Below are 57,671 nucleotides of genomic sequence, written 5' to 3' on the forward strand. Positions count from 1 at the left end.
CTTTCCCTTTAAACTCCACCGCATCGTACCAATCGTCTACCGTCAAGACATCCTGCTTGGTCCATTTCTCAGCGTCATCGGAAAGGAAGATGGAACCTTCACTGCCGACAGCAATAAAGAGATTGCCCACGTATGAGATGCCAAAGGATCCAGTGTTCATTCCACGAGCATATAATTCGTCACGGAACTCTGTCCTCGCCCATTTCTTACCGTCCTCTGAAGTCAAAATAACCGCACTCTGTGCATTCCCATAGTGACTAGCAGTGGTCACGACAAATTTCCCGTCACCCCATACCACATCGAAATTATGTCCAGGGAACCGTGCCGGGATTTCGTTCCACTTCAGACCATCCTCGGAGACGAGCAAAAGCCCTTTTTCTCCAACGGCTACCAGTGTTGTGCCGTTTGATGCCATCGCATTGATTTTTCTCTTTACATTAGTGTTCAATGTTCTCCACGTCTTCCGATCCTTGGAAGAAAGAATCGTGCCGGCCTCCCCTGGCACGTAATACGTATTATTGGCATATAACACACTCGTAAGTGATTGAGTTGTCGGTGATTTAATGACTGTCCACTTTACCCCATCAACAGAGGACATCATCTTCCCGTTATCTCCTACCGCAAAAAAGTCCTTCCCTGACCATACAACTCACCACCAAATATAATTTAAGATTCAGGAAGGGGAAACACATGAACACGAAGAGAAAGCTGCCCAATGTTCATTAGGCGGTTTGCTACTTCATGATAATTCGGAATCACTCTTTTTATTGGGAGACTTCTCCCTGCGTATGATGGGGTTACTCCCGCTACCTATAACGGCAAGGTCATGTGCCCGGGCAACCGCACTAACACGATTATGTACCTCAAGTTTCGAGAATATATGTCTTACATGAACCTTGACTGTACTCAAGCTGATCTGTAGCTGTTCGGCTATTTCTTCATTAGTCGATCCGGCTGCAATGCCCTGTAGCACTTCTCTCTCTCGCGATGTCAGTAGTGCGACCAGCGCCGGTGCTTCCACCACATATGATGTATTGGATATAGACTCGTCTTCATTGGCTGCATGGTTACCAGCCCATCCCTCAATTGACTCATCCGACGATATACTGCGTTTATTCATTGCTCTTGTGATCGTCTGAGCCAGCCGAATTCTAGAAATTGGCTTGACCATATAGTCTAATGGATAAACGTCATAGGCATTCAGCGCAAATTCTGCGTGGGAGGTTGTAAACACAATATCAAGTTCAGCACGAATTGAGCGCAAGTTGCGAGCCAACTCTAATCCATTGTCCCCAGCGATCATGATGTCCAAAATAGCTAGATCCACGTTGCTGCCCCGGACAAAGTCCAGTGCCTCTGCCGCATCTCGGAAGCTTCCGACAAGATTAACGCCTTCCATATTCGACAGCATTCGCTTCATAGCGAGCAGCATCGCGAACTCATCGTCCACGATAAGAACTTTCATCTCCTGTTCCGCCTCTCATGGTGAAGTGAAACACACTTCCTTCGCCTAATTTACTATCCGCCCACAAGACTCCGCCGCTTCGCTGGGCGAATTGTCGGCTCACGATCAGTCCAAGTCCTGTACCTTTCTCGCCCAAGGTGCCCGGCAATGAACCCAGCCGCATTTCTCCGAATAATTGCCGAACGTACTCCTCTTCCATACCGATCCCATTATCGCGGATAGAAACAGTTACCTTTTCTCCCGATAGATGAGCGGATACATGGATGGAGCCGCCAACCCCAGTAAATTTAATAGCATTGGATAACAGATTGCGAATAATTAATCCAAGTGCTTCTCGATCTACATACGCACAAGTGCCTGGAGCAATACTGTAATTCACCCTAATCTGTTTTACCTCACTTTGAATATGCAGCATATGAAAGCATTCCTCCACAACTTCAGTTAACTCCAATAACTGTGGACGAAGCACCATGTCTTCACTCTGACTGCGGAACCATTCTAACAAATTATTAGTCATTCCCAGTGTAGTGCGAGTCTGGTTCCCCAACTGCTCAATGATTTCCCGATGATCTGGCCTGAAGCTTTCTCTATCTTCCTCCAACAATTCAACGAGTTGAAACTGCACCGCCAGCGGAGTACGAATATCGTGTGATACGATTGTAACCAGTTGATCCTTCAATTGGCTGAGTTGAGCAATTTGATCCAAATGCTGCTGTTTCTCCGTAATATCGAAAATCAGAGAGATAACCCCTTGTCTCTGCTTACGCTGCGTATGCAGCGGATATATGTTAATACTGTACATCTTTCTTTCGCCATCCAACCAAACTTCAATCTCGACATTGCCCGGTTGCATAGACTCGCACAACGTGTACCAACTGGGCCATCTTGCAAGCAAATTCGTAATATTCTGACCAGAAATGGAGGGATGACCCAGCTTCGAGAACCACTCGGAGGCTTGTTTGTTGTTGTCGATGATCTTGCCCGAAGCATTCGCAATTAGAATACTCTCCTGTAGTGTATCAAGCACCATGTTCCTTGCAAATGGAACGATAGAGAAAAACTTGAATCGCAACACAATCACGAGCATGATCATACCTATAAAACTGCAGTAAACCGTAAACGAAAGGAGCCACGAGGACCATGCAGGGTGCACGAATCTAATAATCTCAAAAACAACAGAAAAAGAGGCGAAAAACAGAACCCACATGATCGGTTTTCGCAAATCACCGCGAATATTTCGAATATAATGAAATAACAAATAAAAAGATATAGCTACAATACTATAACAAATCATAGAGAACATAATGGAATATCCCGTTTTGACTGTGACCAAATGACCATCATGAAGTTCTAATGATCGATAGATCATATGTAACTCTGAATTGAACCACATGAGCAGTGACCAGAGTGCGAATATGATGAAAAGCCCAATCTTCCAGCGGGGTCTAAGAAACTTGTCTCGGCCGATTAATTCGAGGGTGAACAATAAGAAGAAAGGCACCATTAAACTAAGAGCCGTTTGATGTACATTGCGAAAAATCAGCTTGTCTCCTAATTCATAGCTGCTTCTCTCCAGAATGACACCGATGGAGTAAGTAATTCGGCATACAATGACACCGAGAAGATACTTTACACCACGCTCTTTTCTGAACCCGTATACCGAGATAAGAATGATGCAGGTCATCATTACCGAAGCAATCATAACAACAAGCTCTATTGTGGAATTCATGAGGGAGGTCCTTTATGGATGAATTAGAATAATAATATATAAAAAAACCTATATAACAGGAGTTTCTCTCCACATTATATAGGTCTCTCTAATACAAGACAACAAATTGCAGTAAGTTCTATCTCACCTTGAGATTAGTACAGTGACTTCCAGAGTCTGAGCATTACGACGGCTGCTTCCGCTCTGGTTGTCACTCCATCCGGTACGAATTGGTTGTCTCCCCGACCTTGCAGGAGTCCATTTTCGTGTGCAGCTTTCACATAAGATTGTGCCCAAGCTGGAATGCTTGCACGGTCAGAGAAGTTTAGATCTGACTCGATATCTGTCTCCCACTTCAGCGCTTTTGCAAGCATTACTGCCATTTCTGCCCGATCGATCTCCTGCTGCGGGCGAAATGTTCCATCTGGGTATCCGTTGAGAATTCCCTCGATTGCTCCCGTGTGAATGGCCAATTGCGCCCATTCGGGTGTACTGTACTTATCACTGAAGGGATTGGCAACTGATTGTTGCACGCTTGGAATCTGGAGTGTTCGCAGCAACATGACGGCAAACTCTGCCCGTGTTACGGTTCTATCAGGAGCAAAGCTATTTGTATTCACCCCTTCAACGATCTGCAATCTCGCTGCTTCACAAATATCCGTCTTTGCCCAGTGAGCCTGAATGTCTGTAAAAGCACATTCGGGACTCGCAGATGTGTTTTCGTTATCGTCAAGACGTGTAACCGTAATGGTGTAGACCTTGCGGGTTCCATTTTCCGCTTGAACGGTAATCTTAATCGTCTGAGTTCCCATTACTAAAGGAATGCTTGTCGTATCAATTACAGGCTTACTCAGCAGCTTAACGACTGCCTTCGAATCAGCAGCAACCCAGTGAAGCACCAGTTGTTCACCAGATGTCTCCATGGTATACTCCGTAATCTCTGGAGCAAATTGAGGCGTTAGTTCCTCTGTGGAACCTCCAACACGAAGAGTTAATTGAGCCAGATTTGCGTTAGGAGATTGCTCTACGCTGGATGATCCCGATCCTCCTGCTCCTGCTCCTGCTCCTGATCCTGATCCTCCTCCTGATCCTCCACCGGAGCTTACGACATCTACTGTTCGAAGCACGGACGCGGCTGCATTTCCAGAGCTATCCTGCAATTTGTAAGTAAGTACATAGCTTCCCGCTCGATTCACATTTACCGTTCCGGTCACCTTGATCTGCGAGGTCAAATCACCATCAACCGCATCTTGCGCTTTTGCGCCAGGATCTGTGTAGGCACTGCCTATCTTAATTTGCATGGACGGACTTCCAATCAACGTAATGATCGGCGGCGTCACATCCACTGTGAACGTATGTATCGCTGAATCCGGGCCCACATTGCCCGCTACGTCGCTTGCCCTCGTCTTCACCATATGCGTGCCTTCTGGCAATGGCGATTCTACCGCCCACGCCCAGCTTCCGTTACTCCCTGCCGTTGCCGTTCCCGCAACAGTTCCGTCCAGTACAACCGTGACCGTAGCTCCCGCTTCCGACGTGCCGCTAACCGTTGGCGTCGCATTATTCGTCATGTGTCCGTTGCTCGGAATCGTTATGATCGGTGCCGCTGGAGGTGTCTTATCCTCTACCCCAAACGTTAAGGATTGCAACTGCTCATGCGCTGGAACCGAATCGCTTGCTGTTATTTTTATCGTATAGGTTCCCGGTGTGTAGGTGCTCTCGTCGATCGTGACCGGAAAGTTAAAGGTTTGATTGCTACTTGTAGCGTTAATTGCATATACATCTTGAGTTACAGTACCATTCGAAGCATTCTTGATCGTATAGCTAACTTCCAGAGGCTCACCAATGCTACCATCCCGGACATAACCGGAGATCATGAACTGGTTATCCCCTAGTTCCGTGGAATACGTCGCTGATGAGAGCGGATCCACCCTCAACACGGGAGAGAAAGACTTCAAGTAGGGGTGGCTCATGTCTTCTTGAATTCCCCAAATCGCGGAATCCCACCCTATATAAGTGACCCACTCTTTCATTGCGTCCAGACTCATTGCTCCGTCTATTCCCGATTGGTTGCCTGTCGTATTGAGCCCGGGATTGTCGCTCAAGTTCCAATAAGAGTTGGCGATGGACATACCGCTGCCAATGATGATGTTGTTATCTCCGACCAAACCACCAGCTAAGCCGTTGTCACGCGTGACAGTCCCCGTTGCATAACTATCCTCAACAGTTCCAGAATTCCCTGCACCTATTAACCCGCCGATAGCCGCATTACCAACGCCCGTCACATGACCCGTTGCATAACTGTTACGAATATTGCTACTGCCACTATAATAACCAACTAACCCGCCAGCATTTCTGTCGCTTGAAACGTCACCTGTTGCGTAACTCTTTTCGATAATACTATTACCGTTATACCCCACTAATCCCCCTACATGAGTATTGCCAACCGAATATATGCGGACGTGCGCATCGCTATTCACTAGAGCAATTAATGAAGTTTGTCCGACTAGGCCGCCAGTTGAAAAACCATTACTATGTATCTCACCGGTTACTGAAATACGGTCTAACATAAGGTATGTACTCGAAGCAGAGGCTAAACCAACAAGTCCACCGACTTGGCCGTTTGCATTAGAAGATGTAATATTCACATTCTCCAATCGCACATTGTAAATCGTTGCAGGCTCGCGCACATAACCGAACAGACCGATGATATCAGCAGAAGAGACGATAGTCATTCCACTAATCGTGTAACCAGCTCCATCCAATTGACCTTCAAACGCATTGGCTGATGAGGTGCCGATTGGCTGCCAGTAGCCATAGGAGGTTAAATCAATGTCCGATTGGAGCTTATAACTTGCCTTCAAGTCATCTCGAACATGATCCAAATCCTCTGCTGTACGTATGATATACGGATCGATTGGACTGCCATTTCCCCCTCCGCTGAAGACATGTGCCGCCTGAACAGGCAACGGCCCCAATCCCATCCAAGGCCCAATCGCCAGCAAAACAACGATAACAACCATCCATTTTCTTTTCATTATGTATTCCCCACTCCTTTTTCCGCTTTCACAATCCGTCTCTCACCTCAACGCTTTTGTAAGCATCATCGGTCATTCATATTAAAGTCCTACTATACATTGTATTGCCCATCCTATCTATTGACCGAAAGGAGTAGAAAAAGGGGACAAGGAAATGCGACAGGATAATTCGTGCGAATTGCTTGCGCAATACCACGAGATGGAATGGACGAATTACTCCTAACATGGCAAGGCCTTCATTAGCAAACAGTTAAGAGAAATAAACAAGCCAACTCCGGTGACTGGAATTAGCTTGTTTATTTCTCAACTACCAGAGTAGCTGCTTAGTTTAGAAAGAGGCAGATGCTAGCTACGCGTAGCATTTTGCCTCCTTTCCTCCATCCAGCATCATGAATGACTTGACCAGAACAAAATCATCTATATCCTACGTCAACGTAAGAACGATCTGATCCCCGGAACGGGTGATTTTGTAGATACCTTCCTGCATGTCGATGCCATAATGTTTTTTCAGCAACCACTTGGCATTGAAATCCGTCTCGACGACCACCAGATAATCGTAGCCGCTCAGAAGGTTGTCCATATTATCCTCATAGAACAACACGATCCCGTCCACATGTGGAGCATATAAGAAATACTTCCCTACATATTGCATGTAATAGTTCGTGACCTGCTGGTCCCTGTCTGAGGCGTAGAAGAGATATCTATTATTATCCTCCTGCCCACCTGGGTACCACCGATCACCGGTAACCGCATGAATCTTGTAAGGGAGCGTTGTATCGTAGGTCTTGGCAATCGAGACGATCCCGTTGTATTCCGATAAAAGGATGGTCGCCGCAACCGCCATACAGCCGATAATCCCTTTTTGATAATGACCCTTCGTCTTGACCGTCTTAAAGGATTGATAATCAGGCACTTCACCGATCCGATAGTGGAATGAACGCTCCAGATCGATCGCAGCGCACAATACCAGCCCACCGGCGAACAGGACCACGATACTCGATGCATAACGCTCAAAGCCTGCCAGGACAATGGCTTCATCCAGTGGCATGGAGAAGAGATATAACGCCAGGATGCCTGCATAGTACAGTAACACTACAACGTCCAAAGCAATTAATGCTTTCCATAAGTTCCACTTCTTCTTGAGCACAACAATGGCAAATATCGAAGCGCCAATCGCGACAAGCTGGAAAAGTACAATGCCAAGCACTGGCCTGGACGTGATATCCATGCTTGATTTCAGGAAGAGCATCAGAATCTCCCATTTCTGTTCCCCCGTCTTGCCCGCTTTGATCACCGAGGCTGTGCCCTCGAACTTGTTATCAATCCCTTGGAATACCGTCGCCATTCGCCAGCTCCAGCCGAAATACGGAAGTAATGAACCACCAATGGTACCCAGCACAGCCAGTCCGACTTTCCAGTTCGAGCGTTGCCCATTTCTCAACCATGTATACACCAGGAAGATTAGGCCGATCGCGGCAAAAATAATCCCTGTGCTTTTGATAATGGTTAGCAATCCGGCAAGCGGAAGAACAACAATACATGCCTTTTTGATCTCATGACGATATTGGTAAATAACCGCCAGGATCGCGAGCGCGTAGATCGGAAGCAAGAAATCCACGAGTAAATTGGTAATCCGAATCGTAAGATTGAAAAAGGAAAGCGTCGATAAACCGAGTCCGAGAAAAGCGTACAAAAGAAAGCGTTTCTTCTCCGAAACGATGCCAAACATGGCATAAAAACAGGAAAAGATCAGCAGACCTTGTGCCAAAAGCATCACGGACTGGGAATGCCCCATGAAGCGACAGACATAATAAATAAATGACGAAGTCCCAAGCGGATAGTTTTTAAAATCAATCAGGTTGGAGTCTGGCGTCGGAAAGGCATTTGTACTCAACATCTGCTTCAAAACGATAGCCCAGTGCGAGAAATTATCGTAGTGTGTCAGTTCATTTTGGAACAGAATCAGCAAAAAGATGAACGTTCCGCCCAGAAAAGAAAGCTGAAATAACGAGAACAATACATTTGGTTTGGTCCCTTGTAGGACAGCTCGAACCAGCGTACCTCTAACAAACACCAAGCCTAGTATCAACACAATGATACTTCCTATAAAGAGCTGACCTGCCAAGCCAGCGAAATATACGATGCAGGCAATCGAGGAAAACACAAATACAGGGATAAATTCCCACCGTAGTGCAAGTGTCTTCCGAACAAACTGCATGTAACCAACAAAGGAGATTATTAATAAAACTCCCATCACAAAATGAAGCACAATGAGCATCTTGGTCTCTCCTAACCCTCTCTGGTGGAACGATCGGAATGTGGCTGAATCAAATCAGTCAGCAATTGGTCGATCAGGCCCTTCTCTACAATATCATCGATATTCTCCACCGAGAGAAGCACTTCGCGCTCACGGGCTGTCGTTTTTCCCGTATGTTGCAGAATGACTTCAATATTACTCTTCGTATAAAAAGTAACCACCGCTCCCGAAGCAATATCCCCGTGGAAACCCGTCGCGGAGAAGAAACGATAATTGAAGCTTCGCAGTGTACAGCTAGCATCATTGGTGAAATGAACTGGAAGCTGAAGGGAAAGCCGCGGCATTTTTCGCTGATCCGATCTGGGTTGAACAATACGTTTTTTCACATTACGTAACATATCGTCATAAGCCGTATCCCACAGATTCATCTGCTCTGGCAAGGAGTGTTTACGGTCGTAGATGATTTGCATATATTGGCGGTTATCATGCTCATCGACTGGCTGAACCGTTGCGGAGTAACGCCAGCCCTCTCCATCCTGTTTCACATAAACGATGACTGCATCGAGGTTGGCCTCATATCGCTCGGTTTTGACGACCAGAGAGATGATCTTCTGCTCAGCCAAATAAATGGGATAAGGGACATAGAAGGCAATCCCTTGTTCAGATACATCCACCGTTTTGGCCTGATACCGCAGATTGTTGGCTTGATCGTGGATCATGACATCTTCCTGCGCCCGAATCCGTTCTGTCTCCCGATACGCACGACGGCCAATCATGAAGAACAGGGCGTAACATAGCGCGATCATGTTATGAACCAGCCAGAAAATAATGATACTGCTGAAGAACAGCGCGATCCCGTACTTGCCGTTGACATACCGAATCACGGCCGCAATGGAAAGCAACAGCAGGAAAATATGCGGAAGTGCATATAACAGAGCAGACATCCATTGTCGACCGTTCGCTCTGCTTTTGTTGGTAACTTTGAACTTTTTCTCACGAATGCCCACCGTCTCCAGGAGAACCGGCCAGATCAGATAAGGCATAAATATCGTATCGATAACCTGACTCCATCGCTGATTCCGAATATTGCTGGACAGATATCGCATGGATAGACTATAGAAGAAATAGGATGGAAGCCAGAATATTAAGATTTGCCAGAAGGTTGTATTTACAATCTGGAAGTCGAATAACGCAAACAAAATAGGCGCCAAAATGAATATCAAGCGGTTAAAGAAGGACCACCAGTATAAGAAACTGCTCAAGTAGGTTACTCTCGTCCAGAAAGGAAGCTTCCCCGATATAGGTGCACGCGTATTCTGCAGGCTCTGAATGATACCCCTTGCCCAGCGAATCCGTTGCTTAATCATGCTCTTAACTGTGGTTGTCGTCTGCCCGGCAGCTTGAACTTCCTGAGTAGCATAGGTAATATAACCTTCCTGCTGCAAGCGGATGCTTGTCTCAAAGTCCTCGGTGATCGTATTAAGCGGAAAACCTCCGATGTCTTCCATGCCCTGCCGGGAAATGATCGTATTACTTCCTGTATAGGCTACCGCATTGGAGGCATTACGCAGGATGTTCACTTCTCTGGAGAAGAAATCCTGTTCATTCGGAATACCTTGCTCTGCATACAGGTTAAACTGGAATAGATCCGGATTGTAGAAGCTTTGCGGGGTCTGTACCAGACCAAGCTTGAACTTAGGGTCCATCTCGTCCTCTCGGCGAGGACGCCATACCTCATTCTCCTTAATAAACGTGGAGAGCATGAAATAGGGTACCGTTTTCATCAAAAAGGTGTGCTGTGGAATCATATCCGCATCAAACGTTGCAATGAGCGGCGAAGAGCTTTTGCTCAGTGCATTGTTCAGATTACCAGACTTGGCATCCTTGTTTCCGGGGAACCCCAGATATCCCACGCCAAACTGTCTGGCAAGCTCCTCCACCTCTGGTCTCGCTCCATCGTCACAGAGATAGATATGAACCTTCTGCTTGTCCGGGTAATCCATGAACGTACAGGCATTAACCGTTTTATATAACAGATCAACAGGCTCATTATGCGTAGCAATAAATACATCCACATCCGGATAATATTCCGGTGGCACAATTGGAAAGTCGAGCTGTGTACGTTCTTTTTGCATCTTTTGAAAGAATAATTCAAAGGTTGTCAGTACGGTGACCGTTTCAGCGACAATCAACAGCATACCAAAAATGACGTTCAGAACGCCTTCACCCCATGGCAACGTAAAGAACGTACGCCATACCAAATAAATCGACATCAGGATCATCGTGATGACAAAAAAGATATTCTGCCTTTTTTCGTTTTGCACTACAACTGCTTCCTCCTTGCTGCAAATACCCATCTTCGCTGCAATTGGAAACTGAGCAGGAACAGCAAGGCATCACAGACGAATTTCGCCAATTTCTCATCTACGAAGAGAACGGTATGGAATATATATACACCGGTACTGGAAAGCAAAATCACTACTCCACATAACGTTAGATAGCGCCATAAACTTCCCTGGCTATCCTCCTTGCGGAATACAAAATGTCTGTTCAGTACATAGTTGACTACAATGGAAATAACTCTCGCAATCACGGTTGCAAGCAGAATTCTTAAATAGTGCTGCTCACCCAACACGGGCCGCAACGCGTCTATTAAAAACCAGGCAATGCCCAAATCCACAACAGAACTAGCCACCGATGATGAGATGAACCGCAGGAAATTGGAGAACAACACCCCCATGACCCGAGCACTATCCTGGATCGCTTTAAAATGAGTGCCCGCATTGCCATTCTCATAGATGACTTGGATTGGCATGGTATGAATCGGTATCCCAGACTGAATGCACGAGATAAGCATCTGCAGCTCATATTCAAATCGAGTGCCGCGAACATCCTGCATAAACGCAAGTAACCCTGGACCGAAGGCACGAAGCCCAGTCTGGGTATCTGACAGTTTTTTACCATAGAGCATGGCAAAAATAAAGGAGGTCATCCGATTGCCTAACAGGGACTTTGGGGGGATATTCCCCTCGCTGAAGTTCCTTACCCCGAGCACCAACGAATCCGGATGAAGCCTTGTTTCTTGGGCTATGCGGTATACATCCTCAGCTGCGTGTTGTCCGTCTGAATCTGCGGTTACGACGAAAGAAGATGCGTCGAATTGCTTCCCAATATACTCAAATCCGGTCTTGAGTGCAGCACCTTTGCCCTGATTTTCCGCATGTGTCAGCAGAGCACAACCGTTCTCACGAAGCTCCTCGAAAATCGACTGGTAGGCCTCACCAGATCCGTCGTCCACAATAACAATATTAGTAAATCCATACTCTCGCAATTGCCGTACATAGGCTGGAAGTCTCTCATCCGGTTCAAGCGATGGAATGAGGATGATCGTTTCGCCGTTTTGTCTATCTATAATCATCCCGATAAGCCTCAATTCGACATATTTTCACAAATTCTTTTTTGAATATTGTGAGTATAACATCGAAAAGGCATACAGTAAACGAATAACTTGTATATATATTGGTAAAAAAGTTGCACCCTTTTATAAGCTAGTTTATAGGCGGAAAATACTAGTTGAGGGTTGGTCTAGCACCACTCGAACAATTGCACATTTGGCTCTCGTTTCAGCACATGTACAAGCATAGCATGCAGTTGTCCACGGTGGTGATAGAAGTGCGCCTGCGTATCCAGAAGCCACTCGAAGCGTGAATGAACGCCTCCCCAGAATACAGTCTTTTCTCGTAATAGTTCATCTTCTGTCTCCATCGACCAATTGGACATGCTTCGACTTACAAATCTAGACGGATGGCCACTTATGCGGATCACGAATTTGAATTAGAATGACCGTAGACGATTGAAAAAGGCTGTGATTCCAATGTTATTCGAAAGAGACAAATGGTTGCAGTATGGCATTCTGCGCGATGAGCCTTCTCTCGCTGAACGATTGCCAGAAACACAGTTGCTTGAGAAGGAAACGCTAACGAAGATGCTTCTTCAATATCCCAGCGTTGTACTGAAGCCTCGCAATGGGAGTTACGGAAGGGATATCCTGTTCATTAGACGAGACGGCGCAAATGCTTATCGTATTCAAAATGAAAATAACACGGTCACCATGAGAGACAACGAGCAGTTACTCGAATGGCTCGAACAAACAAACAAAACTGATGAATATATTGTCCAAAAGCGTCTGCAGCTTGCTCAAATTAAACACAGGCCGTTCGACATTCGGATCATGGTTCAGCGCAAAAAAAGCCCCTCGTCCACTTGGAAGGTGACAGGTTCCTATGCTAAAGTTGCAGCACAAGGATATCAAGTCACCAATGTGAATAACCGCCCCATTCCAGTGCTTAAGGCACTGAAATTAGCTCGAATTGGGGATCGGCGCTTGCTTGTTAGAGCGGAACAAGTTGCACGATTAGCCGCTAATCGATTGGGAGAGCATTACCCCATGCTTAGACAAGTCGGGTTCGATATAGCCGTCGACAAGAAACGGCGAATTTGGATCATCGAAGGAAATTATCAACCGGATTTGCGCCCTTTCCGACGTATGAAAGACTCCTCGATGTACCGCAGAATATTATGGTACAAGAAACATTAAAACGAAAAAAGGCGACCTGCCTGCTAGCCCGGGCAAGTCGTCTCTTCATATTTCGTACCTAATCTCAATACTAACCCTCTTCGGTTATTTCCGGCATTTTCTAATCGCACTTGTAACACGTGTCACTCGGAACTGATTTACCCCTACCTGTATAATGGCGAACTGGCTGTACGACGTACCTGAAGAGGTATATGGCTCGGCTTCAATATTCCCACTCGGTGTTCTAACCGTCGCGGTGATTCTAGTTACCAGGCACACACCACGGTCGGAAGATCTCCAAGTCTCGTCACGCTGAACACTATATCTATCGTTGCTACAAAAGATGGATGCATACTCCACTACCCCACTTGCATTAAACGAAGTAGAGTTATAGATCTGAACAGGGTCATAACCACCTCTAGGTGCTCCAGGTCTTCTATTTCCCATTCTCAAAACCTCCTTTTTTATTGATAGTCTATTAAATGCAATTGAATGGTTTTGGTAAGGTATAAATGTGGACAAGGTAGAAAAAGTGTGTTTGTACAGTGGTCGCAAACACGAAAAAAGCCACCCTTTACTGTACAAAGGTGGTTCGCGAATTATAGAACACTGCCACTATCATCTTATTGGCCAATTGAGTCGAAATGGTACATCATAGACGGTCAAAACTCCCCACATGCAGATACTTCTATTCTGCCGCCTCCACCAACCATGCTTGCATAGCCGGAGATTCCGCCCGATTTAAACGTAAGGCGATTTCAGTATTGATCTCATCTGGCGGCATGACTTCAACAAGGACACATACGGACTCTCGCGTTTGATTTAAGGCAAATATGCCTTCATCATCGAGCATTTTCATCGCCAGCTCCATGGCGTTCAGCCTCACATCCAATTCACGATTCCAATCATCATTCTCCAGTTCCGCAATGAAAGGACGCTCGTTATATCGTTGTTTGACACCGTCAAAGTGATCATCCCCAAAACAACAATAGGGCGAATCCGCATACGACCATTTGATGAGATCCGCAATCGTGGATACCGGCGTATCACTTTCCTCTGCTTGCCTAGCCGATTCCAACGCCAAAGCTTCCCACGACCAAGCGGAGATGCTTGGGGCATGTCCCTCGCCAGTAGTGTACAACGTACAATAATAGTAACGTTCACCATTTTCAAAAAGGGTGCAAAATGACGTTCTGGCGGCAGCGGCGATCTCTATGGCCAGTGTCTCTATTTCTTGCATTGGCTTCACAATTAGAGTTCTCCTTTCCATTCGTTGATCATTTGCCCCTTCGATATGAATTGGCTATTTGGACTAGATACCAGACACCTGCACCCACAATGGCAGCAAACACCAGATTAATGCAACCGAACACGATGAGTGACTTTGCTTGGCCTGGACCGATCCGGAAAGCGGTAGCTAGCTGGAAGACAGCCGGTAGCAAAAATGCCAGCCAGGAGATGGTTATAAGCTTTTCTGTTCTGAAACTCCACCATACTGCTGAACATGAGGCAAATAGCAGTACCCAGGTACAGATAAGCTTTAGGGCGAACATCATTTCGTCCCCCTCCTATTTGCCATGAATCACAAGTCCATATTTACTGAATATCCACGATTGGCTCAAGTCGTGCATTGCATCATGGCTTATACGCACAGAGGGCTTTTGCTCCTTCATCGCATCTGCATCATAGGCTGAGAAGCGAAGGGGTTTAGTCATTTTTTTGATAGAGTCTCTTATTTCATCGAAAAGCGCATAGGTCAGCGGCTTATGGTCCCGGATATCCTCATAAACATAGTACTTTCCTTTTTCATCTTCCAAATTAACTTGAAAACCTTTCGGAAATGAAAGCAAGATACACGGCAGTTCATCCTCTGCCCATTGTCCGTGGTATGGAAAAGAAACCCCTTCATTTCTTACAAAAAATCCTGAACTTTCTTGATCTGATGCAATAGAAATAGAGTAAACAAAGAAGGGATGGATGTCATCTCTCTTTTCTCCTGCCACAAAATACTGATAGAACGTCTGATACTCCTCGTACACCTGATTATAATCATGCTCTGTTCGGGCAGCATTGGTACGATAGAATTGCGCTTGCCGATGCTCCAAAAGCTGTAAAAGGCTTTTAAACTCTTCAGGAGTGATGAAGAATCTCAGTTTATAGAATCCGCTATGCTTTAATTTGTCCATTTCTTTTCGCTCACCGCCCTGTTTAGAAATGTTATGCCAATGACCTTAGCGGTTCAGGTTCATCTATATATGTATCTTATTTCCATTATAGTGATTACCTTTCCTGAGTCTACCTACTTTACACCTGAATTTGCGAATGAACTTTGAAAAGGTAGCCAAATATAATGATCATTACGCTTGTACGGGAGCAAAAGACATACGTGAGGTAAATTCCAGACTACCCGCCTTGTGAGGATGGGAGCACGCCAACATCTCGTAATCAGCACAAATTAGCCGTACGGATGATCACCCGTACGGCTAATTTTGAATTATTCAGCTTTGCGAATTTGGAATTGTTAAGGTTTAACTACAGAGAGAAGAGACTCATTTCCCTCAGAGATCACCGTCACATCTGGTGCAAACTTAGCATCACTTACATGTATCGTTTCTCCAAGTTCCATAGTACTAATGTCAAATTCAATCGACGTTGGCAAGTGTCTCGGCAATGCCTCAACTTCAATAGAAGATAATTGAACTTGCACGACTCCGCCCTGTTTTGTGCCAATCGGTGTGCCGTTGAACTTGACAGGAATTTTAGTACGCATGATCTCATTGGTCTGCACCTGTTGAAAATCCACATGAATCAAATCTCGTGTAACCGAATCCCGTTGAAGGTCTTCCAATAATACGGTCAATGAGCCTTTCTCTTCAAACTGCAATTCAATAAAACCAGACGCTCCATGCTTCAACCACTTTTGAAATTCTATTGTTGGAATATGAATCATCTCATTCTCCGTATTTTTTCCAAACACAATACCTGGCAAGCGCCCGGATTTACGTAGATCCTTAAGTCGAGAAGAATTTAATGGAATGCGGGTCTCCGCCTGAAAACTAGTAGTCATGCTATGTTCGCTCCTCTTTATTAAATGATATTTTCACATTTTTCATACTCATCCAACCATCCCCTGTTGGGGCTAAAGAGAGAAACATAGCATCACCACCTCCATATACGATCCAATTGATTTTAAAATACATTTAATGTAAGCACCCATAATATACATGAAGGCACTCTACTCCGAAGAGTAGAATGCCTATGGGATGCTTCAACCCTATCATAGAAACATCGATTTGTCGATTTAACCCGCCATATCCCATTTTGACGACTGGAACAGGCCTTCATGTCCTCATCTCAAATGTATACATCCTCAATACTCGTTGGATTCGTCAGAATTTATCGACCTGCGTAATTCCTCAAGCCACATGTCCATGAGCACCTTATTTCGGGGACAATAAAAATCGCGTCCTCTAAGGAGAGAACGCGAAATAAAGCAGATTGATTTTGTGTTTCAGCATCGTCAATTAACGCTTTCGGGCCACCACCGCTAGCCTACCGTTTTCGGTCGAATACTCGCATGTGGACAGTACAATAAGCTTGTCACCATACTGTGCTGTTACGCCTGTGTCATAAAGAGAGAGTTGTTTGATATTCTGAACATATGAATCGAACTCGGCGGGCGTATTTACATTCTCAATCTGGTAGTATTTAAACACGTCGTCCGATTTGCGATAAACTTTTGACAGAATAACGGCAACAATCTCATACTCTTCCTTTTTGTAAAGCGTGCTGAACTGGAACGTCGCATGCTCTTGATAAAAGCTTTCACCCTTGTACTTCATTAAATCTTTAAACATCCAACCACTTTTCATGTGATGACCATGAATCAGCAAAATGTCTGAATTGTTGGTCGTACTAGACTCGTCCAAAAAAGGAAGACCGCCTTGATTTTCATTTTTATCAAAATCATGATTGAGATAGTACTCCGAATCCTGTGGGCTCTGCATGACTGGGTACTCAATTCGGGTACCATCAATCTTCAGCCAGCCGACGATGTCTGAGTTCCTCTCGTAAAGATCTCGAAATTCGGGAAGCATAACCGGCTCATTGCCTTTATTGAACAAAAGGGAGGGGATTGCATCCCCTCCACCTTGTTCTGATCCTTCTTTCCAAACCTTTGTTAACTCTTCGATTTTCTGCTTCTCGGCATAGTCTCGCAAGAAAGTCCTCGCAAGACTAACAAGTGAAAATACCAACACAAGCAAGGAAACAGCGATAAGAATTTTTTTAGTTTTGCTCATTTTCTTACCGCCTTCCCTTCCATTACTGGATGTGCTTTTTTTTCTTGTGCCCGAGCAGACAGAACCCGATCGTCATTAAGGACATTAGCGCCAAAACCATATACAAGAATGGCGATACGCTGTTATCTCCAGTTTTCGGAGCATCGTCCAACGCGTTGCTATCGTTCTTAAGCTGATCGTTACCATTGCCCGGATCAAGTGTTACGGTGCCTGGTTCAGGCGTTACGATGCCTGGTTCTGGCGTTACGGTGCCCGGATCTGGCGTTACGGTGCCTGGATCTGGCGTTACGGTGCCTGGATCTGGCGTTACGGTGCCTGGATCTGGCGTTACGGTGCCTGGATCTGGCGTTACGGTGCCTGGATCTGGCGTTACGGTGCCCGGATCTGGCGTTACGGTGCCTGGATCTGGCGTTACGGTGCCTGGACCAGGCGTTACGGTGCCGCCTCCGTTGTTACCATTGCCGCCAGTGCCACCACCAGAACGAATTGGCTTCATTGGCACATCGTACCTGACAATGTCAAAATCGACTGAAATCGTACCACTTGTATGCGTTTCGTATCCGTCCTTCCTTACGATCAGATAGTAATCCGCTTCAGGAAACACCATGTACGCATAGAAGCCATTTGCATCACTATTCTGCTCCGGGCTCTCGTTGTCGTACGGCGGGAAATTTGGAACCTTTGGAAGCGTTACTTTCGTGCCCGGAGTGCGGCCGTTATCTCTATTCCGCTGCGTATCCGCATAATACAGTGTAACTTTGGCTCCATCAATTTTCTTGCCAGTGACGGCATCTCCTGTCGTTTCATCATAGACCGTACCGTAAGGGTCGACTAACTCCTCTGAAATATTCAGCTCTCCGTTAGCTTTAACGTCAAGTTGCGCTACTTTGAGGAGCAATTCCTCGCCTGTCTCAGCTTGATAGCGAACTTCCATTGTGTACTTCTGCTCGCTTAGCCCTTCCACAGAGAAAGTTCCATTCGAAGCCATAGGAAATGCTTTAGGTTGGCCGTTTTCCTTAACATAAATGCCATCCTTGTCTTTCAAATAGATATGCATCTGACTAGTCAACAAGTCGTTGAATAGCACTGTTGTTCCATCCAGTTGTTTGAACAGAATGATCCCCACGGCCGTAATGTCCGCTGGAACAGTCTCGTCCGTTACACTGCTGTTCACATTTGCTTTTTGCGTAAACTCAACAGGTACATCCTTACCGCCTACCCGATACATCTTCGTATATCTGATCGTATAATCGGTATCCGCTACGGCTGGAATTGAATATTCACCCTTCTCATTCGTCTGCGTCTGAATCTCTTCGCCTGTCTTCAGATCGGTTACCGTAATCGGTGCATTCGGAATGACTTCTCCTGTGTTATTGTTACGCAGCACGCCTTCCAGATACGGTCGGGTATTGGCAAAATGTGCTTCAGACAACTTTTTCTCTGGAATAGTGCCAATGTGAATGAGACTCTCTGGATCAGTCACATAGCCATCTTGCGTATAATCATCTTGGGTCACTTTGTACTGAAGATTGGTTGGAAGCCCTTGGACAATGAGCGTCTGGCCATCTGTAAGCTCAAAGCTCTGACCGCTCTTGATCATGCCCTTGCTGCCGTCTGACTTCTCATAGACGTAGGATTCGTCCGGTCCCTCGCCAGTGAAGGCAACCGTGTACTTAAACAGCTTCTTCTTGTCTTCATCTTTGCCTTTAACTGTGTTGCTGATTAATAGGCCGCCCCTCAAGACTCGCACGTTCGTGAATGGGGTATCTTCATCAATGCCTTTCATGACTCCGGTATGATACCGTTCCTCAGGAGTAGTCATGTATTCATCGGTTGTGTAATCTTGTTGGGTAACGGTGTATTTCAGATTCTTAGGCAGGCCCAAAATATCCAGTGTCTCTCCATCCTTGAGGCGGAAAGTACCGCCGGACTTGATCGTACCTGTGCTGCCGTCCGTCTTCAAGTAAGAGTAACTTGCCTCTTTGCCTGTATCCTCAAAGTTGACGGTGTACTCGAACTCCTTCGTTTTATCACCACCGTTGCCCATGACCGTATTGCTGATGGTCAGCTTGTTAACGGTCCGTTCATTGATGAAGTCCGCCTTGTGATCACCTTTATTCACGATTGAGCCAGACAGCTCTCTCGTACCCGGTATCGTCGTATAACCGTCAACGGTTGTATAATCAGCCTCGGTTACGGTATAGACCAGATCCGCAGGCAAGGCTGGGAACGTCACAGATTCCCCGTGCTTGAGGACAATCTTGTCTCCGCTCTTGATCGTGTCAAACGTATCATCCGACTTCTTATAGGTATACTCTCTGTCCTTACCTTCGCCTGTGATGGTCACGGTGTACTCGAACCCTTTGTCCGGATCACTGCCGTTACCTTCCACCTTATTGGTAATGGTCAGCTTGCCTTGGGCCGGTGTAGGCACGATCAGCGGATTATCAGAGGTTAATTTCACCCCGTCTACCCAGATGGGCTTCCCTGGCGTATTCCCTACATATACTTGGTATACTCTTGTAGTTGGCAGCCAAGTATTGGTGTCAATATAAGTTTCTTTCAGCTCATAATACCCTGGATCAGGGAATAGCAGATTAAGTTTCCCTCCGCTATCGGTTTTTCCTTTGGTGATTATAGTTCCGCCGTCTTTCTTATAGAGTGTAAACTCTACGTCTTTTAGCGGATTGCCATTGGGATCTACCTTTTTCAGAGGCAATAGGGCATTGGAACTTGAACTGCCCGCCACGTCCGAACTGTCCAGCGTGCTTTCACTTCTGGCACTGACAGATTTCAGATTGTCATCGCCCTCCAGTTTTACCTCGTTGCCCATTGTGTCTCCAGCTTTCGCTGTAGTTGGATCAACTTCTGTTTGGTAAACAAACTGGTAAAGTTGATTAGGGTCGTCCATTTTAAATGTTAGAACCGTAGTGCCACCTGCGCCTGGTACAGCTTCTACTTGAACTTCAGCATTCGGGTCGCTGAGGTCCAGTGCTGCGCCCTCTCGTTCAAGAGTACCGCTTGCGGTCAATTTAGCAGGATAGACTGCCATACTAGGTGATGTCAGCACAAGATTTCCGTTTTCTTCATAACGCAAATTCATGCCTGCACCCAGGGTATCCTGCAAATAAACACCCTGCTTCATGTTAAATGGCGGGGTATAGTTCACCGTCCATTCCAGCACTCCTGGAACTGGCTTAGTTACCGACTTTCCAAGGGACTGAATTGGTACAATAACTTTGCGCTGTTCGGTGACAACCTTCTCCACTCCACCCCATGTCATATAAAGGTCGGCTTTGTTATACAGCACCTGTTTGTCTGTACCGTTGATGGTGTATTCCTCTAAATACTTCTGCAGAGCATCATTGGAAGGTCTTGCCTTCACCAGAATGATATAAGGACTTTCCAACTTGGAGAAGGTGAAAGTACCCTCGTTTCCAATGTGTGAGAAATGGACTACATGAGAACTAGTACCTGGTTCAATTAGAGTTCTAGCATCGTTTCTAACACCATATTCTGTTCCTCCGCCATTGTCCGAAAATCCTTTCCAAAGCTCGAAATCCTTAGTTTCAGAGAAAGGAACGAATTCCCAGCCTTCGGGAAGTGTATCCACTAGCTTAATATTACTAATGACTCGATTACCGCCATCCTTAGCCATTTCTTCTGTGTTATATCCAGGCATATTTACCGCTAAACGGAATGTGACCGTTTTGGTTGTCCTGTCATAGGCAGAAATCGTCCATGCTTCATTGTTATCATTTCTAATGTAACTGCTAACGTTATTCGGCGTCACATTTTCAAATGTACCATCTACTTTTAATGGCCTCGAAGCAAAGAGCATATCCTTGTTCAACATACGCAGGTGCAGGTTGGCGCTGCTATTTGCTTCTTTTACGGTCTCGCCATCAATGAGCAAAGCCCGATTCGAGCTTATTTTCCCTGCGTTAATTTCCTGTCTGAAGAGAATGTTTGGGTTGGTCTCAAGTGCACGGAAGCTGAAGGATGCAGCTTCTTCGGTGTATCCGGTCACCTTGATCAAATCGGCCACTACTTTACCGTCTACGGTTAATGGAATAGCTTTCATCGTCAAACCGGTTGCATTCGACTTCAGAGTTCCCGCTTTGTACTGCTTCCAAAGCTGCGCAGAAGTGATATTTGCTTTAATTTTCGCAATTGTCTCCGCACTCACCTCGCTGGTTTCATCTACAGCGTTGTCCAAGACGTTTAAGTCACCGCCATGCACAAGGACATCGTATATTGCCGCGTTAGGTAAGGCGTACTGTGGTGTTAGATTAACGGTCCACGTGATACTACCCAAGTTATAATCCTCGGTTGATACTGCGCCTGTTTTTGTAAACGTGTGTGCGCCAATGCTGACGATTGCCTCATCCGTCACGGCAATAGGTCTTTTACCCGTCATTACATCGTTGTTCTGTATCCCCCCTGGTGTATCCAAATTCCAGTTGGCACGAGGGTCAATTTGGAAGCTGGAACCACTTATCGCCTTGCTTTTAATCAACAATTCGACTTTTCCGTTAATATCCCCGAAGGAATAAACGCCGTTGGAATCTGGTGTAATTGGCGTCTCTTCAGATACAGTGCCATCTACCCATGTCTGCCATGCAGCTGATTCAAATTCCAGCCCAGCCGGTAATACATTTGTGATAGTAAAGTCTTTTAACCCTTTTTTGTTATATTGGTTAACCGCGATCTTCCATGTAATGGTTTCATTCGCATGATCATACGAAGCACTGGCTTGAATCCAGTCGGGAGCAAAGGCAATCTCCAAACCTGACTGCACCAATATATTATTGTCTTTTCTCAGTTCCACTTTGCCATTCATATCCCGGTGGCTGCGACCGAGATTGGCTGGCGGATTCCGATACTCGTAATAATAAGCTTCCTTTGAAATCCATGTTTTATATTCAACCTTTGGATCTAGACCTGTTCCCTGTGGAAAAATGTAAGTCAGCGATCCGTCTGGACCAACGACTGGGGTTACATTTTGGTCATTTACTTTAAATGAATCCTCCATATAGGTGCCGCGGACATTTCCAGAGCTGGTATTATACGTTGAGGGATTCGTATAAAAGGTCTTTCCGTCTAGTGGCAATTTGATTGTTTTATCAAACTGATCAAACGCAGATACGGTTGACTGCCAGGTAACAGCTCCCTCAACAAATTGTGCTGGTTGAATTCCGCGATAGCTATACTGATCCCATCTGATCATTCCAGGCGAGCTTAAAGTAATGTTATACTCTGCTGTAACATCTGGGTTCTCTAGCTGATATGCACCACCAAAGATGTTGATCGGCTTTTTATCCCCATACGCCAATCCCGTTATATCTGCATTGGCAGTAGATTCAAAGCTGAAGGCAATGCCTCGTCCAACACCATTGAAAAAATAATCATCACCGTTAAATACAATCTTGATGCTATTTGGAGTAAAATGGGCAGTACCCAGCTGTTTTGTACCTGATTCCGTCTGTGCATTCAAGGTTTTAGTAGCTGTTGGCAGCATCACTTCCTTGAAGTAATCTTCTCTTTTCAGCTCGATCCAGTCACCCTTTTGGATGTATTTCTCAGGATCTGCATTAGTTGGATTCGGGTCATCACCATTCACTGGTACCTTGAGACCTTCCGATTTGAGCGTAAAGGGCTGTCTACCCTGAATAATACCGTTCGGATTAATAACAGCATTCCCCTGTGTCACTTCCAGCGGGAAGGTTGAATTAGATTCCATAAATACCGCTGTTTTGTCCGTTGGGACTGCCGCCATCGCTACGAAATTGCTCGGTGCATCGTACATTGCCTCAGGTACCGAAAGTGGTTCGTCGGCACTCGGTGAGTCAGATTCAATGACGGCTTCCATTCCGGAATCGGTTGGCACACTCGCCGCATATGCGGCGGTGGAGTATATCACTGTCTGCAAGACGAGCAACATTGCCAGAAATAAAGACAATAACGGTTTACCTATATTGCGTTTTTGTTTCAAACGAAAATCTCCTCCACTTCTAAAATTTTTGCAGCAACCAGAAACTTTTTCCCTTTCCTTTGGCCATTCCATCCTTACAACAGAAACTGATAAAATTCATCAAGTTCATATGGCTTGCCTTACCATTTTACTTTAGAGCCCTTACCAAATTCTGAACACTAAGCGGTAACCAGAGCATAGAGCCAATTCTGACATGGATTTCTCCATAGAATCGTGGATTTTAAGCATAAAAAAACATCCTAAATTGGAATATGGCATTCTCCTGGATAAACCCTTTTCACCAATTAAAGAACTACTTGATGAGAGGATTTATCCGTAGAGGAATGCTCATTCTCCCGATAGGATGTGTTTCTCTGTTTTAATATAAAGTTTGAATAAGTTCTACATTATGAAGCTTTTGCTGCAACAGCTTTTTCAATCAATGCTTTTGCATCGTTAGTAGTCAGACCTTGTTTAGGTTGAAGTGATTTTTTATCTGTTCCAGCAAAAATACCTTTGTCAATCAGTTTTGCCATAGGTTTAATTGCATAAGCAGACACGGATTTACCATCTTCAAAACTAGCAATAATCGTAGCAGCATCTTTATCAGTCGCTTGATCTTTTACCAATTTAGCAAGAATGGTAGCAGCTTCTTCACGCGTGATATCCCGATCAGGATAGAAGTTTCCACCATAACCTTGAATGAATCCAGCATGCGTAGCTTCAGCAATCGCATCTGCATATGCAGCATTAGCGGCAACATCCTTGAATGCAGGTGCTGTAGCTACTTCGTTAAGTTTCAACATGTCGACCAGAGCACTTACAAATTCAGCACGAGAAATGACTTCTGTTGTTACGGGTGTTTCTGTTGGCTCGGTAGATGCAGCCAGGTTTGTGATACGTCCTTCATTTTTTACTACGATGCTACCGCCTTTATACGTGTCTACGATGTATTGGTAGAATACATCCAGATCGATAGGACCTGCCAGAGATGATTTAGCATCCAGCAGCACTTTATAGTTATCTCCACCTGCAGCCATAAAGTTGTTAACTACAGCCGTATATGTTTTTGCAGGATCAATCGTTGTTCCATCTTCCAGACTGAGACCAGTAACGCGTTCTGCGACCGGCTTATTGAAATCTGCAGTGTATTTTAAACCAGAGATTTGGAGTGTTTTGGTATTAGGTGTACCGTCAGCATTGGTACCCCATTGTTGCTGCAACAAGGTTTTAACCTGTTCGCCAGTCAGCTCCAGTTTTACTAGAGTATTACCAAACGGTTGGATTTTGGCAAGATCAGCAAAGGTTACATCGCCTTGTGGCAGATCCGCACGAATACCACCTGGATTCATAAATGCAAAGTCAGCAGCACTTGCCTTATCCCCAAAGTCTGCTTTACGCATTGCATCTGCAATCAGGTTGCCTAGAGGCGCTTCATTATTGTAGGCATCTGTACGCAAAACAGAACCATCTGTTGTACCCACTGGCTTCGTCAGTTCAGGGTGCTTGTCCAATGATTTCTTGATAATTGCCAATGTTTCAGAGTCTTCTTTTACACCCTCTTGGAAAGTCGTTGTAACAGTCGCTGATTTTTCGGTTACATCCCCGGTAGCAGGGTCAATCATCAACTTGATATCTTCAAACGCCGTACCATAAGAATAAGCTTGAACGATCAACTTTCCATTCACTTCACCGTTAGCCAAAGCATGATTGTCACCTGCAACGATAACATCAACAGGGGAGTCCGCCGGTAAAGCTTTTGCCAGATCAGCTGCTTCTCCAGTCGTTACGCCTTCTTTGGTGGTTGCTGGATCATGTGCCAACACGATGATCGTTTCTACACCTTTATCTTGTAATTCTTTTGCATATTTATTAACGGCTTCAACTTCTTCTTCTGGACTTAAGAAACGTACGCCAGCTGTCCCCGATGGAGATACTTTAGCAGGTGTGGATTTCGTCACTAGTCCGATGAATCCAATTTTGACTCCGCCTACTTCTTTGATTACATAAGGCTTGATCAGTGTTTTTCCGGTAGCGGTTTCAATGACGTTTGCATTAACGTAATCAAATTTTGCACCGGCATGCGTTACCTTACCTTCTTTTGGATCAAGGCCACCAAAGATCTGTGCCTTCAAAGCAGCAACACCTTGGTCGAATTCATGATTCCCTAAGGACCCTACATCAAAGCCCATCATATTCATCCATTCCATGGTAGGCTCGTCACGATCCAAAGATGAGGCTGGAGCAGATGCACCAACAGAGTCCCCATTATGGAAGAGTAGGGAGTGTTCATATTTGGCTTGAGCTTCTTTGAGATAGGTTGCTAGAATTGGAGCCGTTCCTGCTTTCTTATCACCCACGATTGATGTGGTATCTAACTGACCGTGGAAATCATTGATTCCAATCAAGTGTACTTCTACATCGTTACCTGCGGCAGAGACGGAACCCGCTGCGCCCAATAGTTGCGTGAGTAATAGTGCGGCAGTAGCTACACGAAGTGTGCTTTTGCCCAAAACTTTTTTCCAAAACATGAATGAAAAAACCCCTCTCCAATTATCGATCCTGAGATATTTTACCATAGTTCAATTCAGAAAAGTCATAGAAACTATCAAATGGTTGTAAAAATATTTGGGAGATTGATAGAGAATAGGTATGTTTACTAATGACTAAACTTAAAGACACCCCGCAGGGTGCCCTTATTACCTTCATATAACGGCTCATATACTAGCTCAAAACACTCAGACGCAAGGTAATTCTCACTCCAATTTGCTTTCCTCTCTATAGAGGTAGAGATGTTTCTCGGTTAACCACTATTCCGCTTTGGTTTTATCTAACATGTTCATTAATATAACAACAGCCTCTGCTCTGGTGGTTTGTGCTTTAGGTTTGAATTCGTTGTTACCCATGCCTTCTACAAGACCAAGTTCCTTCAGAGTTTCCACAGAGGTTTTCGCCCAAACAGGAATAGATTTGTCATCTGCAAAAGACGTTGTAGCATTGTCTATATTAGATGCCTTGAGTGCATTCGCAACCATCACTACCATCTCGGCACGTGTTATATTGGCGTTCGGCCGGATCGTGTCGTCTGGATAACCGCTAATAATGCCTTCTTGCACGGCTTGCGAGACTGCCATTTTGGCCCAAGTTCCGATTTCGGTTTTATCTGAGAATACCAGTTCAGCTCCTGCTTTTTGTGAATTCAAGGCGTTCATCAGCATGACTGAGAACTCGGCACGTGTGACGTTCTTCCCCGGATTGAACGTTCCATCCGGATAACCGGTAATTATACCCTTGCTTAAAGCTTGTTGAATTCTTGCTTCAGCCCAATGTCCCGAGATATCGCTAAAGCCAGATTCTACCGTCGGTTCAACTGGACTATTCAAGATGGGCTTTCCACTAGTTTGATCAACAACAAGGACAGCATACTTCGTGAAGTGATTGACCTCGACTGTGATTTGATTCCCTTGAATAATACCTCCATCTACTTTCTCCCATGTCATGTTCACTTCATCAAAATAAAAAACAGCTGTCGAATGATGACGCTCAAGACCTGTTGAATCAAAGGTAAATGTCAGTTTTACCGGTACGAGGAAGTTCTCCGTAAAATTCTTCAGAAGTTCAAATACCGGGCTGGCCAGAATTTCTTTATGTGTTAGCAAAGGTTCCGTATTGGAAACTTTATCAATGGATAATGTCAGCTCGCGAGATGATGCCCCTGCTGGAATTGAGATTTGAATCTCTTTGTCCAGGCTAACCAACCCTGACTTACCAATCGGAACGGTTATTTTACCCGTTGTTGATTTGACTGTATTGTCTATCGGGGCGATTGGTGCAGAAGGACTGCTCGGACTTGTTGTTTGTACCGGCTGTACAGTAAAAACAGAGTACGGATTCGACTCCGTTATTCCCTCTCCTGCGTTACCTGCACCATTGGACACTCCCGTATTTTGAAGGGTGATGACATTGACCGATTTGCTCACATTCGCTTGTGGGGTTAAAGTTGCTGTCCACGTCACTCCCCCATCGGTTGAACGGACAGTAGTCAGTGTACCGCTTGCAATCGTCAGATCTGCGTTATCAAAACCTGACACTGCCTCAGAGAATGTGATTGTTATCAAGGATGTTTTGCCAAGAGTAAGCGTTCCATCAGCTACAACAATCGTTGCCGTTGGTCGGGAGGTATAGACTGCGTAATTATTCGAAGCAGTCGTTCCCGTGCCTGCGTTGCCTGCCATATCGCTAATACCCGAATTATCAAGCGTGATGACATTGGTTCCATCATCAATACCTACAGTTGGTATCAATGTCGCAGTCCATGTAATCCCCTCATCAGATGTACGCACAGCACTCAGCGTGCCGTTTGCAACAGTCAGGTCCTCATTGGTAAAGCCTGTAATTGCTTCCGAAAACGTAAAGGTGACCTCTGATGTCTTGCCGGCAGTCAGGTTCATATCGGCGACGTTAATCGTTGCTGTCGGTCTGACCGTATCAATGGCGAAGTTATTGGAATCCGTTGTACCTATACCTGTTATGCCGCTTTGATTCACTACACCCGTATTATGGAGTGTAATCTTGTTCGTTCCCACAGTGATGCCGGCAGTAGGGGTAAATTTTGCTGTATACATAATATTGTCGTTCGTAGCCAGATTGTTAATGGTTCCATTCGTCACCACAAGGTCGGCAAGCGTAAAACCGGTCACTGCTTCAGAGAAGGTGAAGGTCACATCAGACGTCTTGCCAATATTCAACGTTGTATTGGCTACGACAATCGTTGCCGTTGGCTGGGCGGTATAGATCTCATAGTTATTCGAAGGCGTTTTCCCCGTGCCCATATTGCCCGCAAGATCACTAATGCCCGTATTATCAAGCGTGATAATATTGGTTGCATCGGTGATACCAAAAGCTGGCGTTAATGTCGCGGTCCATGTTATACCTCCATTGGAGGAACTAAGGCCACTCACCGTACCATTCTCAACTATTAGGTCGTCAACGCTAAAGCCGGTAACTGCTTCGGAAAATGTGATGGTGATCAGTGATGTCTCCCCAGCGGTAAGGACCGTATCGGCTACAACAATGGTTGCTGTCGGTCTTAATGTATCAATAGTATAATTACTCGAAGTGGACGTGCCCACACCTACAATACCGCCTAGATTCATCACACCTTCGTTGTTCAGGGTTATGACGTTGGTTGCATCTGTAATATCTGGTTTAGGTGTGAGAGTTGCGGTCCACGTATAACCTCCATCCGAAGAGACCGGTGCAGTCAGTGTGCCGCTTTCCGGAACAGTTAAGTCTCCATTGTCCAACCCTTGTACCGGTTCCGAGAACGTAAAGAATACCTTTGCGGTGGTGCCAATTCCCAGCAGCGCATATTCCATCGAAATTGTTGATGTTGGAGCCGCAGCATACACCTTATCTGATGCTTTGAGGCACAACAATCCTGCCATTAGGGATACCACCAGAACAATAATTCCAATCTTCTTCCTTAAATACATATGCTCCTCCTCTTAACGCTCTCTGGGCTCCTCAATAAAATCAATTCCCTTTTAAATACTTCAAATTTATTCTAAACCAATTCGACACATACGTTCGAATTCCTATACCCGCAAATAAAAATAAATCATTTCCCAAGCAGAAACTACGAACCGTAAGTCGAGATCGAAACTAGTAGCATTATTCATTGATGTCTTCCTCTATTGAACAGATAGAGTTTCGTAGAAAATAATGTATTTTATCTTTTTAGTTGCTATAATGGAATAAAAAGTAATATATCCATTTACATATAGTGCATTGAAGCAACTAATTTTGTCTATTAAAGGAGGTGAACCGGAGAGCATTGTATATCTGATTTCCCTTTAATTATCATTGGGGGATGTGTTGATTGCTCTTTCACCACTCCTGACCGAACACTGCGTCGCCATATGGCATTATCTGTGAGTGTTTATTGTATTAGGTATGAAGCCTCAACCATTCTAAGGAATATAGGAGTGTGTCCAATGAATCATTTATTTTTCCCCAAATCTTTTCGAGTTTTTTTGGCTTGCTTGTTGATTCTTGCATTTGCCGTACCAGCGACTGCTTCTGCTGGCTATCTTGGAGATAAGCTCACGATCGGCCAAAGTATGGCTAAGGGAGACTATCTCACTTCGCAAGATGGCAGATTTTCAGCCATATGGCAGAATGACGGGAATTTTGTCATCTATCAGAATGGTTCTTCTCTTTGGAGTAGCGGTACCAGTAACAGTGGGGCTCTTTCGTTCAAGTTTGAACCACAATACGGGAAACCCGTCATGTATAAATATGGAATGAAATATCAAGATGTGTACCAATATGGCTATCGCTATGGTTTCAACCCGGCTACAGGTAAATTCGAATATTACACCGGTTGGGGATGGGATAAAGTTTTGATGATTGATACTTCTGTACAGGTAGCTGCTTGGTCTCCCAATACCACCTCATGGATTCCAGGTCATCACGGGAGCAGCTTACCAGCTAACACAACGGGTGACACACTAGTCATGCAAAGTGATGGCAATTTAGTACTGTATAACACAACGCTGACCAATAGCAATTATCCGAACAGTTGGATTCCTGTCTGGGCTTCGAATACGGGCGGGCGCTAAAAGAGAAGAGAACTGGAACGGAATGAACTAAAGTACGATGGAGAGCTGCGTGATACGCGGCTCTTTTTTTGTTTTCCGAGGAAGTTGATAGACCCATCACTTAACAAAAAGAGGCCACCCAGTAAAAACGGCTGACCTCTATACATAACGTCGTATGAACTATCCCGATCTCTATATTTCGGGGAATTATAAAAGGCTAGAGATTCTATTACTTTGCCGCCTGAGCCTTTTTCAATTTATCAGCAACGGCTTGAGTGTTGGATTGGATAGCAGCAGTTGCTTTGTCCAATGTTTTCTTCCCGTTTGCTACCTGTGTCAATTCTTTCAATACAATTGACCGAAATCTCAATTCAAAATTTGGTGACTTGTTCATGAGAACATAACTTGTTATCGATGAATCCAGATTAGGTTTTAATTTGTAGAATGCATCCAACTTGTAACCGGAGTACTCTTTAATCATGCGAGATAGAGGAGCACCGATACTATTATTCGAGTTCTTGGGTTTATAGTATTCATTAGCGTATTCTTCTCCATTGAAATATTTGATGAAATCCCAAGCGGCATCAACATGAGATGCGCCTGCTGGAATCGCGAATATCTCATGAATATATACGTTGCCTGTTGATTTTCGGTCCTTAGCCGCAGGGCCGGCAGCAATACCAAGTGTGAAAGGTTTGTAATTCTTCACACTATTTTTTGCTGCTTGCAGGGACTGCAACTGACTAATAGAGGCTACTTTCATAGCAGATCGTCCCATAATGAACGAATTACTTTCCAAGTAACTTTTGCCGGACAGACTGATCAGCTCGTCAAGTACTCCGGACTTCGTTGCCTCACTCGATAGACGATAAGCATTTTTCCATGCAGTTGTATTTGCAGTAGCCTTTAGGGTGTTTGGATCCAAGTACGTTAATCCTTCTGTTCTGGCGATATCCATTACCAAATTACTGGATCCAAAGGAGCTTAGGCCCCAAATTCGGGAGTTCTTATCTCCCTTGGTTGGGAATTTCTTAGCAAGATTCAATATCTCTTCCCATGTCATCCCATCCGTTGGTGTTTTAACATTGTACTTTTTAAATAAATCAGCATTATACAGAAGAGCGTACGAATCCGCTTTTGGGCTTAACCCATAAAGTTTGCCACCGCCTTGTTCCTTCAATTCATCAAGCAAGCCGGGGTATAACGTTGTCGTGTCATACGTATCTCGTTTAATTAAAGGTTCTAAATCGACCAGTTTTTTATCTTTAGACATTTGTTGGTATTGGTAAGGGGGTAGCATCACAAGATCCGGTGAATACTTTTGGATGGCCCCGTTGTAATCCCTAATCGCTTCCATACCTCCAGGTGTAACTACTTCAATATTTACATTCGGGTACTTCTGACTAAACAGATCTCCATATGTCATTTTGAAATCATCTTCATTCCAGTACAATACTTTTAAAGTACGTGTCGAATCTGCCTCGTTGTCCGAATTTGCAAAAACTTGCTTGCCTGTGCTGAAAACGGTTGAAATACCGATTAACATAACACTTAGACTAACGAGCATGGCCTTCTGTAATACCTTATGCTTCAAAAATAAAACCTCCACTCATGTATTGTTCAAACGATTATTCGCTTGTGTTGTACTCAGTATAGAAGTGAAAGCTTATCATCTCACTACCGAACTTCTTATCATTTCCTTAAATCATCCTGACGTTATTCAATGCATAAGAAATATCGCTTATAATTATCGTGCTACTCTTCAATTTAAGGAAGATACAGGAATCAAGGGAGGATCTATGGCGGAAAGCACAATTCTAATGGTGGATGATGAAGCGGAAATTATCCAATTAATGAGTATTTATTTCAATAACGAAGGTTACAAGCTTCTGCAAGCAGCAAATGGGATGGAGGCGTTGAAGATTCTGCAGACCAAGCAGGTTGATCTAATTGTACTGGATCTAATGATGCCCAAGATGGATGGTTTGCAGGCGTGTATGAAAATACGAGAGACGAATCCAATTCCCATCATTATGCTGTCCGCTAAAAGCCAAGATATCGATAAAATATCAGGCCTCAGCATCGGCGCAGATGACTACGTAACCAAACCATTCAACCCGCTCGAGCTGATCGCACGGATCAAGTCGCAGCTTCGAAGAATGAACCAGTTCAACTCCGTTTTGGGCAATGCGAACGAAATACATATCGAAAACGTAGTGATTAATAATGCATCCCACACGGTAACGGTCGATCAACAGGAAATCAAATTGACTCCCCGCGAGTTCGCGCTCCTTCATATGCTGGCTGTCAATAGAGGGATGGTGCTGAGTATGGATCGCATCTACGAAGAAGTCTGGAACGAGCCTTTTATGGAGTCGAAGAATAGCGTCATGGTTCATATCCGTAAGCTCCGTGAGAAGATAGAATCCAATCCACGTGAACCGCGGATCATTAAAACCGTGTGGGGGATTGGATACAAAATCGAAAGCGATTTAAAAGCAAGGGGTGAGTAGGATCCAACCACAGTGGCTGTATACGATTCGGTGGAGATTAATGCTGATCATGGTTGCAAGCCTGGTTTTAACAGGCGCAGCTATTTTTTTGGGGTATGTCATGGCGGGAGCGCTGCAAAAAATTGAATATGTGGCTGTCCCGATTAATTGGCTCATTGAATATGCCGGGTCCGTTCGCGTGATGATCATTACCGGTATCGTTCTGTTTCCCATCACTTTCTTCCTAACCAGCCTCCGCTTAGTTCGGGATTTACGCGAAATCAACACAGGATTGCAGGAAATATCGGCAGGGCGGTTCGGGCAAGTTGTAAGGGTTAAGGGTAAGGATGAGTTAAGCGTCATCACGGAGAGTATGAATCAATTGAGCAGCGAATGGGATCATTATCTTGCGGAAATCACACGCGGTCTGGGGGAGATTGCGAGCGGGCAGTTTGACCATCAAATCCCGGAAATTGCCGATCATCAACTGGGAGAGGTAGCACTCAGCATCAACCGTATGAGCATGCAGTTGAAGCATTCGATTGCAGAGGAACGCAAGGCGGAAAAGACCAAAAATGATCTGATCACTGGTGTATCTCATGACCTGCGAACTCCACTGACCTCGATTCTCGGTTTTCTCGAAGTCATTGAGAACGATCGTTATCAGGATGAGGTGGAGATGCGTTATTACGTCAACATTGCATATGAGAAATCTTTGGCGCTTCAGCGATTGATCGACGAATTATTCGAATATACACGGGTCAACAACGGCATGCCTCTGGAACTCAGCGAGCTTAATATGACCGGGTTAATTGGCCAGCTTGCCGAAGAATTCGTACCGATTACCGAGAGTGCAGGCATGGAAATTAGGCTGAACGTCCAAGAGGGAGACTTCAAAATTCAAGCGGACGGGGCATTGTTGGTACGGGCTTACGAGAATATACTCGCCAATGCCATCCAGTACGGGCGGATGGGCAAATATATCGATATTGATATTGCACAAGATGGAGATATGCTAGTTGTGCGAATCCAAAACTATGGAGTCCCCATTCCCGAGCGGGATTTACCCTTTATTTTCGATCGTTTCTACCGCGTAGACAGCTCCAGGTCGAAGCAGACCGGAGGTACAGGTCTCGGTCTCGCCATAACAAAAAGTATTGTCGAGGTGCACGGAGGAGGCATCACTGCGCACAGCAACAAAAAGGCAACCTGGTTTGAAACACGGTTATCGAGGTTCGGACCTAATCAGACGCAAGTGGCTGTTGCGGAAGAAGTTCAAAACGAAATCAATCGGTTACCGACCGTGCTTCCGGAACAAGACCTTTTACCAAAACAAAGAATATTTCCTTGGCTTCGACACCTGTCTCTCTCCAGGATAGCTGCTGTACCCATGATCTTGCTGCTCGTCTGTGCAGTGGTACTATTCAGTATGAAGAATTCATTTACCTCTAATCTCGTGGTGAAGTTACCTTCCGTCTTCTCTGAAAATGAAGATTCAACGTTGACGTCAACAAGCGGAAATAACGAGATGGCTTTAATAACAGGCAAGACAGACAAAGGCTATACACTTCTCATTCATGATTACCTTTTCGACGGTCAGAGCCTGAGTATCCAATACTCAATGAAGCATTCTAACCAGATATCGGAGTTGCAGTGGGTGAAAAAAAAATCGGTCAAGCCAACTTTTACTTTGGATGCTTCAACGATAAAGGCGGTTCCCGGCATCGCCACGGATTCAGGTGTAGTTTTGGCCAAAAACGGAACTATCCGATTTCACTTTACTGGGAGCTCGCCACCTCCAGACCAGTTCCTATTGAGGATCAACGTAAACCAGTTAATCCTATCCGATGGCCCGGGTCAGCAGGATCTGCTCTCCGGAGACTGGAGCTTCGAAATTCCTGTGAAGAAAAATTATGAACGAAAAGCTAATGGTCAAAGCGCACCCTTACAGGATTCAACTGATTTTTGAAATTAATATTACATTTCAGTACCACTGAATTACAATAAGAGTATCGCCGGACAGACCTAGTAAAGGAAATCAGTATCGGCATGTTTAACCCGACAATATTAAGCGAGGAAGAAATTATATTCTTATTCATTTGATACCACAGCTCCTTTACTAAAGCGCTGTTTCATATATATACCAGCTTTCGCCTTCTTGGGAAAATCATAGTACTGATGGGCAGGCAAGTATTACGATAAACGTAGCTAGAAAGGAAACCCCATGAATAGCTCCTTAAAGCAACTCATCAAATCACCCGCATTTCCCGGTGGAATCATAACCATTCTGATATTTTACCTGGATTACTTTCAATTCGAACTTGTTGAAAAATTTCTACTGTTTGCGGCTTTCGTCATTGTGCCTCTTGTGATTTCGCTTTTGAACCATGACGAAAAGAGTACATATCAACGAATGATGTATGCTGCTATGAAGTGGCTTCAATTTCCCGCTGCGCTTTTTACTCTAGCTTCGGTAATGAGTAATAAGATGTGGGGGTTAGGAAGTACGACAATCCCGGGGATTCTGTCCCTTGGGTGGCTACTGTTCACACTGTTGCTTGGCATCTATGGCTTGACTACTATTGTGATCTCTAAAGGAAAAGCAGCCGAAATAGCGATTGGCGCGGGGCTCGTTTATTTTTTTATCGGGGGCATTTGGTTTACCTTATATCAATATCAAGTAAACCTCTTCCAGGCTAATCCTGCAACGCATGCATTAAGCTCGGTTCACTTTCATTTTTCATCTGCGATCGTTCCAATTTTTATTGGTGCACTGGGACGCATCGTGACGAAGAAAAGCTGGTATCCTTGGGTTGTTGCCATCGATATCATCGGACCCATATTGATTGCTATTGGTATGATTTTCTCCAAGCCAATTGAATACATTGGTGTCACTTTGTTCGCCTGTAATATTGTGGTTTACACCGCTTATCTCCTTACTTACTTGAGAAAAAACGCTTTGGATATTAAGGCAACCATTTTTTTAGGCCTTTCTTGCCTAGCTTTCTACACGGTTGTTGTCATTTCCATCTTCTATCCGTTACTGAAAAGTATGTACTCCTTAACCATACTCGATTTCATTCCCATTTACGGATCTCTGTATGCGTTTGGCTTTGTCTTATGTGGACTAATTGGTTGGGTGTTTATGGTGGACTTCATTAAGGAAAAAGCTAACCAATCGGCTTCATAGGAGTAGTTTATTCAGGTTCGTGCTATAATAGTGATCACATAAATAACATTCATCATTCTGCCGAGATGGCGATGATTAAGGAGATTGAATTTTGACGAACAACCATGATATTGGAGCAGTTAACGAACTACCGGAGAACTTTGAAGAGCTCAAACGAGCGGCTAATCGGACGTCAAGCTGGAGAGACAGACTAAATGCGGTGAACGAATTGGGGAACTGGAATACAGAACCTACCATTAAGTTGCTGCAGCATGTTTTGAAAAATGACCAAGTGTTTCAAGTGCGCGAAGCCGCATATCTCAAGCTGAACCAGTTGGATGAAGATGTACAAATGCCTGCCAAAAACAAAGGTGAGCTGTTTAAAGGGACTAACAAAATTTTGCTGCGGATCAAAAAAAGCCTTCCTGAAGGTCACACATTTGAGGAATTCAAGGAAAAACTGCAAAAGACACGTCTGGATCTCTATGATACTTACGAGGGCGACAAAGATGCTGAGTTCGACTCCTGGCTCCATGGAATTTGGGAGACACTAGGTAGAAGATAGCCGCCGTTCACCGTGTAATAGCTGAATACAAAGCCACTCCAAAAATGGAGTGGCTTCTTTATTTCTTCTGTGTCATCTCCATCAGATATGGTTTTTTTCTCTGAAAAAAGTCACCACTGACAAACTGATCTGACAAAAAAACGCCCTGTCTACTGATTCTTAAAAATCAGTAAACAAAGCGCAAAGTTAGAGCATACATTCAATTTCACATACACATTCCCTGTATGATGAGAAGTTGTGTGCTATAAGATTTATTCTGGTATATAAGGAAGATCCAGTGTCTTCGGAACGTTGATGACATGTTTTTCTGTATACGTGCGGATCCCTTCTGCGCCGTATTCACGGCCAATTCCCGATTGCTTGAAGCCACCGAAAGGGAACCGAACGTCGAGCCCCTGCACAGCAGCGGTATTGATCATGGTCGTTCCAGCTTCGAGTTGACGTGCGACGGAGATAGCATCCTCTTCTTTCCCCCACACAGAACTCGTCAATCCATATATGCTTTCATTGTGTAGATGAATAACCTGCTCTTCATCGTCAAATGGCAGAATCGGAACCGTAGGGCCAAACTGTTCCTCTACGACAATCGGGTCATGAACATCGCAACCCAAAACAAGCGTAGGTTGTAGGTAGTAACCTTGGTCAAACAGCTTCTGATCCAGAATTTGCCCGAGAGGGATGACCTTAGCCCCGCGCTTTTGCGCATCTTCCACCAAACCAAGCACGTAATTCTTCTGCTTCAGGTTATTAACCGGGCCTACCGTCGTATTTGAATCAAAGGGATCACCAATTCGAATCCAACGATTCGCCGCTTCTATATATGTTTCCACGAACTCATTATAAATAGAACGGTGTACATACACACGTTTGGCGATCATACAGATCTGTCCTGTTGTTAAGAAATTAGAAATGACAATCCGTCGCATGGCTCGCTCATCATGTACATCAAAGCTCTCCAAGAAGATAGCCGCATCATTACCACCAAGCTCAAGCGTCATATCCTTAATCGTTTCCGAAGCCGCTTTAATAATATGCTTAGCTGTCGCGGTTCCACCTGTAAAAGCGATTTTAGTAACAAGAGGATTACTAGTCAGTTCAACGCCCACATCGGCATCACCATGAACGACATTGATTACACCAGCCGGGAACTCACTGGCAATAATCTCTGCGACTTTCGCTGCCGCCAGTGGCGCAAATGGGCTTGGTTTAAGCACAATCGTGTTGCCCGCAAGTAAGGCAGGGGCGATCTTAATCGTAGATAAAGCAATGGGATAGTTCCATGGACTAATTGCTGCCACCACACCAATTGGATCATAGGAAAGAATCGTTTTACCGTTCTCATGCTCTTTGATCTCTTCCTGTAGAGCTGATTTAGCTTCATTACAAGCAAATTCCATCCACATTAACGAAACATAAATTTCGCCGTGTGCATCATACAGGGGCTTGCCATGCTCTCTAGACAGCAAATGTACAATTTCATTCTCAGCTGCTCTAATCTTCTCGATCGCCTTGCGCATCATCATAATGCGTTCATCAATGGAGGTCTGCTTCCATGTTTTAAAAGCCCCTGCCGCCGCTTCAATCGCTTCAACCGCTTGTTCTTTCGTAGTAACAGGGAAATAGCCTACAATCTCGGTTGGGTTGGCCGGGTTTTCTTTTGCTAACTGCGAAAGGGATTTTACATTCTGACCATTAATGAAAGCTTCAACGATAATTGTCTCTTGGTCTGCTTGGATCGTCATTTTACATCCCTCCGTTATTTAGATAGATTAATTCCAAACTTCTTCTGCAATTTCCTTCACATAACGAAGTTTACGCCATTGTTGTTCTTCCGTTAGAATGTTGCCTTCTTCTGTAGATGAGAAACCACATTGTGGGCTCAAACAAAGTTGCTCAAGTGGTACATAGGTTGCCGCCTCTGCAATCCGGGCTTTAATTTGTTCTTTATCCTCTAACTCGCCTGTTTTCGATGTAAGTAAACCAAGTACGATTTTCAAATCTTTTCGATTTACATATTTTAATGGTTCGAAACCACCTGAGCGCTCATCATCAAATTCTAAAAATAATCCATCTACGTTTAAGCCTCCAAAGATAACTTCAGAAGCGTAATCATAACCACCCGTTGAGAAATAGTTCGATTTATAGTTACCACGACAAATGTGCATCGTCACAACTAAATTTGCCGGTTTATGAGACAAGGATTCATTAATCATACGTTGCATCGTTTTCAACTCTTCCGCCGGTTCCAGACCTTTAGCACGTAGCTTATCGTGACCAGCGTCTGAGAATAGGTCTGCCCAAGCGGTATCATCTAATTGCAGGTATCGACATCCTGCATCATAGAAGGCTTGAATGGCTTTTTGATACGCCGCAATTGTATCCTGAAGGAATTGTTCTCGGTCCGTATAGACATTGGCGCCATTTTCCAATCGATATAGAAGCATGTTTGGACTTGGAATGGTCTGTTTCGCCACTGCGTCACCTGCATGCTTTTTCAAAAACTCAAAATCCTTAACAAAGGGATGACTCGAGAAATCAACTTTACCAACAACACGAATCCCGCCCTTGCGAGTTTGCATATTATGGAATTTTGGTCCGTCTATTTGCTCATACAACTCTACGCCATCCAAGCCACCCAGAAAATCAAAATGCCACCAGCTTCTGCGGAATTCACCATCCGTAACGGCCAATACGCCATTTTCCTTTTGCTTTTCAATAATTCGAATAATCTCTTTATCTTCTATAGCTCTTAATTCTTCATATGTGATGTTGCCTGATTTATATTGTTCACGTGCCTGACTTAAGTTTGCAGGGCGTAGAAAGCTACCTACATGATCATTACGAAATGGTATCATAACTATTTCTCCTTCTAACTTTTTGGTTCACTGAGTATAGCATGATTGAAAAGATAGTATGTTATATGAAAAATGCATGACTGGTCATAGCTTTTAACAATAGCTAAAAGACTTTAATAAGCAAAAAAACCACAACCTCATAGGGTAGTAGATGTGGTTTACCTTATATTAAAATCAATTTGGCCTAGCATCTGATTTCCTATCTCTCCCATTACATTTATTTTCTAGTATAATAACGGGATACAACAAACATTTTAAAATAGAAGGAGAGTTGTTATGGAATATCATGTATCCAACCATGGGAATGATCAAGGAAAAGGAACAGCGGATCAACCCCTTCGTACCATATCACGCGCTGCGGCTCATGCCATGGCTGGTGATACAGTTATTGTTCATGCGGGAGTATACAGAGAGTGGGTTAACCCGGCTAATGGAGGAACAGCGGAGCATAGAATCGTATATCGATCCGCAGGAGACGGGGAAGTAGTGATTACAGGAGCTGAGCGGATTACCAACTGGAAGTCTGAAGGAAACCATGTCTGGAGCACAGAAGTGCTCAATTCCCTCTTTTCCGTTCGTAATCCCTATGAGGTAGAGCTCAGTGGAGACTGGTTGTTTGACGGGCCCTTCCCAATTCATCTCGGCGATGTCTATTTGGATGGCAAATCATTGTATGAATGCGATAGTATTGAAAGCGTTAACAAACCTGAGGTTTGGTCCGAAGCTAAGTATCCCAAGGATTCATTGTTAAAATGGTATGCCGAGGTTGGTTCTACGACAACCAAAATCTGGGCCAACTTTGGTGGAAAAGACCCTCGTAAGGAAAATGTAGAAATTAATGTACGTCCTTATTGCTTCTGGCCTGAGAAACCGGGAATTAACTACATCACCGTAAGCGGTTTCACACTTCGCCAAGCTTCTCCTCAATGGGCACCACCTACAGACTACCAGGAAGGTTTGATTGGGCCTCACTGGAGCAAGGGCTGGATTATTGAAAACAATATCATCAGTGAATCCAAATGTGTTGGTATTAGTCTGGGTACCGAAATCGGTACAGGTCACAGCAAGTCTTTGGAGAAGCATAGTAAAGGCGGTACTCAACGTGAGCAGGAGGTTATTTTACGAGCATTACGCTCCGGTTGGCATAAAGATCGCGTCGGCAGTCACATCGTTCGGGGTAATGTAATTCATGATTGTGAACAGGCAGGTATTGTGGGCCATATGGGAGCAGCCTTCAGCCGCATATATCAGAACCGTATTTATAATATTCATCATAAACGACTCAGACACGGAGCCGAAGTTGCGGGAATTAAGCTTCATGCTTCCCTGGATACTCAGATTAGTGAAAATATAATGTATAGCTGTTACCGAGCGCTTTGGCTGGACTGGCAGGCACAGGGGACTCGCATCAGCCGCAATGTATTTTTTGACAATCTTTCGGAAGACCTTTTCGTTGAGGTGTGCCATGGTCCGTATATGGTCGATCACAACCTATTTCTCTCTCCGATGAACTTCAGAAATATGGCTCAGGGCGGAGCATTTGCTCATAATTTGTTTGCAGGTCGATTTGTCGTTCGTTCCGAAATTACTCGTATTACGCCATATCATTTCCCTCACGAGACGGCCATGGCCGGATACTCCAATATCACTGGAGGCGATGACAGGTACTACAATAATATCTTCTTGGGTGACAATGATCCTAATAAAGAGCCTGTGCCTATTACCTTCTTTGAGCATCTACCCCTTAAATCAAGGGATGAAGTTGGAGAGGACGGGAAGACGGCTATGGACGGAGTTCCTGACAATTCTATTTGTTATCTGCATACTGTGGGACTTGGCGGCTATGATCAACATCCTGATATGAAAGATAAGAAATGGTGGGAATACACCAAAGAGGAGCTTATGGAGCTTGGCGATGCCGCAAAGGATTTCTTTATAGGCAATGCCGTTCTTCCGGTAGCTATGGGTGGAAATCTATATCTTAACCATTCGGTTCCAAGTACTCATGAATCCGATGCGGAGATATATACTCAGAAGGGTATAAACGTTGAGATTGATCCTGCGCTAGGTAAGGTGCACATTCAGATCCATGAGCCCGAATTGCTTCGGGGAGCCTCTGCCCTGTTGATTACCACGGACCTGCTCGGAAAGACGTATCACGCCAATATGAGGTATGAGGAGCCGGACAGCAGTCCATATCATTTCAACTCCGATTTCTTCGGAACAAAGAGACCCGATGCAGATGTCACACCCGGTCCGTTTGAGTTAACTGAAAAGGGTAATCTTGATTTCCAAATTTAAGTTTATTATTGGGGGTCCAGTCATTTTAGGTGATTGGATCTTTTTTGTGTGTAAAGCCTCTATTCCGCTAATCGGCATGAAGCCATATTTTCATCAAAAGCCTTTCGCCCTAATTGTGGCAGAGTTCACCCGTTAACTCAAAAAGTCCATATCAATATAAGGAGTGTTATTTAATAAATTTTCATAGTAGAAGCGTCGGGCTTGCTCATACCATTCAGTCCAATCAGGAGCGTTAAAGTCTCTGCTTCTATAGAGCGCAGCTAAAACTCTAGCTTGCCTTAAATTTATAAATAGTGGAACTTTGTTTAACTGGCTTTGGCTTACAGTGTATTCCTTGCAATAGCCATTTAAGAAGTTGAAATAGTACCGTTTTGCAATCTCCTTTCTCACATCTCCAGACACAACCCAAGGGATTGGGATTTCATAAAATAATGGTGTAGCAATATCAGAAACAAACCAGCTATATTCCACCTCATCATAGTCAATAATAAAGGCTTTATCCCCATCATTAAGATAATTGCCAGGGCTGATATCCCCATGAATAAGACCATATGTATTTTTTTCCTTGGACAGGGCACTAATTTCATTAATTAAACGATCATAGTTACTGTGTAATTCTAACGGACAATACTTCTTAAAAGATTCTAATAGAGTATTACCACTCCATTCATGGCGTGAATTTTGGGACGAGTAATTAAGCGATATCTTATGTATTTTCCCGACCATTTGTCCAATGTTTTCATAAAACGTATTGCTCTCCTCGGCGATTACTGCATTTCTGCCTGGTGCTTTCTCAAAAGCTGTCACGATAAAGGACCCGTCAATGATATGAATAAGATCCCCTGATAAAGATTGAATAGGCCTTGCTACTTTCATTCCGCGATCAGCCAGAAACATGATGAAATCTAGTTCCGCTCTTGTTAATAATTCATTTCGATGGGTGACATGCGTAATTCTTAAAATGACTTCTCTATTTCCAACAACGCCGGAATAAACGAAATTTTGAAACCCATTTAATTCGATAATGGAGTTCTGAAGTATTCCAAAACATTGTGCGGACTCTTTCAATATATCTTTTGTGAATAGTAGTTTAATCTTTTTATCCATATAATTTCTCCCCCTTTACTTCTATGGTAACAAGAGGAGCCAAATGAGAAAATGCAGAATTTAATTAGAATCAAATTTTACACAAAAAGTCACATCGGAAAGCTCGATGTGACTTACAAATGAATCTAATGACTCTATTCAGCATCATTCTGCTCTTCCAGCCATCTCAAAATCGCTTAGTTTGTTTCTTCCGGCTTTTCTTGCTGGATCCAATGACCGCAATCCAGATTGACCACTTCCGCATTAGGCACGAACTTTGTCAGGTTTTTAGACCCTTATGACTGTATCCCGGTCACCATAGATCATGAGGGTCGGCTGTATCATCAAAATGAAGGGGGTTGCGATTTGAGCTGTTTCATCCCTTCTTCAGATGAAGCGATCAATATTCCAAGCCTTCTTAAGCGTGTTTCTTCTTTCTTGGCGCTCATTACCCACCAGATAGAATCTCTTTTATAGGATGGTGATAAATTAGTGAAGAATAGCCAGGCTGTTTGATTTGCCTTGATTTGTTCTTCATATTCTTTGGCAAGTTCCACGTTTCTTTGTTCAGAGGAATAGCCTTGTGCATCGGTTCTGTTGTTAAAGACGTGGATTCCTTCTGGTCTCATCTTTCCAAGCTGTATTAGTGCTTTTACCTTCTTTACGTTCACAGCACTCCATACACTATTTACTTTGCGCGGAGTAAAGCGAATCTTATAGCTTTGTTTATCAATGGTTTTTCGTATACCGTCAATCCACCCAAAACAAAGAGCGGCATCTACTGATGCAGACCAAGTAAGGCTTGCACGCCCTGTACTTATCCCAAAATAGCCCACCCAAATTTCACTAGCTTCAGCATGATGTTCTTCTAACCAATCATTAAACTCTTCTTGGTTGTTGAAAAACACTACATCTCCCATTGTTCCAGCCATTTTAAAATCGCTTGGTTTGTTTCTTCCGGCTTTTCTTCCTGGATCCAATGACCGCAATCCAGATTGACCACTTCCACATTGGGCACGAACTTTGTCAGGTTTTCAGACTTCGCAACCACATCCCGGTCGCCGTAGATCATGAGGGTCGGCTGCTGGATGATTGGGTTCACTTTCGCCAATAAGCGCCAGTTGCGGTCAAGGTTCCTGTACCAATTTAAGCTGCCCGTGAACCCTGATGTTTCAAAAGCGGAGACGTAAACGGCCAGCTCGCTTTCGCTCAATATGGGCTCACCGAGCGGTGTTTCTGCTCTGGCGAGATTGATCAACGCCATACCTGGCTCAGGTGCTCTGAGAGGCTCGTTCTTCCGGTACAGGTTGCGAAGGAACCTGTATGTATTGTCTTCGAATACGGCGTCCGCGACGCCTGGCTGTCGATTGAAGTGGACGAAATAGAAATCTCCGCCAAGTATTTCTTCCATGAACTCGATCCAGGGTTTTTCTCCGCGCTCTTGATAAGGCAAGCTCAGATTTATCACTTTATTGACGCGGTTTGGATGCAACAAGGTCAGTCCCCAAACGACGAATGCACCCCAGTCATGACCGACAAAGGTAGCATCCTCGTATCCATAGTGATCGAGAAGCGCGATGAGATCACCCGACAAGTGTTCAATGTCATAGTCTGTTACTTCGGTTGGACGGAATGAGTTGCCGTAACCCCTCTGGTTGGGAACGATGACATGGTAGCCTGCTGCGGCAAGTGCGTCCATCTGATGGCGCCAAGAATAGGCATGCTCTGGCCAGCCGTGGCAGAGTACAATAGGTTTTCCAGCGTTTTCTCGGCCTGCTTCAAACACTTCGAGTTCCACACTGTTGACTGAAATAAGGGTGGGCTTGGGAAAATCGGTTGGATTAAACATTGAATTAAAACCTCCTTCTTGTGATACATGTAGTATAATGGATAAAAGGTGACACCTTAGTGTCACCTTTATAAAATCATGTAAAAAAAGAGGGCAATTATGAACAAAGTGGAGAGACTCATTTCGATTATCATGATATTGCTGAGGAAAGAGATTGTTTCTACAACGGAATTCTCACAACTATTCAATGTCTCCAAAAGAACGATCCTTCGCGATATGGAAACATTGAGCTTATCGAACATCCCAATCTACTCTGTCAATGGCGTCAAAGGCGGCTACGGCATAATGGACGAATACAAGGTCGATAAACGCCTTCTAAGCAGCACCGATTTACAGAATATATTGGCTGCGCTCGGCGGATTGGAACAACTCCTCCTTACTGAAGAAGTGGAAAGAACGATAAAAAAAATAGAGGCAATGGTTAGTCCATTGTCTCTGAATCGTTCCATTCAACTGTCGTTTTATGTTTGGGAAGGTCGGTCCGAAATTCTTGAAACCTTAAAGATATGTCAAGAATCCATTTCTAAAAAAAGGCTGGTTTCGTTTGATTATACAGATAAAGACGGGGCTGTAACGAATAGAATGGTCGAGCCCTATGAGCTGCATTTCAACGAATCGAGTTGGTACTTGAAAGGATTCTGTTTACATCGACAGGGATATCGAACATTCAAGTTATCGCGGATCGATCATATTACGATGGATGAACGTACGTTTCATCCTAGAGACGATTGGTCAGAGCAAGGTCGCGTTGCAAGTTATCTACCGCAATTCGTCACGATTAAGGCATGGATATCGCCTAGCATAAAAGATCAAATCATCGAAAGGTATGGTCGAAGAAGTATTGAAGACCATAATGGTGGATCTTTATTAGCAACTATTTATGTCCCACAAAATCATATGGGATTTCAATTGTTAGCAAGCTTCGGCACTCATCTAAAAATTGTAGAGCCCAAGTCCTATGTTGAAGACTTTCGAAATTATTTATATCAAATGATGAAGAACTATTCCTGATATATTTAGCATTAAAGCTTCAACCTTCAACTCAACTTTTCGCCCTACTTGTGGTACGGTTCCCCCCGATTGATCTTCACCGCACGATAAATCTGCTCCACCAGCACCAGCCGCATAAGCTGATGCGGCAGGGTCATGCGCCCGAAGCTCAAGCGCTGCTTCGCGCGGCGCAATACCTCATCGGAGAGCCCGTGGCTGCCTCCGATGACAAACACGACATGGCTCGTCCCATACGTGCCGAGCTTGTCGATCTCCAATGCCAGCTCCTCAGAACTCCAGAGCTGGCCATCCAATGCGAGCGCAACAACATGCGCCTCGCTCTTCACATGCGCGAGGATACGTTCGCCCTCGCGCTCTTTTACCGCCCGAACCTCAGCTTCGCTCAGGGTATCGGGCGCCTTTTCGTCTGCGACCTCGATCATCTGAAACTTGATGTACGGGGCGAGCCGCTTGGCATATTCCTGAATGCCCAGCGTCAAATATTTTTCCTTCAATTTGCCTACGCCAATAATCTGAATAAACATAACAACTCATTCCTCCTAAATTGTCTTACGAGATATTCTATAAGTAAGATGCTTCATCGCATCGTTCGTTCCAACTGTATTATACCTATACTACACATTTCTCCAAATTCTAACGAACCCCACACACCTTATTCAGCCCCATTTCGGCTACTTTAAAATCTAACGAATCTGAAACACGCTATCTCAGTCAAAAAAAGTGTTTCCCACCTCTTTCGAGGCCATTTCAGCAATATAACGTGTCTACGATTCGTTAGATTTCAACCAGGCGGTATTTGCCCCGAATAAGGCTTCTCCAGTTCGTTAAAGCAACTTGGTCGGTCCACACCAACGTCCCTACCCACATCGCTGTCACCCAAATTCACTTTCCCCATGCCCCAGCGGCTTCCATTTTTATACCTACAACTTGCAAATTTACTACAACCTAGTTCAATCCCAACTCGGGACTCGGCACCTACCTACCTTAAGCTTCTTCTACTCTCGCCTACTCCCACGTTAACCCCTACTACCCTTGCCAAGCTCCACACAGCCTACCAACTACACTAATACCCCCACAAACACAAAAAGAGCGCTCATCACGCTCTCTTTGGCTTCTTGCTGTGATGTTCATACCGGATGGAAAGTCAGCCCGAAGTGCCACATTAAGCACGCCTCCAGCCGTCTAAGTCCTACAGTACGCTAAACGACGAGGAATTCCGCGTGCTGTTCGCACTCGGCGCATTTCGCAGGCGGGTCCCAATCGGCAAATTCCGTCTCCTTCAGATCAACGATATCTGGAGCGTCCTCATACTCATCGACAAACATGTCGATGGCAATGTCCACGTGTTCTTTGCATACAACGTACATCCGTTAAGCATCCTTTCTGTAACCAGCTATGTTCCCGATTCACAACCGCGTATCCCATTACAGGATAGCCACTTCTCAGTTCTATCACACCTGCCACCGAAAAGAAACCCCCTGCCCTAATTTATCGTACCCAACATCTCCCAAACCCCTCCGTACGCCGTAAAAGAACACAAAAAGCATTCTTCCCGATACCTCCACGGTACCGAAAAGAATGCTCCTGTAACAGCAACAATCACTCAACATAGCGAATGAATCCTGCTCCTGTGCCTGAATTACGAAAACAGAGTTACTTGTCCCCTGTTCCATTCCATGAATTGTCTCTAATCCACGCTCTTTAATTCAATCCCGACTGCGCCTTCGTCAACAGCTTCCCGCCTTGAAAAGCAATAACCGCATTAGCACCATTGCCAGCTGTGCCTTTATAGTTGTAAACCACCATATTCTCCGCTTCACTCAGCGCTTCACCTTCGCCGCCGAGGATCTCGATGACATCTCCCACCGACATGCCAACCTCAAGCTTCTCATACTGGGCAAAGGTAATCAGCACCCCATCGCCTTTCCCGGCCGATCCGTTGTTTCCTGATGCTACAGGTGTTTGACCACCAGCCTCACCTACCGCAATCACATTTGTACTCAGCTCATTCAACTTGGTCTCAAGTGCTGCAATCTTTTGCTCCTGCTCAACGCTCTTGGCTCCCTGCTCCACCAGTTTCTTCTCAAGCCCTGCAATCTTCTCTTGCAGCGCACTTGTATCCACGGATGCTCCTGTCGTAGCTACCTCAGATCCACAGGCAGACAGCATAAACAGGGACAGCGCCAAGCTCGTTCCCCCAAGCATCTTTTTCTTCAAATATTTCATCAAAAATACCCCTTCCATTCGGAAATAAAATTAGATCGACAAACAGATGTTATTGCATCAGCGACCGTCTCCAACATATTGACAACAGTTTACCACAGCCCTAGTCTTATGTATCTGCTCCTTTGGCTCCGGGTCTAACTGATCATGAGAACATAAAAATGGTTAATCTACTCATTTACTGTCGAATGCATACGTCCATCCATAATAACTAAAAAAGAGTGGTCAGTAGATCTGATCACTCTTCTAGCATTGCCCTATTTCAATCCACGCAACAGTAAAGGTTTCGTTGAACTTCCCTTATTCCGGTTTATCCGTCAGCTTCACTGATACTTTCTCCGCTTTGCCATCCCGGTAGAAGGTCACTTCAATCGTATCCCCAATCTTCTTCTCATCGTACAGATATTTCCGCAGATCCAGCGTGGAGGTAATTTTTTGCCCGTCAAATTCCGTAATGACGTCATTCAGCTTCATACCTGCATCAGATGCCGGACCGGATGCTTCCAGCACAACCACACCGCTGTCCACGTGGGATGGCAGTTTCAGATCCTTGCGCTGCTCATCATCCAGTGGTGCATATGGGTTGCTCAGATCTACCGTATATACACCCAGGTATGGACGAGATACTTTGCCGTTCAAGAGCAGGGAATCTACCGTTTTCATCACTTCGTTCATCGGAATCGCGAAGCCGAGTCCTTCAACCCCCGTATCCGAGATCTTCATGGTATTAATTCCTACGACTTTGCCGTTTAGATCAACCAAAGCACCGCCGCTATTGCCTTCGTTAATCGCCGCATCCGTCTGGATCACGTTTTGCTCCCAGTCGTACACGCCGTCCTGATTAATCGATACAGGCAGAATACGATCCGTGTAACTGACAATTCCGGATGTCAGCGTACCGCCCAGACCGAGCGGGTTCCCGATCGCCAGCACCGTTTGACCGCGCTGAAGTTTGCTGGAATCACCGATCTCCGCCACTGCACCCAGCCCTTTATCTTCTGCGGATAGTACAGCAATGTCACTTACCCGGTCTTTACCAACCAGCTTCGCTTTGTGTGTCTCCCCATCTACGGTCACAATCTCCAGATCACTCGCACCCTCCACGACGTGGTGGTTGGTCATGATGTAGGCCTTGCCATCTTCCTTCTTGAAAATGACCCCTGAGCCCAGCGCCGAATCTTCCATCGATAGACTGCTACCCGTTTTATGGTTCACAATGCTCACCACGGAAGGACGAACATGTGCTGCTGCCTGAATAATCCGGTCGTATGGATCAGCTGCCTGTGTTGCCTGTGCACTGCCTCCACCACCGTTGCCTGTAGCATTCGCCAGCGGTAACGATGTGGGCTGTGTGATGAAGCTAAACAGCATGACGGTCACGATGGAGCTGATCACCGAGCTAATCACAGCTACCTTCACTGTGGAACTGATTCCCGTACGCGATCTGCGCGGATTGCTCCAGCGGTCACGTCCACGTGCTCTGCCCCCAGGGCGGATGATCTGAAGTTTGCCTTTCTGTTCAGGTTCGGCGCGTCTTGATACTTTGGTTGAATAAAAATCGTCTCCAAACAATCCCATCGTGATCCTCTCCCCTTCGTTGTCACGCATCAAGACCCTGACTGCCGCCTAAGTTGTCGCATGGATCAACGATGGAGTTCTCACATACACCACTCCGCCAACAGACGAACCTTCCGATCGCAGTTACTCACAAATTTTTTTGATCCCCTCTTCCAAGGTAAAAATTTGTTCCTAAAGGCGAACACTTTGTTTCTTCAGGTTTCTTCTGTCGTCTTCGTTACGTGAAGACTCCAACGGTTTCCCATGCTTTTTTGCAATTTTATAAAATGGTCTTGCATATCGCCGCATCCCGGCATCAAATCAAGATACAGCGTCTATGTACAACAGAACGGACACGCCATTCTGTCAGTGACTCTATCAATCATGCTCTCGCATTCTATGACATGCCATTTCACACGCAAAACAGCCAAAATCACAATGCTCCTCATATACTAAACACGTCAAATCACAAAAAGTTGCATATTTACGAAAATTAAAGCAAATTTCCGCTATAACGCGCTTAACAATAAAGGTCCATAGTATCTATCACCACAAAATCCGGTCCGCTAAGCGCCATTTTTGGTAAATTTAAAGAACTTTTTCACCCCTGCATCGTCACAGGTTCAGCATACACGTCTCATCACACAAATGTTAGCGGCAAAAAGAGGAATGTTTTCCATCAAGCCTGACTACAATAATAGTAAAAGACAATTCGAAGCTTCATAGAGGAGGATATATATGGATCGCACGCGTACACTCACAGCCATGGACGAAGTTCATATGGCGGCCAAGCTGGCCGATCTCAAGGAAGAACACTATCGCAATACCCTTGCACTCAGTACCATCATTGAACTGCTTATTGATAAAGGCATCCTGACCCGCGAGGAAGTTGAGCGCAAAGCCGCCGAACTGGACAGCTTTATGGCTCACCCACCCTATCCCATGGCGTAGGACGGTCGTAATACGTATCACAGAGTTTGAACTCATGATCCCGGTAAAAACATCCACGGCTCTCCATCGCGTCGCGCACCGACATTTTCGCCAAGTCCATCATATTATGATCTCGGCTAAGATGTGCCAGATACGTGCGCTTGATGCGTCCGTTCATCAGTTCACTAAGCGCTGCTCCTGCTGCTTCGTTCGACAAATGCCCAATATCGCTCAAAATCCGGCGCTTGGTGTTCCACGGATAACGCCCCATACGCAGCAATTCGACATCATGATTCGCTTCCAGCACCAGTACGTCAGAATCAGAGATGGCATCGCGAACCTTGTCGCTCATGTACCCAAGATCTGTTGCAACAGACAGCTTCTCACTGCCGTCATCGAACGTATAACCGACTGGCTCAGCTGCATCATGCGAGATGCCGAAGGATTCCACGCGCAGTGACCCAAAATCATGCTTTTCACCCGTCTCAAATACCCTCCGGTTTTCCTCTGGAATCGCCCCAACCGACTTCTCCAGTGCCGCCCACGTATTCAGATTCGCGTAGATTGGTAAATTATATTTCCGAGACATCGCGCCTAGTCCTTTAATGTGATCGGAATGTTCATGTGTAACCAGAATCCCGTCCAGTTCTGCCCCAGAAATCTCCCTTTCCTGAAACAGTGCATCCAATCGCTTCGCACTAAGACCCGCATCAATCATGAGAGAGGTACCCCCATGCTGTATGACTGTGGCATTACCTGTCGAACCGCTGGATAACACGGTAAAATATATCCCCATAACGCATTACTCCCCTGGTTTGTCTGTCTTGGGACTGAATACATCCCCACTGATGCCCTGCACGTACAACACTTCGCCACTTTCCAGCACGAACCGCCATGCCGGCATCGCTACCTGTATATCTGAATTGAACAACTGGCCGTAATAGCCCAGCTGAATATCTTTGACAATTGCATCATTTGGCAAAAAGTTCTCGATCAGCGTTCCCAGCGCCTTCGACGCCGGAAGCACCTGCTGATCGCTCTCCTCTGCGGTTGTAATCCGCACTGGAGTTTGACGGTAACCCGTTATTTTCTGGTCGCTGTAGAATAGCTCCAGACTCACATTGAAGAGCGGCCATTTGCCATCCACCAGTGGGTGAAGCACAAAAGCCCCATCCTCGGCCATCAGCTGATCCAGCCGGTATGTCCCGATCTGTGGAATCTCACGCTCTAATGCATCTTCCAGCTCACTCTGCGAGAAGATCAGCTTGCTATCTACAGGCTGTTCCAGTTCCATATCCACGCCAGCCTTGTCCTCTTCAATGAACTCATAGGACAACTTCGGCAGCTTCGGCGTTTCATTTGGAATCGGAGCCAGCACCTGAATGCCTTTCTCTTCCATCGCCTGTTGTGTATTATCTGCCAGTGAGGTGAAGTCCAGATTGGCTCCGGCCGTCTCTCGTGCATCCATCCATATCTGGTATCCCAGCACCAGATTGAGTAGCAGAAAGGCATAGATCAACACATTTTTGGCCCGTCCCCAATCCATAACATTCACCCCCTAAACTAGCTGCTTGCAATACTTTCTCAAGTTGCCTACACCTTCCACCGGAACTGGCCGTTTATAGCCTTTGAACTTAAAGCTATACGATAACGGAGAGGGCAGAAATAACCTGAAGAAGCGGAGCGTTCGCCTTTACCACCAGATTTCTCCCGTGTTAAAAGGGAATTCAAGAAATCTGGGGGTAACAGCGATCGAAAGGTTATTCTGCACGCGTAGTGATAAAGTACAGCTACTCTTTGGTTTAAAGACTATAACCTATCAAGATACGGTAGTCTCTTCACCGTTTCCAAAACGGATCACCCATACCGGGATCAGCTTTAATCCGTCCTCAATCGAAGAAGGACGATAAGCCGGGTATACGTCCACAACCTGACGATTCTCACCTGCTACCTTTTTAATAAGAGCCTTCAGCTTGTCTCCGCCAGGCAACTTGACCGATTTCTTCGTCTCTGCACCTTCGTTCAGGTATTCCAGCGATCGTTCATAGCTGGATACCGTCTCCTGCTGCATCTCCATGCTGATCGTTCCAAAGCGGAACTGCATGGAATCCATAATCGGATAACTGCCGTAATACTGCTGGAATTCAAGCCGTGTCTTGCTTTCCACGGTCCCCAGCATCATCCGCGAACGGCCTTTCCAGCCCCCGTGCTGATTCACAAAATCAACCGCAGACAACGCATCCTTCGCAGGATCAATCTGTCCTGCTGGCGGTGCTGCCGGATCAGTATAACTGATCCAGCGCTGTTCCTGTTTTACCTGCAGACTACGTTTACTGTCCGTGTAGATCTCCGATCCATCTTTTTCCCGGATATTCCGGGTCATACTTGGATCGAAGAACAGACTGCGCTGCATCTGCTCAACCGTGAACTGGCCTGTTGGCACATCCGCCTCAATCGTCTCCAACGCTTCCGCCGGGATATAATACCCGCCCTCCATCAACGTGTATGGCGTCCAGTTCGTACCGAAGTCAACATGCTGCTGTACGTCTTGTACTGTCAGGTCCGCCTGCGTTGCTTCGTATACCACGTCTCCCTTGGCGCTGAAGAACAGCGCATGGGCCTTCGTTTCATTTTTGGACGTATAGATGGAGATCCGGTTAATCGTCTCCCCTTGGAATAAGGAATCCGTCCCGAGCCTCATCACCCGCTGTAATAATGCTACGGGAATACCTTCTTTGAATGATAGTTCAAACCCAGGGTTCTCCTTGCGAATCTGATCCCAGTTCACCGATTGCACACTCCGGCGCTGAAAATCATCGAACGCCCGCCCCTGTAGCCGTGAATAGATCAACTGATAGAACGTATTGCCAGGGTAAAACACCGTATGTTTATCCTGGCCCAGATGAATAATCATCTGATCAGGGAAAATCAATTCTTCAATATTGCGTTCCTGACCCATATTCTCCGTCTTCACATAGTTCGTCTCTGACGTCACGATGGAATCCCCGCCTCCGGGCAAACGGTAGATCAGAAAATAACTCTGAACCAGACTGGCTACAACAAGGGCAGCAAGCACCAAGGATTTAATCCGTTCCTTCACGGTGCTCACCCCCTTTCTCACGCATCGGCAGAGTGAACGTTACTGTCGTTCCCACGTCTACTTCAGATTCCAGAGAAATGCTGCCATCATGTGCCTTCACAATTTCCCGGGCAATGGACAGTCCTAGCCCTGTGCCTCCCATACTGCGGGAACGAGCCTTGTCCACCCGATAAAACCGCTCAAAAATGCGATCCAGATCACGCTGTGGGATACCCATTCCGGTATCCGATACCGAGATGGCAAGTGTGTATTCATCACTTCGTCTAGCCGCAATCGTAATGGTGCCGCCTTCCAATGTATATTTCAGCGCGTTGGACACGACATTATCGAGCACCTGATCAATCTGGTCACGATCCAGTGGAACAGCCGGAATATCATTCTCCACAGATAGTACAGGCTGAATATCCTTCTGATGCATCTGGAATGAGAATCGATCCGCCACTTCCTCCAGCATTTCCAGAATGTCAGTTGGTTGTTTCCGCAGCAAAGCCTCTTTGGAATCCAGCCGCGATAAATGTAGCAGATCCGTAACCAGTCGTATCATTCGCTCCGTCTCGTTCTGAATAACACCAACAAAACGACCGGCAAGCTGCGGGTCTTCCAGTGCACCATCATCCAGCGCTTCCGCGTAACTCTTGATCGTAGTCAGTGGGGTACGCAGTTCATGGGATACATTAGCCACGAATTCACGTCGGGATGCCTCAAGCTCTTCCTGCTCGGTAACATCCTGAAGTACGGCAATCGTTCCCGTGATCCCCCGTTCACGCCGATGAACTGGTGTGAACGTCATCCGAATAACCACGGGCTCTTCTTGTCCAGCGGGTGCAATCTGCAGCAAAGTTGAACCTGTGAAACCACTCGCGAGGGCTTCCGCATCCTCCGGATCAATGCCGAGTAATATGGCGAAGTGTCTTCCTTCAATATCCGCAGGATGCATACCCAGAATGCTGCTGGCACGACGGTTTACGAGAATGACTTTACCGTACTCATCCGTAGCCACCACACCATCACTCATATTGGTCAGAATGGAAGTCAACTTCTCCTTCTCCTCTTCATTCAGTGAAAGTGCATCCCGAAGCCTGCTGGTCATATAGTTAAAAGCCCGACTGAGTTGACCGATCTCATCCGTGCCAAATACAGGTGTCTGCTGATCAAAGTTACCTTCTGCGACCGCTGTCGCTCTCCGAGTCACTTCTTTAATCGGCTGCGTGATCGTATGAGATAGGATCACGCCAAGCACCGCTGTTAACACCAAGGCAATCAGAATGCCGGAGATGAATATTTTGTTGATTCCCTCCATCGTGGAATACAGCTCGTTCATGGATGCCGCGATGTAGACCGCGCCAATGATCTTGCCGCCGGACAGCACCGGCTTGGCGACGACTTTTTTGCGAACATTATCCTCGTCCACGATATATTCCTCATTGTCCCGAATTCCTTGCAGTGCACGGCTGACAACGGTCTGGGTGTTTTTGCGCCCCACATAGTCTGAATGTGAACTTAGCGAGGTCGTCAGTACCTTTCCGCTGGCATCCAGCACCTGAATCTCGGCACCGTTAATGTTGAACAGGTTGTTCACCAGCACACGCAGATTTTCCGTTTTGTCCTCGCCAGCCTCTGCTTCTCCGCCCGCCATCGTTTCCCCCACGAGAACCGACAGCATTTCCGCACGCGCCTGCAGATCTTCCGTAAAGTTGCTCGTCAGTGAGTTCTTCATTGCGCTCACAAAATAAACGCCGATTAATTGCATCGCAATCAGAATCAGCAGTACATAGATAATGATCAATTTCGCCTGAATCGTTCGGAAGAACGAGAATCGCGCGAATCGGCCCATTATATCCCCACGCTTTTGGCACTGCGCACGAGATAACCGAGCCCGCGGCGTGTCAGAATCGTTTCCGGTTTGCTCGGATTCTCCTCAATCTTCTCACGCAGACGACGGATCGTGACATCCACAGTACGTACATCGCCGAAATATTCATATCCCCATACCGCTTGCAGCAGATGTTCCCGTGTCATAACCTTGCCGGAGTGCTTCGCCATATAATAGAGAAGTTCGTACTCACGATGGGTCAGATCAAGCGGTTCCCCGCCTTTGTAAGCCGTGTACATGTCCATATCAAACGCCAGATCGAATAGCCGCATGACCTGCTTTTCCTCATCTTCCGGCGCTTCTGCCGTAATCGCGAGCTTTTGCCGTCTGCGCATCTGTGCCTTCACCCGTGCAAGCAACTCACGCGTACTGAACGGCTTCGTCACGTAATCATCCGCACCCAATTCCAACCCGAGTACCTTGTCGATCTCGCCATCCTTGGCGGTAAGCATGATGATCGGCATCTCCAGATGAGCGCGCACCTCACGACATACATCCATACCATCCTTGCCCGGGAGCATCAGATCCAGCAGCATCAGATCCGGTTTCTCGGATAACGCCAGTTCAACCGCACGAATGCCATCAAATGCACAGATGACCTCGTACCCCTCTTTTTCCAAATTAAACTTCAGAATGTCTGCGATGGGCTGTTCATCGTCCACCACCAAAATCTTCCCCTGCATCGGCTAAGTTCACCCCTATATCCTGCTTAATCCGCGTTAGCGTTTATATCTCTCTTCTATGTTTAGCTTGTACCAAGCCTGCTTGATTTGTTTCTCTAGTTTGTTGTATATACTCTCTAGTTTAACATACCTGAAGCACCGTCACATCCCGATCAGGGGCTTGGAAGGTCTTTCATCTGAAAATTTTTTACAGCAGCAAAAAACAAGGCCAGCATTATAGCCAACCTTGCCTCCTTAAGCTCTATATTAGTTCAGATACGTTAACGGATTTTCTACCGTTCCATTCTTAATAATCTCAAAATGCAGATGTGTTCCAGTCGAACGACCCGTGTTGCCCATAACGCCGATACTCTCGCCTTTTTCAACCACTTGTCCAACCTTAACGCCAATGCTGTTCAGATGTCCATACAATGTTTCGTATCCGTTACGGTGGTTAATAATGATGACATTACCATAACCACTTTTCTGTCCTGCAAAAGTAATTACACCCTCATCAGACGCTTTCACATCGCGGTTACCTACCAGATCGACACCTTTGTGCTGGCGACCCCAACGTTGGCCAAAGCTGCTGCTCATCGTTGCATTGGATACCGGCCAAGCAAATTCACCTGTGCCCTCACCAACAACTTTTGTTCCGCTAAGGACCACTTCAGTTACAGCTGCTTTAATCACTTCCTGACCAAGCCACTCTTCCTGAACAACTTCACCATTTTCTTTGGTTATACGGTACTGCATGCTTTTCAATCCACTTTGTCCAGGGCGCACAACTTTTGTGATACCCGCTTTCAACTCAGCACTTTTGCGTACTTCCACTTGCGGTTTAATCTCAATCTGTTCAACAACCTGCTCAACTGATTTAACGGTTACCGCTGGTTTCGGAACGGTCAAGGTCAGTTCGTCACCGATTTGAAGCGATGTTTCCTTGATGCCCGGGTTATGCTGGCGAATCTCGCTTTGTGTAATTTCATACTTGGCAGCAATCGAAGAGATTGTATCTCCTTCATGAACCACATAAGTTACAGGCGCGTCTTTACCAACGGTTAATGCTTTAACCGCCTCGGACGCATCCCATATTTTGTTTGGATCAGCCTTCACCACATCCGTCGCTACATCTTCCTTGATGCCTACCGACTTCAGGGTTGTACTTGGTCCCTCGTTTTTCTTCGAGGAATTAGCCGATACCGACTTCGTCTTAAGCGAACTTCGCACAGTCGATGCCGATATGTATTTGCTCTGCACTTGTTCCAGGATTGCATCCGCTGTTGCCTGATCTTTCACAATACCAATGACTTCACCGTCTACCTTGAGCTCCACACCTTTGGCGTAGGCTGTCAGCATGTCACCCAGTTTGTCCAGCGTCTCGTCACTGTTCACTTCGGGTTTGTACGCTCTTGCCGTTTCGGTTGTGATGCCATCCGTGTTCAGCACCATTTCTGCATCTGGATATTTATTTTGATATTCCTCAGTTTTGTTTGTAAATAGTTGTTGTAATTGTGCTTCATCTGCAATGGTACCAATCTCGCTACCTTTAACCATTACTTTATAATACGGCACGGTGTTTGCAGTAACATATTGTTTGCCTGCGAACCCGAGCGATGCTGCGATGAATACACCACATGCTGCTGTAATGATCCATTTGCGCGAGGCCAGAACGCGCTTCTTATTCACACTGAAAGTGGACATGCTCATGTTGTTTTTGTCTTCGGCCGTCCGGTGTTCCCCGGATTGTTCGTGTACCCGGTCTTTGCCCGGTTGGCGTATGCCTCTGAAACCTTTCATGATTCTCTCCTTTTCAGCACTTCTCAGTTCGCATTTCTGTCAAGACATCACCCATCGTGTCTGTCCCATGCTCGTTGATAATTGTATTGGGTGTCCGCAAAATCAGGACTTTAACTGCGCTCGTAAAAGTGTCAAAATTTTAACCTTTTATCACACCCGTATACTTTAACACAGGTTTTACACTCATTTCAACTCTACACGTCACACCGCAAAGCCACGCCCCGCTTGGTTTCCCTGTATTATCCATAAGATTGTACGGCTGATCCATCACCCATTA

At 45.4% G+C, this 57,671-nt stretch carries 42 protein-coding genes and 1 pseudogene (1 of these 43 running past the window's edge); 10 read left to right on the top strand and 33 right to left on the bottom strand.

Annotated features, from left to right (window positions below):
- The 8 genes from F0220_RS29855 to F0220_RS29890 all read right to left on the bottom strand — a co-directional run.
- Positions 1-601, bottom strand: the 5' portion of a protein-coding gene (locus tag F0220_RS29855) for a WD40/YVTN/BNR-like repeat-containing protein (RefSeq protein WP_105600587.1). It extends 68 nt beyond the left edge of the window; 601 of the gene's 669 nt are visible here — the first part of the coding sequence; it begins with the start codon at positions 599-601; the stop codon falls past the left edge of the window.
- 138 nt (positions 602-739) lie between these two features.
- Complete coding sequence (locus F0220_RS29860) at positions 740-1,465, bottom strand: response regulator transcription factor (protein ID WP_105600588.1); 726 nt, start codon at positions 1,463-1,465, stop codon at positions 740-742.
- The gene (locus tag F0220_RS29865; RefSeq protein ID WP_105600590.1) at positions 1,440-3,194 is read right to left on the bottom strand and encodes a sensor histidine kinase; all 1,755 of its coding nucleotides are present in this window, start codon (positions 3,192-3,194) and stop codon (positions 1,440-1,442) included. Before F0220_RS29865 ends, F0220_RS29860 begins: the two co-directional genes overlap by 26 nt.
- A gap of 134 nt (positions 3,195-3,328) precedes the next feature.
- A complete protein-coding gene (locus F0220_RS29870) occupies positions 3,329-6,211 on the bottom strand; it encodes an S-layer homology domain-containing protein (protein WP_105600592.1) in 2,883 nt (960 codons plus the stop codon).
- Between the two features lie 424 nt (positions 6,212-6,635).
- On the bottom strand, positions 6,636-8,489 hold the full coding sequence (locus F0220_RS29875) for a hypothetical protein (RefSeq protein WP_105600594.1): 1,854 nt from the start codon (positions 8,487-8,489) through the stop codon (positions 6,636-6,638).
- Between the two features lie 11 nt (positions 8,490-8,500).
- Positions 8,501-10,792: a glycosyltransferase family 2 protein gene (locus F0220_RS29880; RefSeq protein WP_181155520.1), complete on the bottom strand. Its 2,292-nt coding sequence runs from the start codon at positions 10,790-10,792 to the stop codon at positions 8,501-8,503.
- Positions 10,792-11,886, bottom strand: coding sequence for a bifunctional glycosyltransferase family 2/GtrA family protein (locus F0220_RS29885; protein ID WP_091012257.1), 1,095 nt, complete (start codon positions 11,884-11,886; stop codon positions 10,792-10,794). The genes F0220_RS29880 and F0220_RS29885 overlap by 1 nt, the downstream gene beginning before the upstream one ends.
- Positions 11,887-12,053: 167 nt before the next feature.
- Complete coding sequence (locus tag F0220_RS29890) at positions 12,054-12,248, bottom strand: hypothetical protein (RefSeq protein ID WP_091012255.1); 195 nt, start codon at positions 12,246-12,248, stop codon at positions 12,054-12,056.
- A 94-nt stretch (positions 12,249-12,342) separates the two neighbouring features.
- Between F0220_RS29890 and F0220_RS29895 the strand changes: the two genes are divergently transcribed.
- Positions 12,343-13,065 carry a YheC/YheD family protein gene (locus tag F0220_RS29895; RefSeq protein ID WP_105600596.1) on the top strand — a complete coding sequence of 241 codons (723 nt, stop codon included), beginning with the start codon at positions 12,343-12,345 and terminating at the stop codon, positions 13,063-13,065.
- Positions 13,066-13,149: 84 nt separating this feature from the next.
- On the opposite strand, the gene F0220_RS29900 is transcribed toward F0220_RS29895, so the two are convergent.
- The 6 genes from F0220_RS29900 to srtB form a co-directional block, all read right to left on the bottom strand.
- Complete coding sequence (locus F0220_RS29900) at positions 13,150-13,491, bottom strand: hypothetical protein (RefSeq protein ID WP_047841001.1); 342 nt, start codon at positions 13,489-13,491, stop codon at positions 13,150-13,152.
- Positions 13,492-13,732: 241 nt separating this feature from the next.
- Positions 13,733-14,284, bottom strand: coding sequence for a DUF4303 domain-containing protein (locus F0220_RS29905; protein WP_223200025.1), 552 nt, complete (start codon positions 14,282-14,284; stop codon positions 13,733-13,735).
- Between the two features lie 37 nt (positions 14,285-14,321).
- Complete coding sequence (locus F0220_RS29910) at positions 14,322-14,600, bottom strand: hypothetical protein (RefSeq protein WP_105600598.1); 279 nt, start codon at positions 14,598-14,600, stop codon at positions 14,322-14,324.
- Positions 14,601-14,612: 12 nt separating this feature from the next.
- A complete protein-coding gene (locus F0220_RS29915; RefSeq protein ID WP_105600599.1) occupies positions 14,613-15,230 on the bottom strand; it encodes a hypothetical protein in 618 nt (205 codons plus the stop codon).
- A gap of 335 nt (positions 15,231-15,565) precedes the next feature.
- Complete coding sequence (locus tag F0220_RS29920) at positions 15,566-16,111, bottom strand: 50S ribosomal protein L25 (protein WP_105600601.1); 546 nt, start codon at positions 16,109-16,111, stop codon at positions 15,566-15,568.
- Positions 16,112-16,568: 457 nt separating this feature from the next.
- Positions 16,569-17,345: a class B sortase gene (srtB, locus tag F0220_RS29925; RefSeq protein ID WP_105600602.1), complete on the bottom strand. Its 777-nt coding sequence runs from the start codon at positions 17,343-17,345 to the stop codon at positions 16,569-16,571.
- Between the two features lie 227 nt (positions 17,346-17,572).
- Between srtB and F0220_RS33465 the strand changes: the two genes are divergently transcribed.
- Positions 17,573-17,929 carry a hypothetical protein gene (locus F0220_RS33465; protein ID WP_397376324.1) on the top strand — a complete coding sequence of 119 codons (357 nt, stop codon included), beginning with the start codon at positions 17,573-17,575 and terminating at the stop codon, positions 17,927-17,929.
- A gap of 599 nt (positions 17,930-18,528) precedes the next feature.
- On the opposite strand, the pseudogene F0220_RS29930 reads toward F0220_RS33465, so the two are convergent.
- From F0220_RS29930 to F0220_RS29940, 3 genes and pseudogenes are all read right to left on the bottom strand, one after another.
- Positions 18,529-23,412, bottom strand: a pseudogene (locus F0220_RS29930) (carboxypeptidase regulatory-like domain-containing protein); the annotation flags it as partial.
- Positions 23,413-23,726: 314 nt separating this feature from the next.
- Positions 23,727-25,850 carry a 5'-nucleotidase C-terminal domain-containing protein gene (locus F0220_RS29935; protein WP_091012241.1) on the bottom strand — a complete coding sequence of 708 codons (2,124 nt, stop codon included), beginning with the start codon at positions 25,848-25,850 and terminating at the stop codon, positions 23,727-23,729.
- Between the two features lie 279 nt (positions 25,851-26,129).
- Positions 26,130-28,814: an Ig-like domain-containing protein gene (locus F0220_RS29940; protein ID WP_105600606.1), complete on the bottom strand. Its 2,685-nt coding sequence runs from the start codon at positions 28,812-28,814 to the stop codon at positions 26,130-26,132.
- A 501-nt stretch (positions 28,815-29,315) separates the two neighbouring features.
- Here F0220_RS29940 and F0220_RS29945 point away from each other — a divergent pair.
- On the top strand, positions 29,316-29,942 hold the full coding sequence (locus tag F0220_RS29945) for a hypothetical protein (RefSeq protein ID WP_091012238.1): 627 nt from the start codon (positions 29,316-29,318) through the stop codon (positions 29,940-29,942).
- Positions 29,943-30,150: 208 nt separating this feature from the next.
- On the opposite strand, the gene F0220_RS29950 is transcribed toward F0220_RS29945, so the two are convergent.
- Entirely contained in the window at positions 30,151-31,467 is a 1,317-nt protein-coding gene (locus tag F0220_RS29950; RefSeq protein WP_181155521.1) for an ABC transporter substrate-binding protein, read from the bottom strand.
- 253 nt (positions 31,468-31,720) lie between these two features.
- Between F0220_RS29950 and F0220_RS29955 the strand changes: the two genes are divergently transcribed.
- The 4 genes from F0220_RS29955 (at position 31,721) to F0220_RS29970 (ending at position 36,147) form a co-directional block, all read left to right on the top strand.
- Entirely contained in the window at positions 31,721-32,434 is a 714-nt protein-coding gene (locus F0220_RS29955) for a response regulator transcription factor (RefSeq protein ID WP_105600608.1), read from the top strand.
- A complete protein-coding gene (locus tag F0220_RS33355; protein ID WP_308737807.1) occupies positions 32,427-34,382 on the top strand; it encodes an ATP-binding protein in 1,956 nt (651 codons plus the stop codon). The genes F0220_RS29955 and F0220_RS33355 overlap by 8 nt, the downstream gene beginning before the upstream one ends.
- Before the next feature lie 255 nt (positions 34,383-34,637).
- Complete coding sequence (locus F0220_RS29965) at positions 34,638-35,603, top strand: YndJ family transporter (RefSeq protein ID WP_105600609.1); 966 nt, start codon at positions 34,638-34,640, stop codon at positions 35,601-35,603.
- Positions 35,604-35,694: 91 nt separating this feature from the next.
- Entirely contained in the window at positions 35,695-36,147 is a 453-nt protein-coding gene (locus F0220_RS29970) for a HEAT repeat domain-containing protein (protein WP_091012234.1), read from the top strand.
- A 251-nt stretch (positions 36,148-36,398) separates the two neighbouring features.
- On the opposite strand, the gene F0220_RS29975 is transcribed toward F0220_RS29970, so the two are convergent.
- Together F0220_RS29975 and F0220_RS29980 are read right to left on the bottom strand one after the other, a co-directional pair.
- A complete protein-coding gene (locus F0220_RS29975; protein ID WP_105600611.1) occupies positions 36,399-37,889 on the bottom strand; it encodes an aldehyde dehydrogenase family protein in 1,491 nt (496 codons plus the stop codon).
- Between the two features lie 27 nt (positions 37,890-37,916).
- Positions 37,917-39,002 carry a 5-methyltetrahydropteroyltriglutamate--homocysteine S-methyltransferase gene (locus F0220_RS29980; protein WP_105600612.1) on the bottom strand — a complete coding sequence of 362 codons (1,086 nt, stop codon included), beginning with the start codon at positions 39,000-39,002 and terminating at the stop codon, positions 37,917-37,919.
- 276 nt (positions 39,003-39,278) lie between these two features.
- Between F0220_RS29980 and F0220_RS29985 the strand changes: the two genes are divergently transcribed.
- Positions 39,279-41,303 carry a right-handed parallel beta-helix repeat-containing protein gene (locus F0220_RS29985; RefSeq protein WP_091012229.1) on the top strand — a complete coding sequence of 675 codons (2,025 nt, stop codon included), beginning with the start codon at positions 39,279-39,281 and terminating at the stop codon, positions 41,301-41,303.
- A 132-nt stretch (positions 41,304-41,435) separates the two neighbouring features.
- Here F0220_RS29985 and F0220_RS29990 read toward each other — a convergent pair whose 3' ends face one another.
- The 3 genes from F0220_RS29990 to F0220_RS30005 all read right to left on the bottom strand — a co-directional run bounded on the left by F0220_RS29990 (position 41,436) and on the right by F0220_RS30005 (position 44,238).
- The gene (locus F0220_RS29990; RefSeq protein ID WP_105600613.1) at positions 41,436-42,410 is read right to left on the bottom strand and encodes a phosphotransferase enzyme family protein; all 975 of its coding nucleotides are present in this window, start codon (positions 42,408-42,410) and stop codon (positions 41,436-41,438) included.
- A gap of 323 nt (positions 42,411-42,733) precedes the next feature.
- Positions 42,734-43,321, bottom strand: a complete 588-nt coding sequence (locus tag F0220_RS30000; protein WP_223199818.1) for a YdeI/OmpD-associated family protein — start codon at positions 43,319-43,321, stop codon at positions 42,734-42,736.
- Positions 43,297-44,238: an alpha/beta fold hydrolase gene (locus F0220_RS30005; RefSeq protein WP_105600614.1), complete on the bottom strand. Its 942-nt coding sequence runs from the start codon at positions 44,236-44,238 to the stop codon at positions 43,297-43,299. The genes F0220_RS30000 and F0220_RS30005 overlap by 25 nt, the downstream gene beginning before the upstream one ends.
- Positions 44,239-44,337: 99 nt before the next feature.
- Between F0220_RS30005 and F0220_RS30010 the strand changes: the two genes are divergently transcribed.
- Positions 44,338-45,249: a helix-turn-helix transcriptional regulator gene (locus F0220_RS30010; RefSeq protein ID WP_105600616.1), complete on the top strand. Its 912-nt coding sequence runs from the start codon at positions 44,338-44,340 to the stop codon at positions 45,247-45,249.
- A gap of 44 nt (positions 45,250-45,293) precedes the next feature.
- On the opposite strand, the gene rlmH is transcribed toward F0220_RS30010, so the two are convergent.
- From rlmH to F0220_RS30030, 4 genes are all read right to left on the bottom strand, one after another.
- Positions 45,294-45,773 (bottom strand): 23S rRNA (pseudouridine(1915)-N(3))-methyltransferase RlmH, encoded by a 480-nt coding sequence (gene rlmH / locus F0220_RS30015; RefSeq protein ID WP_017691463.1) that lies wholly within the window; start codon positions 45,771-45,773, stop codon positions 45,294-45,296.
- Between the two features lie 675 nt (positions 45,774-46,448).
- The gene (locus F0220_RS30020) at positions 46,449-46,616 is read right to left on the bottom strand and encodes a CxxH/CxxC protein (protein ID WP_017691462.1); all 168 of its coding nucleotides are present in this window, start codon (positions 46,614-46,616) and stop codon (positions 46,449-46,451) included.
- A gap of 334 nt (positions 46,617-46,950) precedes the next feature.
- Complete coding sequence (locus tag F0220_RS33110; protein WP_223199819.1) at positions 46,951-47,466, bottom strand: hypothetical protein; 516 nt, start codon at positions 47,464-47,466, stop codon at positions 46,951-46,953.
- 306 nt (positions 47,467-47,772) lie between these two features.
- Entirely contained in the window at positions 47,773-49,050 is a 1,278-nt protein-coding gene (locus F0220_RS30030; RefSeq protein WP_091012220.1) for a S1C family serine protease, read from the bottom strand.
- A gap of 717 nt (positions 49,051-49,767) precedes the next feature.
- On the opposite strand from F0220_RS30030, the gene F0220_RS30035 reads away from it, so the two are divergent.
- Positions 49,768-49,980, top strand: a complete 213-nt coding sequence (locus F0220_RS30035) for a hypothetical protein (RefSeq protein WP_036611899.1) — start codon at positions 49,768-49,770, stop codon at positions 49,978-49,980.
- On the opposite strand, the gene F0220_RS30040 is transcribed toward F0220_RS30035, so the two are convergent.
- The 6 genes from F0220_RS30040 to F0220_RS30065 all read right to left on the bottom strand — a co-directional run bounded on the left by F0220_RS30040 (position 49,949) and on the right by F0220_RS30065 (position 57,394).
- Positions 49,949-50,755, bottom strand: coding sequence for an MBL fold metallo-hydrolase (locus F0220_RS30040; RefSeq protein WP_105600617.1), 807 nt, complete (start codon positions 50,753-50,755; stop codon positions 49,949-49,951). The two genes, F0220_RS30035 and F0220_RS30040, sit on opposite strands and share 32 nt — an antisense overlap.
- A gap of 6 nt (positions 50,756-50,761) precedes the next feature.
- Positions 50,762-51,505 (bottom strand): two-component system regulatory protein YycI, encoded by a 744-nt coding sequence (yycI, locus tag F0220_RS30045; RefSeq protein WP_036612041.1) that lies wholly within the window; start codon positions 51,503-51,505, stop codon positions 50,762-50,764.
- 273 nt (positions 51,506-51,778) lie between these two features.
- Entirely contained in the window at positions 51,779-53,059 is a 1,281-nt protein-coding gene (locus tag F0220_RS30050; RefSeq protein ID WP_105600619.1) for a YycH family regulatory protein, read from the bottom strand.
- Complete coding sequence (walK, locus tag F0220_RS30055) at positions 53,043-54,893, bottom strand: cell wall metabolism sensor histidine kinase WalK (protein WP_105600620.1); 1,851 nt, start codon at positions 54,891-54,893, stop codon at positions 53,043-53,045. Before walK ends, F0220_RS30050 begins: the two co-directional genes overlap by 17 nt.
- Positions 54,893-55,615, bottom strand: coding sequence for a response regulator YycF (gene yycF, locus F0220_RS30060; protein WP_074092884.1), 723 nt, complete (start codon positions 55,613-55,615; stop codon positions 54,893-54,895). Before yycF ends, walK begins: the two co-directional genes overlap by 1 nt.
- Before the next feature lie 246 nt (positions 55,616-55,861).
- Positions 55,862-57,394, bottom strand: coding sequence for a peptidoglycan DD-metalloendopeptidase family protein (locus tag F0220_RS30065; protein WP_105600622.1), 1,533 nt, complete (start codon positions 57,392-57,394; stop codon positions 55,862-55,864).
- Positions 57,395-57,671: the final 277 nt, after the last annotated feature.

Source organism: Paenibacillus sp. 37 (assembly GCF_008386395.1).
Classification (GTDB): domain Bacteria; phylum Bacillota; class Bacilli; order Paenibacillales; family Paenibacillaceae; genus Paenibacillus; species Paenibacillus amylolyticus_B.

What these genes read in the sequence shown, in the direction of transcription:
- F0220_RS29860 (WP_105600588.1), bottom strand. Translation starts at nt 1,465, where the DNA reads ATGAAAGTTCTTATCGTGGACGATGAGTTCGCGATGCTGCTCGCTATG.
- F0220_RS29865 (WP_105600590.1), bottom strand. Translation starts at nt 3,194, where the DNA reads ATGAATTCCACAATAGAGCTTGTTGTTATGATTGCTTCGGTAATGATG.
- F0220_RS29870 (WP_105600592.1), bottom strand. Translation starts at nt 6,211, where the DNA reads ATGAAAAGAAAATGGATGGTTGTTATCGTTGTTTTGCTGGCGATTGGG.
- F0220_RS29875 (WP_105600594.1), bottom strand. Translation starts at nt 8,489, where the DNA reads ATGCTCATTGTGCTTCATTTTGTGATGGGAGTTTTATTAATAATCTCC.
- F0220_RS29885 (WP_091012257.1), bottom strand. Translation starts at nt 11,886, where the DNA reads ATGATTATAGATAGACAAAACGGCGAAACGATCATCCTCATTCCATCG.
- F0220_RS29890 (WP_091012255.1), bottom strand. Translation starts at nt 12,248, where the DNA reads ATGTCCAATTGGTCGATGGAGACAGAAGATGAACTATTACGAGAAAAG.
- F0220_RS29895 (WP_105600596.1), top strand. Translation starts at nt 12,343, where the DNA reads ATGTTATTCGAAAGAGACAAATGGTTGCAGTATGGCATTCTGCGCGAT.
- F0220_RS29900 (WP_047841001.1), bottom strand. Translation starts at nt 13,491, where the DNA reads ATGGGAAATAGAAGACCTGGAGCACCTAGAGGTGGTTATGACCCTGTT.
- F0220_RS29905 (WP_223200025.1), bottom strand. Translation starts at nt 14,284, where the DNA reads ATGCAAGAAATAGAGACACTGGCCATAGAGATCGCCGCTGCCGCCAGA.
- F0220_RS29910 (WP_105600598.1), bottom strand. Translation starts at nt 14,600, where the DNA reads ATGATGTTCGCCCTAAAGCTTATCTGTACCTGGGTACTGCTATTTGCC.
- F0220_RS29915 (WP_105600599.1), bottom strand. Translation starts at nt 15,230, where the DNA reads ATGGACAAATTAAAGCATAGCGGATTCTATAAACTGAGATTCTTCATC.
- F0220_RS29920 (WP_105600601.1), bottom strand. Translation starts at nt 16,111, where the DNA reads ATGACTACTAGTTTTCAGGCGGAGACCCGCATTCCATTAAATTCTTCT.
- srtB (WP_105600602.1), bottom strand. Translation starts at nt 17,345, where the DNA reads ATGAGCAAAACTAAAAAAATTCTTATCGCTGTTTCCTTGCTTGTGTTG.
- F0220_RS33465 (WP_397376324.1), top strand. Translation starts at nt 17,573, where the DNA reads ATGCCTGGTTCTGGCGTTACGGTGCCCGGATCTGGCGTTACGGTGCCT.
- F0220_RS29935 (WP_091012241.1), bottom strand. Translation starts at nt 25,850, where the DNA reads ATGTTTTGGAAAAAAGTTTTGGGCAAAAGCACACTTCGTGTAGCTACT.
- F0220_RS29940 (WP_105600606.1), bottom strand. Translation starts at nt 28,814, where the DNA reads ATGTATTTAAGGAAGAAGATTGGAATTATTGTTCTGGTGGTATCCCTA.
- F0220_RS29945 (WP_091012238.1), top strand. Translation starts at nt 29,316, where the DNA reads ATGAATCATTTATTTTTCCCCAAATCTTTTCGAGTTTTTTTGGCTTGC.
- F0220_RS29950 (WP_181155521.1), bottom strand. Translation starts at nt 31,467, where the DNA reads ATGTTAATCGGTATTTCAACCGTTTTCAGCACAGGCAAGCAAGTTTTT.
- F0220_RS29955 (WP_105600608.1), top strand. Translation starts at nt 31,721, where the DNA reads ATGGCGGAAAGCACAATTCTAATGGTGGATGATGAAGCGGAAATTATC.
- F0220_RS29965 (WP_105600609.1), top strand. Translation starts at nt 34,638, where the DNA reads ATGAATAGCTCCTTAAAGCAACTCATCAAATCACCCGCATTTCCCGGT.
- F0220_RS29975 (WP_105600611.1), bottom strand. Translation starts at nt 37,889, where the DNA reads ATGACGATCCAAGCAGACCAAGAGACAATTATCGTTGAAGCTTTCATT.
- F0220_RS29980 (WP_105600612.1), bottom strand. Translation starts at nt 39,002, where the DNA reads ATGATACCATTTCGTAATGATCATGTAGGTAGCTTTCTACGCCCTGCA.
- F0220_RS29985 (WP_091012229.1), top strand. Translation starts at nt 39,279, where the DNA reads ATGGAATATCATGTATCCAACCATGGGAATGATCAAGGAAAAGGAACA.
- F0220_RS29990 (WP_105600613.1), bottom strand. Translation starts at nt 42,410, where the DNA reads ATGGATAAAAAGATTAAACTACTATTCACAAAAGATATATTGAAAGAG.
- F0220_RS30000 (WP_223199818.1), bottom strand. Translation starts at nt 43,321, where the DNA reads ATGGCTGGAACAATGGGAGATGTAGTGTTTTTCAACAACCAAGAAGAG.
- F0220_RS30005 (WP_105600614.1), bottom strand. Translation starts at nt 44,238, where the DNA reads ATGTTTAATCCAACCGATTTTCCCAAGCCCACCCTTATTTCAGTCAAC.
- F0220_RS30010 (WP_105600616.1), top strand. Translation starts at nt 44,338, where the DNA reads ATGAACAAAGTGGAGAGACTCATTTCGATTATCATGATATTGCTGAGG.
- rlmH (WP_017691463.1), bottom strand. Translation starts at nt 45,773, where the DNA reads ATGTTTATTCAGATTATTGGCGTAGGCAAATTGAAGGAAAAATATTTG.
- F0220_RS30020 (WP_017691462.1), bottom strand. Translation starts at nt 46,616, where the DNA reads ATGTACGTTGTATGCAAAGAACACGTGGACATTGCCATCGACATGTTT.
- F0220_RS30030 (WP_091012220.1), bottom strand. Translation starts at nt 49,050, where the DNA reads ATGGGATTGTTTGGAGACGATTTTTATTCAACCAAAGTATCAAGACGC.
- F0220_RS30035 (WP_036611899.1), top strand. Translation starts at nt 49,768, where the DNA reads ATGGATCGCACGCGTACACTCACAGCCATGGACGAAGTTCATATGGCG.
- F0220_RS30040 (WP_105600617.1), bottom strand. Translation starts at nt 50,755, where the DNA reads ATGGGGATATATTTTACCGTGTTATCCAGCGGTTCGACAGGTAATGCC.
- yycI (WP_036612041.1), bottom strand. Translation starts at nt 51,505, where the DNA reads ATGGATTGGGGACGGGCCAAAAATGTGTTGATCTATGCCTTTCTGCTA.
- walK (WP_105600620.1), bottom strand. Translation starts at nt 54,893, where the DNA reads ATGGGCCGATTCGCGCGATTCTCGTTCTTCCGAACGATTCAGGCGAAA.
- yycF (WP_074092884.1), bottom strand. Translation starts at nt 55,615, where the DNA reads ATGCAGGGGAAGATTTTGGTGGTGGACGATGAACAGCCCATCGCAGAC.
- F0220_RS30065 (WP_105600622.1), bottom strand. Translation starts at nt 57,394, where the DNA reads ATGAAAGGTTTCAGAGGCATACGCCAACCGGGCAAAGACCGGGTACAC.